This is a genomic window from Paraclostridium bifermentans, from assembly GCF_964259345.1.
Lineage (GTDB): Bacteria > Bacillota > Clostridia > Peptostreptococcales > Peptostreptococcaceae > Paraclostridium > Paraclostridium bifermentans_B.
In genome coordinates, this window is record NZ_CAXVJR010000001.1 from 288,357 (window position 1) to 346,027 (window position 57,671).

51 protein-coding genes (1 of these 51 only partly in view) are annotated in these 57,671 nt (G+C 26.4%); 12 read left to right on the plus strand and 39 right to left on the minus strand.

Features of this window, described 5'->3' with window-relative positions; genetic code table 11:
- The first annotated feature begins 99 nt into the window (after nt 1–99).
- Nucleotides 100–1,365, plus strand: coding sequence for an ArsB/NhaD family transporter (locus tag ACEXNK_RS01615; protein ID WP_373600874.1), 1,266 nt, complete (start codon nt 100–102; stop codon nt 1,363–1,365).
- A gap of 18 nt (nt 1,366–1,383) precedes the next feature.
- The gene (locus tag ACEXNK_RS01620) at nt 1,384–1,848 is read left to right on the plus strand and encodes a hypothetical protein (RefSeq protein WP_373600873.1); all 465 of its coding nucleotides are present in this window, start codon (nt 1,384–1,386) and stop codon (nt 1,846–1,848) included.
- 55 nt (nt 1,849–1,903) lie between these two features.
- Here the strand turns inward: ACEXNK_RS01620 and ACEXNK_RS01625 are convergent, their stop codons facing one another.
- The 4 genes from ACEXNK_RS01625 to ACEXNK_RS01640 form a co-directional block, all read right to left on the minus strand.
- A complete protein-coding gene (locus ACEXNK_RS01625) occupies nt 1,904–2,323 on the minus strand; it encodes a hypothetical protein (RefSeq protein ID WP_373601531.1) in 420 nt (139 codons plus the stop codon).
- A 38-nt stretch (nt 2,324–2,361) separates the two neighbouring features.
- Nucleotides 2,362–2,934, minus strand: a complete 573-nt coding sequence (locus tag ACEXNK_RS01630; protein WP_373600871.1) for an NAD(P)H-dependent oxidoreductase — start codon at nt 2,932–2,934, stop codon at nt 2,362–2,364.
- Nucleotides 2,935–3,005: 71 nt separating this feature from the next.
- Complete coding sequence (locus ACEXNK_RS01635; protein ID WP_373600870.1) at nt 3,006–4,415, minus strand: MATE family efflux transporter; 1,410 nt, start codon at nt 4,413–4,415, stop codon at nt 3,006–3,008.
- Nucleotides 4,416–4,599: 184 nt separating this feature from the next.
- Nucleotides 4,600–4,932, minus strand: coding sequence for a hypothetical protein (locus tag ACEXNK_RS01640; protein WP_373600869.1), 333 nt, complete (start codon nt 4,930–4,932; stop codon nt 4,600–4,602).
- A gap of 145 nt (nt 4,933–5,077) precedes the next feature.
- Here ACEXNK_RS01640 and ACEXNK_RS01645 point away from each other — a divergent pair, with 145 nt between their 5' ends.
- A complete protein-coding gene (locus tag ACEXNK_RS01645) occupies nt 5,078–6,034 on the plus strand; it encodes a calcium/sodium antiporter (protein WP_373600868.1) in 957 nt (318 codons plus the stop codon).
- A gap of 67 nt (nt 6,035–6,101) precedes the next feature.
- On the opposite strand, the gene ACEXNK_RS01650 is transcribed toward ACEXNK_RS01645, so the two are convergent.
- Nucleotides 6,102–6,458 carry a DUF4870 domain-containing protein gene (locus ACEXNK_RS01650; RefSeq protein ID WP_373601532.1) on the minus strand — a complete coding sequence of 119 codons (357 nt, stop codon included), beginning with the start codon at nt 6,456–6,458 and terminating at the stop codon, nt 6,102–6,104.
- A 151-nt stretch (nt 6,459–6,609) separates the two neighbouring features.
- On the opposite strand from ACEXNK_RS01650, the gene ACEXNK_RS01655 reads away from it, so the two are divergent.
- Nucleotides 6,610–7,119: a thioredoxin family protein gene (locus ACEXNK_RS01655; protein ID WP_373600866.1), complete on the plus strand. Its 510-nt coding sequence runs from the start codon at nt 6,610–6,612 to the stop codon at nt 7,117–7,119.
- Between the two features lie 59 nt (nt 7,120–7,178).
- On the opposite strand, the gene ACEXNK_RS01660 is transcribed toward ACEXNK_RS01655, so the two are convergent.
- Nucleotides 7,179–8,552 (minus strand): MATE family efflux transporter, encoded by a 1,374-nt coding sequence (locus ACEXNK_RS01660; RefSeq protein WP_373600865.1) that lies wholly within the window; start codon nt 8,550–8,552, stop codon nt 7,179–7,181.
- A 92-nt stretch (nt 8,553–8,644) separates the two neighbouring features.
- Between ACEXNK_RS01660 and ACEXNK_RS01665 the strand changes: the two genes are divergently transcribed.
- Entirely contained in the window at nt 8,645–9,478 is an 834-nt protein-coding gene (locus ACEXNK_RS01665) for a MerR family transcriptional regulator (RefSeq protein ID WP_373600864.1), read from the plus strand.
- Nucleotides 9,479–9,509: 31 nt separating this feature from the next.
- Here ACEXNK_RS01665 and ACEXNK_RS01670 read toward each other — a convergent pair whose 3' ends face one another.
- Complete coding sequence (locus ACEXNK_RS01670; protein WP_373600863.1) at nt 9,510–9,728, minus strand: hypothetical protein; 219 nt, start codon at nt 9,726–9,728, stop codon at nt 9,510–9,512.
- Between the two features lie 23 nt (nt 9,729–9,751).
- On the minus strand, nt 9,752–12,352 hold the full coding sequence (gene clpB, locus ACEXNK_RS01675; protein WP_373600862.1) for an ATP-dependent chaperone ClpB: 2,601 nt from the start codon (nt 12,350–12,352) through the stop codon (nt 9,752–9,754).
- Between the two features lie 232 nt (nt 12,353–12,584).
- Here clpB and ACEXNK_RS01680 point away from each other — a divergent pair, with 232 nt between their 5' ends.
- Nucleotides 12,585–13,031, plus strand: a complete 447-nt coding sequence (locus ACEXNK_RS01680) for a DUF3284 domain-containing protein (protein WP_373600861.1) — start codon at nt 12,585–12,587, stop codon at nt 13,029–13,031.
- Between the two features lie 11 nt (nt 13,032–13,042).
- Here the strand turns inward: ACEXNK_RS01680 and ACEXNK_RS01685 are convergent, their stop codons facing one another.
- Entirely contained in the window at nt 13,043–14,542 is a 1,500-nt protein-coding gene (locus ACEXNK_RS01685) for a PAS domain-containing sensor histidine kinase (protein WP_373600860.1), read from the minus strand.
- A gap of 327 nt (nt 14,543–14,869) precedes the next feature.
- On the opposite strand from ACEXNK_RS01685, the gene ACEXNK_RS01690 reads away from it, so the two are divergent.
- Nucleotides 14,870–16,534, plus strand: a complete 1,665-nt coding sequence (locus ACEXNK_RS01690; protein ID WP_373600859.1) for a glutamine--tRNA ligase/YqeY domain fusion protein — start codon at nt 14,870–14,872, stop codon at nt 16,532–16,534.
- A gap of 142 nt (nt 16,535–16,676) precedes the next feature.
- Here the strand turns inward: ACEXNK_RS01690 and uvsE are convergent, their stop codons facing one another.
- The 6 genes from uvsE to ACEXNK_RS01720 all read right to left on the minus strand — a co-directional run bounded on the left by uvsE (nt 16,677) and on the right by ACEXNK_RS01720 (nt 24,140).
- The gene (gene uvsE / locus ACEXNK_RS01695) at nt 16,677–17,636 is read right to left on the minus strand and encodes a UV DNA damage repair endonuclease UvsE (protein WP_373600858.1); all 960 of its coding nucleotides are present in this window, start codon (nt 17,634–17,636) and stop codon (nt 16,677–16,679) included.
- A 153-nt stretch (nt 17,637–17,789) separates the two neighbouring features.
- Nucleotides 17,790–19,340: a nitrite/sulfite reductase gene (locus tag ACEXNK_RS01700; protein ID WP_373600857.1), complete on the minus strand. Its 1,551-nt coding sequence runs from the start codon at nt 19,338–19,340 to the stop codon at nt 17,790–17,792.
- Nucleotides 19,341–19,524: 184 nt separating this feature from the next.
- Nucleotides 19,525–21,027, minus strand: coding sequence for a sodium/pantothenate symporter (gene panF, locus ACEXNK_RS01705; RefSeq protein ID WP_373600856.1), 1,503 nt, complete (start codon nt 21,025–21,027; stop codon nt 19,525–19,527).
- Nucleotides 21,027–21,341, minus strand: coding sequence for a YhdT family protein (locus ACEXNK_RS01710; RefSeq protein WP_373600855.1), 315 nt, complete (start codon nt 21,339–21,341; stop codon nt 21,027–21,029). The genes panF and ACEXNK_RS01710 overlap by 1 nt, the downstream gene beginning before the upstream one ends.
- Nucleotides 21,342–21,556: 215 nt before the next feature.
- Nucleotides 21,557–22,498 (minus strand): 4Fe-4S binding protein, encoded by a 942-nt coding sequence (locus ACEXNK_RS01715; protein WP_373600854.1) that lies wholly within the window; start codon nt 22,496–22,498, stop codon nt 21,557–21,559.
- A 1-nt stretch (nt 22,499) separates the two neighbouring features.
- On the minus strand, nt 22,500–24,140 hold the full coding sequence (locus ACEXNK_RS01720; protein ID WP_373600853.1) for an FAD-dependent oxidoreductase: 1,641 nt from the start codon (nt 24,138–24,140) through the stop codon (nt 22,500–22,502).
- Between the two features lie 157 nt (nt 24,141–24,297).
- Between ACEXNK_RS01720 and ACEXNK_RS01725 the strand changes: the two genes are divergently transcribed.
- On the plus strand, nt 24,298–25,182 hold the full coding sequence (locus ACEXNK_RS01725) for a LysR family transcriptional regulator (RefSeq protein ID WP_373600852.1): 885 nt from the start codon (nt 24,298–24,300) through the stop codon (nt 25,180–25,182).
- A 235-nt stretch (nt 25,183–25,417) separates the two neighbouring features.
- Entirely contained in the window at nt 25,418–26,467 is a 1,050-nt protein-coding gene (locus tag ACEXNK_RS01730) for a YeiH family protein (RefSeq protein ID WP_373600851.1), read from the plus strand.
- 66 nt (nt 26,468–26,533) lie between these two features.
- Here ACEXNK_RS01730 and ACEXNK_RS01735 read toward each other — a convergent pair whose 3' ends face one another.
- The 10 genes from ACEXNK_RS01735 to ACEXNK_RS01780 all read right to left on the minus strand — a co-directional run bounded on the left by ACEXNK_RS01735 (nt 26,534) and on the right by ACEXNK_RS01780 (nt 37,833).
- Nucleotides 26,534–27,661, minus strand: a complete 1,128-nt coding sequence (locus ACEXNK_RS01735; protein WP_373600850.1) for an XRE family transcriptional regulator — start codon at nt 27,659–27,661, stop codon at nt 26,534–26,536.
- Nucleotides 27,662–27,680: 19 nt separating this feature from the next.
- Nucleotides 27,681–30,845: a DEAD/DEAH box helicase gene (locus ACEXNK_RS01740; RefSeq protein ID WP_373600849.1), complete on the minus strand. Its 3,165-nt coding sequence runs from the start codon at nt 30,843–30,845 to the stop codon at nt 27,681–27,683.
- Nucleotides 30,846–30,990: 145 nt separating this feature from the next.
- A complete protein-coding gene (locus ACEXNK_RS01745) occupies nt 30,991–32,334 on the minus strand; it encodes a hypothetical protein (protein ID WP_373601533.1) in 1,344 nt (447 codons plus the stop codon).
- 15 nt (nt 32,335–32,349) lie between these two features.
- Nucleotides 32,350–34,332, minus strand: a complete 1,983-nt coding sequence (locus tag ACEXNK_RS01750) for an alpha-amylase family protein (RefSeq protein WP_373600847.1) — start codon at nt 34,330–34,332, stop codon at nt 32,350–32,352.
- 142 nt (nt 34,333–34,474) lie between these two features.
- Nucleotides 34,475–34,651 (minus strand): hypothetical protein, encoded by a 177-nt coding sequence (locus ACEXNK_RS01755; RefSeq protein ID WP_373600846.1) that lies wholly within the window; start codon nt 34,649–34,651, stop codon nt 34,475–34,477.
- A 76-nt stretch (nt 34,652–34,727) separates the two neighbouring features.
- Complete coding sequence (locus ACEXNK_RS01760; protein ID WP_373600845.1) at nt 34,728–35,525, minus strand: hypothetical protein; 798 nt, start codon at nt 35,523–35,525, stop codon at nt 34,728–34,730.
- Nucleotides 35,519–36,220 (minus strand): ABC transporter ATP-binding protein, encoded by a 702-nt coding sequence (locus ACEXNK_RS01765; RefSeq protein WP_373600844.1) that lies wholly within the window; start codon nt 36,218–36,220, stop codon nt 35,519–35,521. The genes ACEXNK_RS01760 and ACEXNK_RS01765 overlap by 7 nt, the downstream gene beginning before the upstream one ends.
- Nucleotides 36,217–36,588 carry a GntR family transcriptional regulator gene (locus tag ACEXNK_RS01770; protein WP_373600843.1) on the minus strand — a complete coding sequence of 124 codons (372 nt, stop codon included), beginning with the start codon at nt 36,586–36,588 and terminating at the stop codon, nt 36,217–36,219. The genes ACEXNK_RS01765 and ACEXNK_RS01770 overlap by 4 nt, the downstream gene beginning before the upstream one ends.
- A gap of 170 nt (nt 36,589–36,758) precedes the next feature.
- Nucleotides 36,759–37,574 (minus strand): HAD family hydrolase, encoded by an 816-nt coding sequence (locus ACEXNK_RS01775; RefSeq protein WP_373600842.1) that lies wholly within the window; start codon nt 37,572–37,574, stop codon nt 36,759–36,761.
- Nucleotides 37,575–37,587: 13 nt separating this feature from the next.
- Entirely contained in the window at nt 37,588–37,833 is a 246-nt protein-coding gene (locus ACEXNK_RS01780) for a hypothetical protein (protein WP_373600841.1), read from the minus strand.
- A gap of 166 nt (nt 37,834–37,999) precedes the next feature.
- Between ACEXNK_RS01780 and ACEXNK_RS01785 the strand changes: the two genes are divergently transcribed.
- A complete protein-coding gene (locus ACEXNK_RS01785; RefSeq protein WP_373600840.1) occupies nt 38,000–38,608 on the plus strand; it encodes an SAM-dependent methyltransferase in 609 nt (202 codons plus the stop codon).
- 59 nt (nt 38,609–38,667) lie between these two features.
- On the opposite strand, the gene ACEXNK_RS01790 is transcribed toward ACEXNK_RS01785, so the two are convergent.
- Both ACEXNK_RS01790 and ACEXNK_RS01795 read right to left on the minus strand, forming a co-directional pair.
- Nucleotides 38,668–40,329, minus strand: coding sequence for a BCCT family transporter (locus ACEXNK_RS01790; RefSeq protein ID WP_373600839.1), 1,662 nt, complete (start codon nt 40,327–40,329; stop codon nt 38,668–38,670).
- A gap of 244 nt (nt 40,330–40,573) precedes the next feature.
- Nucleotides 40,574–41,245: an LPXTG cell wall anchor domain-containing protein gene (locus ACEXNK_RS01795; protein WP_373600838.1), complete on the minus strand. Its 672-nt coding sequence runs from the start codon at nt 41,243–41,245 to the stop codon at nt 40,574–40,576.
- Nucleotides 41,246–41,411: 166 nt separating this feature from the next.
- Between ACEXNK_RS01795 and ACEXNK_RS01800 the strand changes: the two genes are divergently transcribed.
- A complete protein-coding gene (locus ACEXNK_RS01800) occupies nt 41,412–41,861 on the plus strand; it encodes a GNAT family N-acetyltransferase (RefSeq protein WP_373600837.1) in 450 nt (149 codons plus the stop codon).
- 191 nt (nt 41,862–42,052) lie between these two features.
- Here ACEXNK_RS01800 and ACEXNK_RS01805 read toward each other — a convergent pair whose 3' ends face one another.
- The 5 genes from ACEXNK_RS01805 to ACEXNK_RS01825 form a co-directional block, all read right to left on the minus strand.
- Nucleotides 42,053–43,357 carry an NCS2 family permease gene (locus ACEXNK_RS01805; RefSeq protein WP_373600836.1) on the minus strand — a complete coding sequence of 435 codons (1,305 nt, stop codon included), beginning with the start codon at nt 43,355–43,357 and terminating at the stop codon, nt 42,053–42,055.
- A 98-nt stretch (nt 43,358–43,455) separates the two neighbouring features.
- Complete coding sequence (gene ade, locus ACEXNK_RS01810) at nt 43,456–45,159, minus strand: adenine deaminase (protein ID WP_373600835.1); 1,704 nt, start codon at nt 45,157–45,159, stop codon at nt 43,456–43,458.
- A 222-nt stretch (nt 45,160–45,381) separates the two neighbouring features.
- Nucleotides 45,382–45,885: a thioredoxin family protein gene (locus tag ACEXNK_RS01815; protein WP_373600834.1), complete on the minus strand. Its 504-nt coding sequence runs from the start codon at nt 45,883–45,885 to the stop codon at nt 45,382–45,384.
- A 65-nt stretch (nt 45,886–45,950) separates the two neighbouring features.
- Nucleotides 45,951–47,717, minus strand: a complete 1,767-nt coding sequence (locus tag ACEXNK_RS01820) for a hypothetical protein (protein ID WP_373600833.1) — start codon at nt 47,715–47,717, stop codon at nt 45,951–45,953.
- 146 nt (nt 47,718–47,863) lie between these two features.
- Nucleotides 47,864–49,333 carry a protein adenylyltransferase SelO gene (locus tag ACEXNK_RS01825; protein ID WP_373600832.1) on the minus strand — a complete coding sequence of 490 codons (1,470 nt, stop codon included), beginning with the start codon at nt 49,331–49,333 and terminating at the stop codon, nt 47,864–47,866.
- Nucleotides 49,334–49,477: 144 nt separating this feature from the next.
- On the opposite strand from ACEXNK_RS01825, the gene ACEXNK_RS01830 reads away from it, so the two are divergent.
- Nucleotides 49,478–51,076, plus strand: coding sequence for an amidohydrolase (locus ACEXNK_RS01830; protein ID WP_373600831.1), 1,599 nt, complete (start codon nt 49,478–49,480; stop codon nt 51,074–51,076).
- A gap of 179 nt (nt 51,077–51,255) precedes the next feature.
- Here the strand turns inward: ACEXNK_RS01830 and ACEXNK_RS01835 are convergent, their stop codons facing one another.
- From ACEXNK_RS01835 to ACEXNK_RS01865, 7 genes are all read right to left on the minus strand, one after another.
- A complete protein-coding gene (locus ACEXNK_RS01835) occupies nt 51,256–52,107 on the minus strand; it encodes a glycosyltransferase family 2 protein (RefSeq protein WP_373600830.1) in 852 nt (283 codons plus the stop codon).
- A gap of 22 nt (nt 52,108–52,129) precedes the next feature.
- On the minus strand, nt 52,130–52,831 hold the full coding sequence (locus tag ACEXNK_RS01840) for a galactosyltransferase-related protein (protein ID WP_373601534.1): 702 nt from the start codon (nt 52,829–52,831) through the stop codon (nt 52,130–52,132).
- A 38-nt stretch (nt 52,832–52,869) separates the two neighbouring features.
- The gene (locus ACEXNK_RS01845) at nt 52,870–53,967 is read right to left on the minus strand and encodes a Coenzyme F420 hydrogenase/dehydrogenase, beta subunit C-terminal domain (protein ID WP_373601473.1); all 1,098 of its coding nucleotides are present in this window, start codon (nt 53,965–53,967) and stop codon (nt 52,870–52,872) included.
- A 20-nt stretch (nt 53,968–53,987) separates the two neighbouring features.
- The gene (locus ACEXNK_RS01850; protein ID WP_373601474.1) at nt 53,988–55,124 is read right to left on the minus strand and encodes a polysaccharide pyruvyl transferase family protein; all 1,137 of its coding nucleotides are present in this window, start codon (nt 55,122–55,124) and stop codon (nt 53,988–53,990) included.
- Between the two features lie 22 nt (nt 55,125–55,146).
- A complete protein-coding gene (locus ACEXNK_RS01855; RefSeq protein ID WP_373601475.1) occupies nt 55,147–55,857 on the minus strand; it encodes a glycosyltransferase in 711 nt (236 codons plus the stop codon).
- Nucleotides 55,858–56,004: 147 nt separating this feature from the next.
- Nucleotides 56,005–56,703 carry a hypothetical protein gene (locus ACEXNK_RS01860; RefSeq protein ID WP_373601476.1) on the minus strand — a complete coding sequence of 233 codons (699 nt, stop codon included), beginning with the start codon at nt 56,701–56,703 and terminating at the stop codon, nt 56,005–56,007.
- Nucleotides 56,704–56,727: 24 nt separating this feature from the next.
- Nucleotides 56,728–57,671, minus strand: the end of a protein-coding gene (locus ACEXNK_RS01865) for a DUF6270 domain-containing protein (RefSeq protein WP_373601535.1). 1,267 nt of this gene lie beyond the right edge of the window; the window shows 944 of its 2,211 coding nt (coding positions 1,268–2,211); its start codon lies beyond the right edge, outside the window; the stop codon is at nt 56,728–56,730.

Below are 57,671 nucleotides of genomic sequence, written 5' to 3' on the forward strand. Positions count from 1 at the left end.
CACTTATATATATCTACTAATGGTATTTTTATATATTATACACATTTAAAGACATAAAACTATACTCTATTTATATATATTATTATAAGGAGGTAGTTTATGGATATTAATCAATTAATAGCTATTTTAATATTTTTACTAGTAATGTTAGCTATAATTTCAGAAAAAGCTAACAGAGCTGTTGTAAGTATGGCTGGTGGATTGCTTATGATTTTATTTGGCATATTACCTGCCAAAACAGCACTTAGTCATATTGATTTTAACACTATTGGTGTTCTAATAGGTATGATGCTATTTGTTTCTATTGTCAAAAACTCAGGTCTATTTGAATATATAGCTATTCTTTGCGCAAAAAAATCAGGTGGTAATCCTATAAAAATTATGATTTTATTTATGGTACTAACTGCATTTTTATCAGGGGTTTTAGATAATGTAACTACGGTTTTATTAATAGGACCTATGACAATAGTTATAACACAAATTCTAAAGATTAATCCTACACCATTTTTAATAACTCAAATTTTAGCTTCTAACATTGGAGGAACTGCTACACTAATCGGAGATCCTCCTAATATAATGATAGGTAGTGCTTTTGACCTTAGTTTTTCTGATTTTTTAGTAAATTTAGGTCCAATTGTTATAGTAATACTTATTGTAACTATACTAGCTTTTAAATTTATATATAAAGATGTTCTAGTTTCTTCTAATGATTTGAGTTCTAATATTTCCAATTTAGATGAATCTAGAGCAATAAAGGATAAACCTTTACTTATAAAAAGCTTAATCATGATGTTTTTTATATTATTAGGTTTTATATTCCATAAGGCTATAAATCTTGAATCTAGTGTAGTTGCTCTTACAGGAGCTACTATAATGCTTTTTATCGGCAAGCAAGATGTAGATGAAATTTTATCTAGTATTGAATGGTCTACTATAGCATTTTTCGGAGGACTATTCGTTGTTGTTGGAGGTCTTAGTGAAATTGGGGTAATAGATTTTATTGCAAAATTCTTAATTGATAAAACAGAAGGGAATTTAGCTATAACAATGCTTGCAATCTTATGGTTATCAGCTATAATTTCTGCATTTTTAGATAATATACCATTTGTAGCTACATTAATACCTTTAATATTAACAATGCAGTCTCAAGGAATAGAGGTAACTCCTATAATATGGGCAACTTCCTTAGGTGCTTGCTTAGGTGGCAATGGATCTTTAATAGGTGCTTCTGCAAATATAGTTTTAGCTAATGTAGGAAGTAAAAATGGATATCCTATATCGTTTAAAGATTACTTCAAAATAGGTTTTCCTCTTATGATTTTATCTGTGTTAATTTCTACTTTTTATTTAATAATTATATTTTAATATATTGGAGGTTATTTAATGAGTGCATTAAATAAAGCATATGGAGATACTTTAGAAGCCAGACTTAGATACATTGGGGCTACAAATATAAAAAAAATAAACGGAATACTATATTTTATAGAGTTTGAAATAGCTGATAATCTTCAAGTATCTTATAGCTACAATATAAACTCTAAAAATAAATACTTCTTACAACGAATAAAGCCTTACCCTATACCTGAAGGTATTTTTGAAAAAGAGTTAGAGGTTGTTAGTTTTATTGAAAAAGATATAGAAAAATTCACAAATGCAAAAAACAGTCATAATTTCGACTTATTCTTGTCTCTAACTAAAGAACTTAATACAATATGTTATGATGTTGAAAAGTTATTTTTAAATTACAATATAGATAAAATAGAACTGGATTTATTAAAATTTAAATTAGATGATATTTTATCCTTATTTGAAAAAACAAAAAATAAGTCTCCAAGGATAAAACTATAATATAAAAGGATGTTTTAGGGTTAAATACACGCTCCAAAACATCCTTTTATATTTATTAATTAGATATTTTACTTAAAAATATCCTTTTAAAGCTTTTCATACATAAATCTAAAGTTATAGATATTATAAACCTTGTAGTTGTAAACATAGTTATAGATAATATAACTGATTTTATCAAATAAGCAAAACTAAATGCATTAATTATGCTTAATAATAATATATCAAAACAAGTTGTTATTAGTAGTATATTTATACTCAAATTTAAACTTTTAAGCTTATTTTGATTGCTCATTATAGCCATGTAAACAACAGGAATTATTATCATTGATGTTGACGATATTAAAATAAAAATAAAATCACTTAATCCCATAGCACTTTCTTTTATAGTTTGTAAATATACGTAATAAAAAATTACATTTGCAATCCCTAAATACTTAAAATATATTTGAATAGATTTTTTTAATGTATTTATCATACTATCACCTCTATACAATATATTTTTATATTTTTAATTTATGAAATATAATTTTTTATATTTTCTAAGTATGCTTTTTTAGCATTTGGGTTCTCATTAGCTAAATTATTATTTAGCCACTTGATATTTGACATGCCAACTACGTTTAATGTACCCTTTATTATGGCATTTTCAATAGGGTTTCCTAGTTCATTTTTAATAAAATCTGTGTCAGTCTCCGATGTAGTTATAACCATTCCCGATTTTATATTTATAAGCAATCCTTTTGGTCTTTTGTTTTCTTCTATGAATGCAAATTCTTTCACAAATACTTTATCAAAAAATCCTTTTAATATAGCGGGTACATTATTATGCCATATAGGGAATATAAAAATAATCTCATCACTTTCTTTTAATATAGCTTGATATTTTTTAACTAATGTATCTTTGGTTTCACCTTTAGAATACAAATTCACTTCTTCTTTTGTCATAACAGGATTAAATTTATCTTCATATAAATCTATTACATCATAAATTTTATTCTTACTACTTAGTCCATCAATTACAGAGTTTAATACTTCTTCACTAAAAGAATTTTTTGATGGATTCGATACTATTATTGTAGTACTCATATTAATCATATCCTTTCATTTATAATAATCACTTTTTATTATAAATATTTATATGGTTTTATATTCATATCCTACAATACTTCTACTAAATTATTTCTTGTATTATATAAATCTTTCTTTTTATAAATTATATATCCTATAACCCATCTAATACAAACATCAAATCCCATAGCTACCCAAACCCATTGTATATCTAACCTTGTAAAATATACTATTAATACAGTAAAAGGTACCCTTATTCCCCATATACCTATAGCTGATATTATCATTGGTAATTTGGTATATCCAGAACCTCTAAGAGCTCCATTTATTACACCACCTAAATTTCCTGCTAATTGTATAAGTCCCATAACTATTAAATATTTTGAAGCAATATTTATAAGTTCAATATCATTAGTTAATACAAGCATAAGTTGTTTTGGAAAAAATATTAAAGGTATAGAAGTTATAATCGTAATTATAATCGTTGATTTAAATAATTCTTTCATATATTTTTTACCTAACTCTTCATTCTTAGCCCCTACACATTGACCAACAAATGCAGTCGCTGCTATTGCAAAAGCATTAGACGGCATAAAAGATATAGATTCAGCTTGAAGCCCTAATTGATATGCTGCAAGTGTTGATTCTCCATAATTTAATATTGCTCGAGTTAATATTATAGTTGATAATTGCCAGAAAGAATTTTCTAATGATATAGGTATGCCTATTTTATATATGTTTTTGATTTGATTTATATCTGGCTTTAAGCTTTCCATAAATGATATTAGACTGAATTTAGTTTTTTCTATTTTTTCTCCAAAATAAATATACCCTTTCTTTTTGTTAAACATTAGATATAATCCATAAAAACACGCAATGAAATATCCACTAAAGGTTCCTATTGCAGCCCCTTGAACTCCTAAATTAGGCATATCAAAGTTTCCAAATATAAATAAATACCCTATAACTATGCTAGTTATATTCATAGCCATAACTATTTGCATAGATATTTTAGCTCTATTCATAGATTGCAAAGATGATGTACATATAAGCATTATGCTCATAAAATATAGTGACCAAGATGATGTTTTAAGACATTTAGACGCAATAGTCATTAACTCATTGCTTGGATTAAATATAGATAAAACGAGTTCTGTGTTTAAAAATATAAATTGTTGAATAAAAAAAATTAATATACTAAGACCGAGTATTGTCTGTTTTATTATTTGCTTTATTTCTTTTGTATTTTTAGAGCCATATGCTTGTGCTACAAATACTGCACTACCCATAGTTATACCCCTTAATATTGCCCAGGTTATGTTTATTATTCTGTTACTTAAACTAAATGCACTTATCGATGTTGCATCTAATCTTCCCATCATACCTGTTAAACAAAATCCAGAGGTCATCTGGAGTATACTTTCTATAACTATAGGTAATACCATGATCTGTATAGCTTTTTTTATTTCTTGTTGACTTAAATTAGTCTTAGCTTCCATACTACGACCTCCAATATTCAATTTTACTTTCATTTTATATTATAGCAACATTTAATATTTATGTACTTATACCAATTAATTTATATTTATAATTTTATTATTATACAAAAAAATATAGATATACTAAAAGTAATCTTTAAAATATTATTAATACTTAAATTACTTTTAGTATATCTTAAATTTTTCAACTTATTTTATCTTTATTTTTAGATTTTCTTATGTGTCTTCTATAATTCATCATATCTATAGCTACAAAACTCAACCCTATACCTATTAGTATAGCTCCTAGCATTTCTCCTGTGATAATTCCAACTACTATTCCTATTAGTATACCTGCTGCTATATATATTAGTGATTTGACTTTTTTATTAAACTTTAACTGTAAGTATACTCCCATTCTTGTGTATAAAAAAGCTCCGACAATAAGTCCAACTAAGGATAGTATTATGGTCTCTTGTATATTCCCTAAAGTTAATCCAACTCCAAAACCTATTAATATACATCCAAGTGTTACCATTTACAAGTCTCCTTTATTTGCTTTTATATATTATATGCCTGTACTTTAAGAAAGTTGTTAATTATTATATGTTTAAGAAGTATTTTACATTGGTATTTATTATGTTATACTATTTTTTATGATAGCTTAATTTAAGGAGGTTATTATGTCATTTTTAATTTTAATAATTGGGTTTATTCTGCTTATAAAGGGCGCAGATATATTTGTTGAGGGATCATCTTCTATTGCAAAAAAATTTAATGTTCCACCTATGATAATAGGTCTTACAATTGTTGCAATGGGAACTAGCGCTCCAGAGGCCGCTGTTAGTATATCATCTTCATTAGCTGGACAAAATGATATGAGTATAGCAAATGTTGTTGGTTCTAACTTTTTTAATATACTTGTAGTTTTAGGTGTATCAGCTATTATAGCTAAACTTCCAGTTGAAGAAAATACTATAAAAAAAGACACTCCATTTTTAATATTTATTAGTGCTTTACTTCTTGTTTTAGGATTTAATTTAAATTTAAGTAGACTTGATGGAGTAATTTTTTTAATTTTATTCGCAGTATTTTTAATAAATATGATAAAGTCTAATTTAAATTCAAGATCTAATGAAACATCATCTGGAGAAACAGCAATAGCTATAGAAGTTTCTGAAGAAAAAGAAGCTGTGTCACTTCCTAAAACTTTAGTTTTATGTTTAGTTGGAATAGTGGGAATAGTGTTTGGAGGAGACTTAGTTGTAGACTCTGCAACTAGTATTGCTACTGCTTTTGGTATGAGCGCTAACTTAGTTGGACTTACTATAGTTGCTATGGGGACTTCTCTTCCTGAATTTGTTACATCTGTAATAGCCGTAAAAAAAGGCGAAACAGAAATTGCAATTGGTAATGTTATAGGTTCTAATATATTTAATATATTGCTAGTTTTAGGATTAGCTGCTTTAATACACCCTATGACAATAAGCTTTATAGCTTTAATAGATACTATGTTTATGACAGCTATAACAGTTCTACTATACATATTTATGAAAAAAAATAATTCTCTTAATAGAGTTCACGGTATAATATTCTTAGTTATTTATATTGCTTATATGGTGTATACTATAGTTAGATAATATACGCGAATGTTTAAATTTGAGATGAAATAAAAATAGGACTATTTAAATTAAATAGTCCTATTTTTTATTTCATTCTTTGTATAAATTTAAAGCTTAGTGGATATGCAAAGCTTTTATGCTTATAATAACTTATAATTGCCATTATAAGAATTGCAGCATATATAAGTGTCATTACAGGTAATATGTACACACCTACCTTAACTATACATAAAAGTAAAACTATAAGTTCATATATAACAAATGTTATATAAAAATCCATAAGTTTAGCTCCATTTTCTTTTATAAATTTAGATTCTTTTCCATAAATCTTCCATGTAACAAAAGCTATTATAATCCCAATTATATTTAAAAGCATAACAGCTAAAGTCATAACCATCATGGTAGTGCTTTCGTTTTTAGTACATCTTTGTTCTTCTGTCATATTATTTAGCCCTTTCATAGTAATCTTTACTTCTATATTTTGAACTATATGATTTAAATCGTCAATATTTTGTTTAGTATATTTTTATTTACTATTTTATATTATTTATATATAATTTTTGTAATGACAATTTTATTGGGGAGGATTTATTATGGCGATAGAAATGAATATTAGGGATTTATATAGTGTTGGTGAAAGTTTTGAAAGTTGTGTAGGTAGTGGAACTAAGTCAGAAAGATCTAGAATTCCTAAAAATACTTCTAGAATTAATTTATCTGATAGTTTAATTAATAAAATAGCTAATTATCAAAATAAAGTTAACTGTCTTGTTTCTGGAGAAATATGGTGTCCTGATTTTCAGTTAAATATCTCTGTTTTGAAAAAATTTATGGATCTTAATGATAACTTTGACATATCGGTAATAACTATGGCTAGGGGGAAAAAGTTTTTAAGTGAAATCTTAGGTATTGATAAAGATAGTTTTAAAGGTCCTACTATAGTATTCTTAGATGAAAATTTTAACACTATCGGTATATTTGAGGAAAGACCTAAATCAGTACGTGCTTTTGAAAATTTTGAAGATGTAAAATTGGATTATTATAAAGGCAAGTACTTATTAGATACAGTAAATGATTACTTAGATATTTTGAATATAAAATAGTAATACAAAACTCAATTCATTATAATGAAATTATATTATATAAAAAAGTACTAATGTAATTAAATTACATTAGTACTTTTTGCTTCAAAATTAATATCTAAATTTGTCTGAGTGCTATTTTTTATTCTTTCTTTAGCCTTTTTAAGTATTATAGTAGATATAATAAGGACTATTAGTTCTGACACTAATGTAGCAAACCATATTCCAGTTCCTCCAAATATAGAAGTCATAATAATTAAGCTTAAAGTTATTATAACCAACCCTCTTCCAAGAGATATTATACTTGCATGTATTGCTTTACCTGTTGCTACACAAAACCCTGATATTATCACGTTATAACCCATTATCAAGTATGCTAAAGAAGATATTCTTAAAGTCTTTACGGTATAGTTAAATAAGCCAATATCTGTTTTATCTATAAACATAGATACTATTTGATTTGCAAATATTATAACTATAAAAAATGCTATTATTGAAGACTTTTTTATATATCTTAAACTCATTTTTAAAAGTTCAAGCACCGATTTATTGTCTTCTTTACCATAATAGTAACTACATATTGGTTGTAGTCCTTGAGATATTCCAAGCATAGTAGTTAGTACTAATGTAGTTATATAACATATAACACTATAACTTACTAATGCATTTTCTCCTATTAATCTTAATATACTTTGATTAAATAAAAGTATAACTACAGCTAAACTAGCTTCGGTCATAGAATCTGGTATTCCTATTACTGCTATTTTTCTTATAAAACTAAGTTCAAACTTAAATTTACAAAATCTTAATTTCCCTTTTTTTCTTAAAAAATGAGTCATAAAAAATGATACTGAAAATACTCTGGCGATTCCAGTAGCTAATGCTGCACCTTCAACTCCCCATCCCCATTTTATTACAAATATATAGTCAAGCACTATATTAGTTATAGCCGAAATAATAACGCCTATTGTAGATAAATGAGGATATCCATCACATTTAATTAGTAGTTCTAGTCCATAGGATACTAGATAAAAAGTTACAAATATTATAATGTTCCCTAAATATCCTTTCACTAATGGTAATGTTGTATCTGTTGCACCTAGAAATAAAGCTATTTTTTCTAAATTTGATAGACTAAATATAATAATAAAAATAGATATAATAGCTAATAAGACAGTGTTAAAAGTAAAATACTCACTTGCCTTTTTATTATCACCTTTTCCTAGAGTCATCGATACTATAGTTGATGCTCCAGTTGATAATAGTACTGATATTGCAAATAGTGTATTTATAAACGGTGTAGATATATTTACAGCTGCCAGCGCTTCACTTCCTACCCCTCTACTTACAAAAGCACCATCTACCATTGAATATAAAGAAAATACCCACATAGATGCTACTGATGGTATTACATATTGTTTAAATTGAGTTCTTAAGCTTTTAGTATTATCCATAATATTCCTCTCCTTCCACTTATATAAGATAAACTATGGTATAATACTCAAGTCAACACTTTTTATATTTTATTTTTAATAGGGGTGATTTTATGAAGAGAAAATACTATAAAACAGGCGAATTATCAAATATTTATAACTTAGGGAGAGATTCTCTTAAGTATTATGAAAAACTCGGTCTTTTAAAACCTGGAAGAGATACAAATTCTTATAGAATGTATACAGTTAATGATGTATGTAATTTAAATTTAATAAAGGAACTTCGAAGTCTTGATTTTTCTATGCAGAAAATAAAAGAGTATCTAGAAAATAGAAATGTTGATACTACAAAAAAAATGCTAAATGATGAAATAAAATTTATAGATAAAAAGTTAGAAGAATTAACAGCTCATAAGGAAAGTTTAATAAAAAGATTAAGCTCTATAAACAATACTATAGATCATACTAACTTCAATAGAATAGAGCTCTTATATATGAATAAAAGAAAAGTTCTTACTGTTAACTCTAATGTTACTTTTGATGAAAATGTAGATTACCTTATCCAAAGGTTGAATGAAAAATTTGATGATAAGTTTTATGTTTTAGGTAATAGTAATTTTGGAGCTGTATTTGACACCAAAAGTGTTTCTAAGGGTATTTATAATAATTATAAATACATATTTTGTTTATTAGATGATGATGCTGATAATTATACTTATACAATAGATGAGGGATATTATGTAACATATACTTATAGGGGAGATTATAAACAATCCGGAAAAATTTTTCCTATGCTTTTTAAATTCATAGAATCTAATAATTATACAATTTTAGGAGATCCATTAGAAATATATAAGATAGATGTATATGAAACGTCAATAGAAGCTGAGTATGTTACTCAGGTTCAAATTCCGGTTAAACTATTAAGTGATTTAAGCGAATTTTAAAAGGAGCTATCTATTTGATAGCTCCTCTTGTTTATGGAATTATAGTATCAATTCCATTAATATATTGTTCTTCTTCTATTGAAGATATCGAACTTAAATTTATATATACTCCATCATTTAGTTCAATTAACTTACAAGGTAATTCTTTATTTGAAGTTAAGTGATTCTTTAAAACATTTTCTATAAAATCATTTACATGTTTATAGTTAGCTTCATACTCACTTCCATCTTTCATCATAACTTTTATCATTGTTGTCTTCTCCTTCTTGATGTTTAATTATTATCTACTCTTATATCTATAGTTTCTTCATTTGAATCTATAATTATATGGTCTCCATTATTTATTCTACCTGCAATTATCATTTTAGCTATTTTAGTTTCTAATACATTTCCTATATATCTCTTAAGTGGTCTTGCTCCATATATAGGGTCGTATCCTTCATTTATTAATATATCTTTAGCTCCATCTGTTATGCTTAAAGTTATACGTCTATCTTGTAGTCTTCTTCTTAAGTCATTTAAGAATATATCTATTATTCTTCTTATACCTTCTTTATCAAGAGGTTTAAACATTATTATGTCATCAACTCTATTTAAAAACTCAGGTTTAAATCTTCTCTTCATTTCATTCATTACAAGTTCTTTAGTATCTTCTGGTATAACACCTTCACATTCTAATAAATATGAACTACCTATATTTGAAGTCATAATTATTATAGTATTTTTAAAGTCTACTGTTTTACCTTTATTATCAGTAAGTCTACCATCATCTAATATCTGAAGGAATAAATTAAATACATCTTCATGTGCTTTTTCTATTTCATCAAATAATAATACAGAATATGGATTTCTTCTAACAGCTTCTGTTAACTGTCCACCTTCTTCATATCCAACATATCCAGGAGGAGGTCCTATAAGTCTAGAAACTGCGTGTTTTTCCATATATTCAGACATATCTATTCTTATTATATTCTCCTCACTATCAAATAAGTTTCTAGCTAATGTTTTTGCAAGTTCTGTTTTACCAACTCCTGTAGGTCCTAAGAATATAAATGAACCTATTGGTTTATTTTCATCTGTAAGTCCTGCTCTATGACGAATGACAGCATTACTTACAGCTGTAACAGCTTCATCTTGTCCTATAACACGAGTTTTAAGTTCATCTTCTAATCTTAATAATTTCTCTTTTTCACTTTCAACTAATTTAGTTACAGGTATATTTGTCCATTTAGCTACAATTTGAGCTATTTCATCTTCAGTTACTTCTTCTTTTAATAATGATGTTTCATTGTCAGATTCCATTTGATCTTCAGCTTCTTTAATATCTCTTTCTAGAGTTGGAATTACTCCATACTTAAGTTCTGCAGCTCTATTTAAATCATATTCTCTTTCATATCTCTCTACATCGCCTCTAGCTTCATCTAATCTAGCCTTTAAATTTCTAATATTCATTATATGAGATTTTTCTTTTTCATATATAGCTGTTAAGTCGTCATTTTTAACTTTTAACTCGGCAAGTTCATCTTGAAGTCTTTCAAGTCTTCTTTTACTTGCTTCATCATCTTCTTTTAATAGAGCTTCTCTTTCTGTTTCTAATGTAAATATTTTTCTTCTTACAATATCAAGTTCTGTTGGTAATGAATCTATCTCACTACGTATCATTGCACTAGCTTCGTCTATTAAGTCTATAGCTTTATCTGGTAAGTATCTATCTTGTATATATCTATCAGATAATTTAGCCGCTGCAACTATAGCTGAGTCATGTATTCTTATACCATGATGTATCTCAAATTTTTCTTTAAGTCCACGAAGTATAGATACTGTATCACTTACACTAGGTTCATCAGCTATAACTGGCTGGAATCTTCTTTCTAGCGCTTTATCTTTTTCTATATATTGTCTATATTCATCAAAAGTTGTTGCACCTATACAGTTTAATTCTCCACGTGCAAGCATAGGTTTTATTAAGTTACCTGCATCCATTGCCCCATCGGTTTTTCCAGCTCCAACTATTGTATGTATTTCATCTATAAATAGAATTATTTTACCTTCTGCACCTTGAACTTCTTTTAATACAGCTTTTAATCTTTCTTCAAATTCTCCTCTATATTTAGCACCTGCTATTAATGAACCCATATCAAGTGCAAATATTACTTTATCTTTTAACCCTTCTGGTACATCTCCTCTTACTATTCTTTCTGCCAATCCTTCTACTATAGCAGTTTTACCAACCCCAGGTTCTCCTATTAAAACCGGATTATTCTTAGTTCTTCTTGAAAGAATTCTTATAACTCTTCTTATTTCTTCATCACGCCCTATAACTGGGTCTAATTTATTTTTTTGAGCTAACTTTATTAAATTTGTACCATATCTAGCTAGCGCATCATAAGTTCCTTCTGGATCTTGTGTTTCAACTCTTTGATTTCCTCTAACTTTTGATAATACTTCTAAAAAATTATTTTTAGTTATATTAAATTCTTTAAATATTTTACCTATATTAGAATGTTTTTCTAACTCAATTAAAGCTAAAAATACATGCTCTACGCTTATATACAAATCATTAAATTCTTTAGAAATCTCTTCTGATTTAATTAATACTTCATTTAATTTTCTTGTAGCTACCACACCTTGTGAACTAGCTGCCTCACCTTGTACTTGAGGTAGTTTTAAAAGTTCAGTTTTTACACTTGCTTTTAGGCCTTCAACAGAAATTCCCATCTTTTCTATTATTCTAGGTATTAATCCATCTTCTTGGTCTATTAATGCATAAAGTAAATGTATTGTATCTACTTGTTGATTATGATTTCTAACAGCTTCGCTAAAAGCATCATTTAAGCTTTTTTGGACTCTTTGTGTCATTTTATCTGCTTCCATAAAAAACTCCTCCAAACTTTTAATTTTTAATTATGCTATGATTATACCTCTTCATATTTTATCTAAACATTATTTATCAATGTAAATATATTCTTATTTTTCTTTAATTTATGAAAATTTTTATCTTTAAATAATTTATCTTATATTTATCTATTTTCTAATATATTATTTACATTGTTTTATGTTATAATTCAAATAGAAAACGTTATTTATACGACTTTGGAGGATATGTATGATAGTATATGAAAATAAAAAAATTATAAATTCAACACCAAATAAAATATTTGATGTATTTTTAGATAATGCAAAAGGTACATTTAATAAAATAAATTTTAAAAATCCAGTTGGCTCTAAAACTACAAAAGAAGTTAAAAGAGATTCTAAAGGTAAAAAAATATCTAAATCTATTCTTGAAATTACAGATTTTAAAAAAGATAAGATTTACGAAATAACTTTTAAAACAGAAGGACAAGTATTTATATCTAGATATGTTCTAAATAAAATATCTGATAATGAAACTGAACTTATTTCTATAGAAAAATTTATAAATAATAATAATCCTAATAAAATTTTAGATTCTTTAACTAAATTTTTCTATTCTGCAAAAGTAAAAAAAAGATTTAAATACATAGTAATTGATATTGAATCTAAAGTAAAAAAAGTGGATGCTTCTCAGTAAGCATCCACTTTTTAAGCATATATATCAGAAAATTCAACTTCTATTTTTTGAACAAATTTTTCTTTTAAGCTATTTTCATCTAATAAATTAACTTTATCACTATATGTATTGTTAGGTATATTTACAATAAACTCACTACCTATTCCTAATTTACTTTTTACGTCAACACTACCACCATGTAGTTCAGCCAATGTTTTTACTAATGAAAGTCCTATTCCACTTCCAACTTTATTATCAATATTTTTTTGATCAACCTGCTTAAACTTATCAAATACTTTATATAAATCCTTTTCAGGTATTCCAATACCTCCATCTTTAACTCTTATTTGTATATTATCGCTTAAATCTTTAACAAATACTTCTATACTTTTTCCACTACTATTGAATTTTAATGCATTTGATAAAAGATTTAAAACAATTCTCTCCATTTTATCTAAATCAAATCCTATAATTTTTTCTTCTACATCTGTATCAAATACAATGTTCATTTCTTTTTGATTTGCAAAATCACTAACGGATTCACAAATACTTTCAACGAAGTTTACTATGTCATAATTTTGTGGGTTAAATTCTATATTCTGGTATGTAAATTTAGTGGAGTCTATAAGGTTATCTACTAGTTTTAGTAATCTATATCCGTTTTGTTTTATTATATTTAGATATTTATCATCTTTAATTTTAGTTTTATTATTTATAATTTCATATCTATGATTTAGCATTTGAACTGAGCTGAATATGAGATTTAATGGAGTTCTTAATTCGTGAGCTACATTAGCTAATGATTCTGATCTAGCTTTTTCTATTTCTTCTTCACATTTTTTTCTTTCATTAATATTTCTGGATATTCCAACTATACCTAATACTTCTCCTTCTTCTGATATTATAGGTGTTTTTACAGTTTCTAAATTTATTAGTTTTCCATTTTTTAGTATAACTTTATCATAATAAGTTTTTTCAGTTTTAGATTTCATAACTTCTAAATCTTGTACTCTATAAATATTGGAATATTCATCAATTACAGGTATATCTTTTGTCGTTTTTCCAATTATTTCACTTTTATCTAATTCTACCAATTCTTCTGCATAACTTTTATTACAGCTTATTATTCTACTATCTACATCCTTATAAAATATATAATCCGATATTGTGTCTCCTAATAATTGAATAGCATTTATTTTCTTAGTTTCATTATTCTCTACAAACCACATTATATAATTATTTTCATCAACTAAGGATATTGATATTGTATACCACCCTCCTAGATATGGTATATATAAATTTTTATCTTCTTTTCCATACTTCAAGTTCTTATTTAAAATGCATGGAATTAATTCTTTTATACTTTTGTCTTTTATATCTCCAGATCTGATGTTTAATAAGTTACAACCTTTATCATTTAAGTCTTTTATTATAAAGTCTTTTATTATTTTATTTTCATCTTTTATAGCCCTACCATATACATATGGTAGAGGACATTCATTTAATATTTCACTATAAAGTTCGAATTCCAAAATACTCCCACCCCTAATAAAAATACTCTATTTAAATTATAACAAAGTTGTTTCTAGATTTCATTATTAAATTGTTAATATTGTTAATATTGTTTATAATTTGTTAATAACTTTGTGGATTACTTATATGTAATTATTTTTTATAATTTAAATTTAATATAAATTTTGTTTTTTATATTAAGTAATCGTTTTCTGATTATATTTTTCACTATAAATGTAAGAAATTAACTCCTAGTCCTTTATTTTTTTTGTAATTTGAATTAAAATTATAGATAATAGTAATTATATAATAATAATATAAATTTAATAGATAAAGAGGTAACGAATATGTCAAATGAAAATAAGTCATCAAACTTTATAAGAAACATAATAGTTAATGATTTAGAATCTAAAAAACATGATACTATCATAACTCGTTTCCCCCCAGAACCAAATGGTTATTTACATATAGGCCATGCTAAAGCTATATGCCTAAACTTTGGTTTAGCTAAAGAGTTCAACGGAAACGTAAATTTAAGATTCGATGATACAAATCCAATTAAAGAAGATACAGAATATGTAAATTCTATAAAAGAAGATGTTAAGTGGCTAGGATTTGATTGGAATAATTTATGTTTTGCATCAAATTATTTCGACGAAATGTACGAAAGAGCTGTTCTTCTTATAAAAAAAGGAAAAGCATTTGTGTGCGACTTAAATGCTGATGAAATGAGATCATACAGAGGTTCTTTAACTGAGCCTGGTAAAGAAAGTCCTTATAGAAATAGATCTATAGAAGAAAACTTAGATTTATTCGAAAGAATGAAAAGCGGAGAATTTAAAGATGGAGAAAAAACATTAAGAGCTAAAATAGATATGTCTTCTCCTAATATAAACTTAAGAGATCCTGCAATATACAGAATTTCTCATTCACACCACCACAACACTGGTGATAAATGGTGTATATATCCAATGTATGCATTTGCTCATCCACTAGAAGATGCTATAGAAGGAATAACTCATTCTTTATGTTCTTTAGAGTTCGAAGATCAAAGACCATTATACGATTGGGTTGTTAGAGAATGTGAAATGCCAGAAGTTCCTCGTCAAATAGAATTTGCTAGACTTAACCTTACAAATACTGTTATGAGTAAAAGAAAACTTAAGCAACTTGTTGATGAAGGTGTAACTGATGGATGGGATGATCCTCGTATGCCAACAATAGCAGGGCTTAGAAGAAGAGGTTATACGCCTGAAGCTATAAGAAACTTCTGTACTGAAATAGGAGTTGCTAAAGCTGACTCTACAGTTGATAGTCAAATGTTAGACTATTTCGTAAGAGAGGATTTACAACCTAAAGCTCCTCTTGCTATGGGTGTTTTAAAACCACTTAAATTAGTTATAACTAATTATCCTGAAGGTCAAGTTGAAATGCTTGAAATAGAAAATAACGCTAAAGATGAAACTAAGGGTAAAAGATTAGTTCCATTCTCTAGAGAATTATATATAGAACAAGACGACTTTATGATAGAGCCAGTTAAAAAGTACTTTAGACTATTCCCTGGAAATGAAGTTAGATTAAAGGGTGCTTATTTTGTTAAGTGTAATGAGTTCATAACTGACGAAGAAGGAAATGTAACTGAAATTCACTGTACATACGATCCTGAAACTAAGAGTGGATCAGGATTCACTGGACGTAAAGTTAAAGCAACTATACATTGGGTAGATGCTAATAGTTGTGTCCCTTGTGAGTTTAGATTATTTGAACCATTAATCTTAGATGATGCTCCAGAAAATGAAGGCAAGCACTTCTTAGAGCAAATAAACCCTAACTCTATTGAAATAGTTCAAGGGTTCGCTGAAAAAACAGCTATAGAAAATGCTCAAGCTCAAGATAAGTTCCAGTTTGTAAGACACGGATTCTTTAATGTAGATTCTAAATATACTACTGAAGATAAATTAGTATTTAATAGAATAGTACCATTAAAAAGTTCTTTTAAACCAAAGAAATAATATATAAAAGACATCTTAATATTAAGATGTCTTTTTATGTGTTTAAATATATTATCAATCTAGATTTTGTAATCATAAACATCATTGCTGTTGTAAATGTTATAAGTGTTAATTTAAATGATAAGCTCTATTAGGAGCTTATCTATATTTTTATTGTAGTTTTATCTAAGAACTCAATTTTAGAATCTATATCTTTTAAATCTTTAACTAATTTTTCTAATGCCAAATCTTTTTTCTTAGCTTCTATCATAATATCAAAATCTCTATCTACTATTTCTTTTGCTAAATGTAAAAACTCTAAAAAATCTTTAGCATTTATATAATCAGCATGTTTTCTATCATTTTCAAATTCTCTAGGTGTTGAAAAATGAACTTTAGGTGGTAATATGTCATTATCCCATGTATTAAAAATATTTTTTAATATTTTTTTTAAATCCGTTCCTTCATTTTTACATATGTGATGGTGCACATCTAATACCATAGGAAGCTTTGTGTCTTTACAAATATCAAGAACATCCGTTGCTGTAAAAATTTTATCATCATTTTCTAATATTAACTTTTTTACAATATCATTTGGAAAATATTTCAGGTTATCTATAAATCTTTTCATTGATTCTTCTTTTCCACCTTGTGCTCCACCTATATGAATTACCATTTTACCATTTTTATAATTAATATCTTCAAATAACTGACTTTGAAATTTTAAATTAGTTATAGTATTATTTACTACGTTTTCCTTTATACTGTTAATAACATTGAATTGATCTGGATGAGTATCAACTCTCATGTCACTATTTTTTATTATATTTCCTATATGCTCAAAATCTCTTTTAAAGTACTGTCTATAGTTAAACTCTACATCTGGATGAGTTACTAAAGGTATTAAATTAGAAGTTATTCTATAAAAATGAATATTATTAGCTATATTATAATTAAGTATTTTTTCTAAATCTACTATATTTGATCTAGTGACTTCTTTTAATTTATTCAGTCGTTCTGTCTCACTTTTGATTTTAGAATATCTTGAATAAGTTACAGTACTAGAGGAAGTAACTTTTGGTAAATTTAATGCAATTGCTACATATCCTAATCTTATCTTCATAAATATCTCCTTTAATTTATATTATAAATTTAGTTTGTTCTTTCTAATTTATAATATTCTTTAATAATTAAAGAGAAATCATTTAAATTAAGATATAAAATATAAAAAAATAGCTTCAAAATTTATAAATTTTAAAGCTATTTTTTATTAAACTTATACTAAATATTTATTTACTATTTCATCTAATTCTTCTTCATTATTATCTATATAGTCGTAGAATTCTAAGTCAGATTTTTCTATAGCATTTGATATATCATATAATAAATTTGGAACATCTTTTCTTAGTATATCTCCATATTTTTTACCTAATTTAGTATTATCTTCTCCAACTCTTCCACCTATATGAAGTTCGAAAGCATCTTCTGTTTTATCATTTACTCTCTTTTTCTTTCCTGCAAAACCTATAGGTGCAACTTGGTGAGTTCCACAAGAGTTATTACATCCTGATATATGAACTCTTGGTAATACATCACTTTCATAGCCTTTTTCTTCTAAGTAATTTATTATTTCCTCTAAAGCTTGTTGACTCTCTGCTATACCCATTTGACATATAGGTACACCTATACATGCTGTACTTTGTTGTATTTTATATTTTCCAGTTATATCTTTAGTTATATCTAAAACTTTTTTAGCTTCTTCTCCATTTAAGTTTCTTATATAGAAACCTTCACTCATTGCAAGTCTTATTTCTACATCTTCTATATCTTTTATAACATCTATTATTTTATCTAAATCAGATACTTTTAATTGTCCACTCACAGGATGTACATATACAGCATATAATCCTTCTTGTTTTTGTTCAAATAATCTATTATCTTTTAATTCTATTTTTATACCTTCTTTATTGTAATCCTTTGATTTTATTTCTAAATCTAAATTAGAATTTTCTTTAACCTCTTTTAAATGTTTTTTATAACACTCTATTAAAGCTTCTTCTCCCATTTCCATAAGTATATATCTTGTACGAGCTTTATTTTTATTTTCATAATTTCCTTTTTCTATAAATAAATTAGTCATAGCTTCAACATGATATAATACATCTTTAGGTTCTACTAATTCATCATATTCAGCACCCTTTATAGGATTTTTACCCATACCTCCTGCTATGTATACTTTAAAGTATTCTTTTCCATCTTTTTTAACAGCTAAAAATCCTAAATCATTTATAGTTGCATTTGCTGCATCTTTTGGTGAACTTGAGAAAGATACTTTTAGTTTTCTCGGTAGTTTATATGTTGTTATCTTACTCATAAAATGTTCATTTACTTTAGTTGCATAATAAGTTACATCAAATGCTTCTTCTGGGTCTACTCCAGATAATGGTGATATAGCAACATTTCTTGGAAAGTTACCACCACCTCCTCTAGTATACATATCTTTGTGTATACCTTCTTCCATTATGTCACATACTTCATCTATTGTTAGTCCATGAAGTTGTATAGCTTGTCTAGTTGTTAAATGTATTTGATTTAAATTGTATTTATGAGAAAAATATTGAACTAATTTTAATTGTTCAAAATTTAATATCCCTGAAGCTACTCTAAGTCTTATCATAAAGCTTTGTCCATCACGTTGAGCGTATACTCCCATACCTCCAGATGCATGTTTAAAATCCATTTTAGACATTTCTTTATTTAAAAATTTATGTCCTTTTTCTCTAAATGCTGGTATTTCATCTAATAATGTTTGTTTAAAAGCGTCCATTTTTATCTTCCTTCCCTTTGGCATATAATACCTTTTCTCTACGACTATATTTTATGACATTTTTCTACAAAATGAAAATTGATTCTTTCTATTATAATCATTAATATTTCAAATGATTGATTTTTTATACACGAGTTTTTGCATAATAAAAAAAGATATCTTTTTTTCAAGATATCTTTTTTTATTATTTTTTATATATACCCCAAAAAGTTTCTACAGTTTCTTTTGTAGGTGGTTTTGTAAGTTTTGAGATAATAACAAATGAAATAAGAGATATAATTAAAGGAAGTACAATTGTATGCATTCCTAAAGGCCTTGGCCATACATAACTAAATAATATATATGTTCCTATTCCAGTTACTATGGATGCTATAGCTCCACTTGCATTTGCTCTTTTCCAGTATAACCCTAAAATTATTGGCCATAAAAATGTAGATATTATTCCTGCATTAGCATATAAGTTTAACCATACTATTAAATCTGGCGGGTTTATAGCTACTATATATATTATGATTCCTAAAATAGTTGTTACTATTAAACTTATAGTACCTGTTTTTTTAGAATCTGTTTTTACCTTAGGGTTTATATAATTAGTATATATATCGTTAACTATAGCTCCTGAAGCAACTAATAACTGTGAGTCTACAGTTGACATTATAGAAGCTAATGGTCCTGCTAATAAAATCCCCGCAATAACCGATGGAAATAATTGTGTTGTTATCGTTGGAATAACTAAATCTCCTGAATCTATTCCAAATACTAATGTACTTGAAAAAGCACCTACTAAATGCATTCCAAGAAGTAATACCATAGATACTATAGTTCCATATTTTATTCCATCATGTAAACTTTTAGTGTCTTTATAGCTCATTGCTCTTTGAGATACTGAAGGTATTCCTACTACTGCAAACCCTACTAATATCCAAAATGATGTTACCCATGCTATAGACATCATCCCAGGGTCTACGCCAAAAGGAGTTATCATTCCTTCATTTATATTTTTCATATTATCTATTATATTTGGTATACCTCCACCTGCAATAACAGTTCCTACAAATATAGAAATTGTAGCTATAGTCATTATAACTCCTTGTATAGCATCAGATAGAGTTACAGCTCTAAATCCACCAATTACTGTGTGAACTATTACAGTTACCCCAAAAGCTGTTAAAGCTATTTTATAATCTAATCCTACAGATCCTTGTAAAAGTCTAGCTGCTCCTACCCATTGAGCTGCCATAGCTGCTATAAAAAATATTACTATTGATGACGATGTTAATATTACAACTACATCTGATTTATACCTTTCTCTTAAGAAATCAGTTATAGTTACTGCATTTATTTTTCTTGCTATTATTGCAAACTTTTTTCCAAGTACAGCCAGAGTAAAATACCCAGTTGGCATTTGTGCCATAGCTAAAAATACCCATCCTAGTCCCTGTGTATAAGCCGTTCCAGGTCCTCCTATAAAGCTTCCGGCACTAAGATAAGTAGTAACTAATGTCATAGCTAAAACAAATCCGCCTAAATCTCTTCCTCCTGTCATGTATTCATCCATGAAGCCTTTTTCACCATTAGCTTTATTTTTAGCTCTACTTACAAACTTCATAGAGTAAACTCCTACTAAAAATACTGCTATAAAGTATAATATAATAGGTAATAATACTTGATAATTTATGTATTTCATTACTTATATTCCTTTCTATATTCTTTTGCTTCTTCTTCAGTTAATGCATCTAATGACATATTCTTAAAAAATTTATTTATCATAACAACAGTTAATATTGAAAATAATATACCTCCAACTATACAACTCATAAAAAACCAAGATGGAAATCCTAATATATATGAATATTCATTGACCGGCTTTCTTCCTAGTCCGTAACCAAATCCAAACCACCAAACTAAATTTACTATACCTAGAATTAATCCCATTATAGCTTCTTTATTGCATTGTTTGTACCTAGGATCTTCTTCAAATTCTTTTTTATTTTCCTTCATATTGAAATTCTCCTTTTTAAAACTTTACTTACTATAATATGTCCAAAATAAACTTTTCCTATTTTAGAAAAAATTATAAGTATACAATATACATTAAAAATATACATTATATGGATAGATATGTCTACACAATATAAAAATTTCACTAAATTCATTTTTTAATACACAAAAAAAACTTGCAAAGTATATACTTTGCAAGTTTTCCTATTATAAATTTAGCAAGTAGCTCCACCTACTGTATGAAGATCTGCTTCTAATATTTCTTCTTTTCTATCAAATATCTCATTGCCTAAAACCTGAGCTTCCATATTCTCTAAACCTATTCTATCTATCATATCTCCAAAACGCTCTCCAGTTTTACCTTGTTCTCTATATACAAGTATAGCTTTTTCTAGTATACTCATCATTTCTTCTTCATTATATATTCCTGTTATAGGAGTTCCAGGTCTTGATGCTTTACCCCATTTACCACCTAAGTATATTTTAAGTCCTTTTTTACCTTCTTCTATAGCATCAAAATGGCACTTTCCTATACATAATCCACAGTTATTACATTTTTCTCTATCTATTACCGCTTTTCCATCTATCATTGATATTGCTCCAACTTTACAAGTTTCTTTTGGAGCACATTTTTTACATCCTGAACACATATCTTCATCAAATTCAGGAACAAATTGTCCTATTACTCCAAAATCGTTTAAACTAGGTTTTACACAGTTATTTGGACATCCACCTACTCCTATTTTAAACTTATGTGGAAGTTTTACATCATACCATTTTTCATAGAATTCCTTATGTAATGTAGTTCCTATTTCTTGTGTATCACATAATCCAAATGTACATACAGTCCCTTTACATGGAACTATAGGTCTAACTCTTGAACCAGTTCCTCCTGATACTAAATTATCTTTCTTTAAATATTCCTTAGTGTTTTCTATATCTTCATACTCTATACCAGGTATCTCTAATGTTAATCTTGATGTTAATGATATATTTCCATTTCCATATTTCTTAGCTATTTCAGCTACATTTATTAATTGATCTGCTGTTATAGCTCCATTTTCAGTTATAACCCTACATGAAAAGTGCTTTCCATCATTATTTGATAAAAATCCTTGCCCCTTAACTTCTTTTCTCATTGCTTCTGTTATTTTCATATTAATTTACCCCCATCTCAGTATTTATTTCTTTATTTAAAGCTAATCCACCCTCTAAAATTTGTATATCTTTATATCCAAAGTGTTTCATTCTATTATATGCCAAATATGCCCTTTTCCCTCTAGCACATACTAAAAGTATTTTATCTTCTAATTCAAATCCATCTATCTTACCATTAAGTGTTGCTAAATCTATATATGGTATCCCTTCTAATTGAGGTTTTTTATTTACATCAGCTAATTTATATTCATCTTGATTTTCTATAAACTCATTGTATCTAATTACCTTAACATCTCCATCTATTTTATTTAAAAGCACGTTTGCAGCATGACCTAAAGGATGTATTGCTGTTGAAAATGGTGGTGCATATGCTAAATCTAGATTTTGTAAGTCAGCTATTGTAGCATTAAATGTTATAGCTGTTGCTACTATATCTATTTGCTTATCTACATTTCCTTCTCCAAATATTTGAGCTCCTAATAGTTTTTTAGTATTTTTATCAGCTATAAGCTTTATAATTATCATTTTAGAATCTGGATAATAATGTGCTTTATCATCAATTGGAACAATTACACTTTCCACTTCATATCCTGCATTTACAGCATCTTTTTCAGTTAATCCTGTTCTTGCTGCATTTAAATCTAATAGTTTAACTATTCCTGTTCCTAATACTCCATTAAATGGTGTCTTTTCTCCACTTAAAGTTTTTGCTAAGCATCTACCTTCTTTATTTGCTGAAGATCCCATCGGAGACCAAGCAGGCTTTCCACTTAATATATTTTTAACTGTTACGCAGTCTCCTACTGCATATATATTTTCATCATTTGTTTGCATATACTCATTAACTTTGATAGTTCTATTAGGTTCAAGTTCTAATCCACAGTCACTTGCAATTTTTGTATTAGCTCTTATACCTACTGCCATTACTATCATATCTGCTTTCATAGCTCTTTTATCTGTTCTTACCTTAGTTACTTTTTCTTCTCCTTCTATAGAAGTCAGTCTTTCTTTAGTTAAAACCATTATTCCATTATCTACAAGTTCATCTTCAACATAAGAACAAACTTCATCATCAAATCCTGGCATTATGTGATCCATTGCTTCAACTAAAGTAGTCTTAACACCCATCTCATGAAGATTTTCAGCAACTTCAAGGCCTATAAATCCTCCACCTACTACTACTGCTCTTTTTACATTTTTACTTTCTACAACTTCACGAACAGCTATTGCATCATTAGGTGTTCTCATATAATAAACACCATCCAAATCAATACCTTCAATCGGTGGCTTAACTGGATCTGCTCCTGTAGCTATAACTAATTTGTCATATTTAAAACTTAATTCTTCACCATTTATTAAATTTTTAGCTTTAACACTTTTATTTTCTCTATCTATCTCTATAGCTTCTATATTAGTTTTAACTTCAACTTGAGTTAAATCTGAAAAGCTTTTAGGTGTATTTACTATTAAATCTTCTTTATTTTCTATAACTCCTCCAACATAGTAAGGAAGCCCACATCCTGCATAAGATATGTTTTCTCCCTTTGTTATAAGAGTTACGTTAAAATCTCTATTTTCACGTTTTAATTTTGCAGCTGTCTTAGTCCCTGCTGCCACTCCCCCAATTACTAATATATCCATGTTACCCCTCCAGATTTATATTAATATATTTTTAACAATTTCTTCTTACTTAAAGTGTAACAACGCTTTCCTATAATGTAAAATTATAAAAATTTATTGATTTATAAATTTTACTTATAGTACACTTTAATTATCAAAAGGGGGATTATAGAATACTATGATAGATTTTAGATTAAAAACATTTATTGATTTATGTGAAACTAAAAGTTATACAAAAACTGCAAAAAGATTATGTATTACTCAACCTGCTGTTAGCCAGCATATTAAATATATCGAGTCTCAATACGATATAAAACTATTTGATTACGTAGGTAAAACTTTAACATTAACAAAAACAGGGGAAGAGTTTTTAAATCATGTATTAAAATTAAAAACAATGTCATTGTCTATTGAGAATAATTTAAAAAATTCAACTTATACAAGTAAACCATTATCATTTGGAGCAACAAGAAGTATTGGTGAGTTTGTAATGCCTAGTATTATAAAAAATTACTTAACTGAATTTCCTAATTCTAATTTATCCATGGTAGTAGATAATACCAAAACACTTTTGGATATGTTAAAAAAAGGGAATTTAGAGTTTTGCTTTATAGAAGGTCATTTTAATAAGTCTGATTATGAAACTCATTTATTAAGCTATGAAGATTTTGTGTTTATCGCTTCACCTAAAAACCCACTTTCTAAGAAATCCAATTTAAGTGTGGAAGACTTGCTTGGTGAAAATTTAATTTTAAGAGAGAATGGTTCTGGTAGCAGAGAAATATTTGAAGTATGGCTTTATGAAAAAAATTATACAACTAAAAACTTCTCTACCCTTTTACAAATTGGAAATATCAATTTAATAAAAGATTTAGTTAAAAATAATTTTGGTATATCTATAATTTACAAAGTCGCTGTAATGGATGATATAAAAAACGGCGATATTGTTGTTTTAGATGTTAATTCAATGAAATTATCTCATGAATTTAATTTTATATTTTTAAAAGACTCTATATTTGCTGATGATTATATAAATTTTTATAATAAAATAAAATTACTTTAGGAATTTTTAGAAAATTTTTTATAAATTTTATTTTATTATAAATTCTTTTAAAATGGCTTTTTTACTAAATTTCGTCCTATTTTTATATAGACAATTTTTAAATTTGATATTTAAGTTTTAAAAAAAGTTGTTGTGAAATCTTTTTCCTAGGTGCTATAATTCAAATCAAGAACTAGATAAATATTTAACTAACAATTCAAAAGTTAATATTTACTTTTCAAGGGGGGAATTATTTATGTCGACAGGAATGTTGATGGGACTAGGAGTTTGTGTTATTTTAGCTGGTATTTCTACATTTTTAGGAGGACTTCAGCATATAATTGGAGCTCCTATGATAGGTTTATTCTTAGGTGCTTTGCTAGGTAATATAAATCCAGCTAAAGGAGATTATAAAAAAGGGACTACGTATGCAGCAAAAAAGCTTTTAAAATTTGGTATAATTTTAGCAGGTGCTACACTTAATTTTAACGCTATAATTCAAACTGGTGGAACTGCTCTTCCACTAATTATTACAAATATTTGTATGTCATTTTTAACAGCATTATTAGTAGGTAAAATGCTTGGGGTTTCAATAAATACTAGAAGATTGGTAGGCTCTGGTACTGCTATATGTGGTGGTACTGCTATAGCTACAGTAAGTCCAATTATAAATGCAAATGATGATGAAATGGCTTATGCATTAACTGCAATATTTTTATTTGATGTGTTTGCGGCTCTAGCGTTCCCATTTATAGGTCAAAGTTTAAATTTAACACCAGATCAATTTGGTTTACTTGCAGGTACTGCAATTAGTGATACTTCTAGTGTTGTAGCTGCTGGAGATACTTTTGCTAAACTTATAGGAGTTTCTGCTGCTGCTGAATTACCAGTTATAGTAAAACTTACACGTACAACATTTTTAGTTGTTGTTGCTATTGTATTTACTATAGTTATGGTTAATGAAAAAAGAAAAGAAGCTCAACTTGCAAGTGCAACTGATGGCACTGGTGCAAGTAGTGAACCTGAAAAATCTTTTGGAAAAATAGTTATGGATGTTTTCCCTTGGTTTATACTAGGATTTTTAGGTATGGCTATACTTAACACTTTTGGTGTTTTTCCAGAAGCTATGGAACCATTTTTCAAAAAAGGCTATAAGTTTTTAGTTACTACAGCTTTAGTTGGAGTTGGGTATAAAATAAATATAAAAGATTTATTTACAAAGGGTGTAAAACCTATGATACTAGGTGGGGTAACTTGGGCTACTGTAGCAGTTGTAGCTATGGCTTATGTCACAATTATAATGTAGAGTTAATAAAAATAGCTATATCATCTTAAAATATTTAAGGTTTGATATAGCTATTTGCTATTTTTATTATTTTTTAAAATTAACTTTTCTTATATTATCTTTATTCGGTTTAGCCGTATTTTTTGATAAAGTTCCATCCTTTAATCCAAGTAATTCTTCTACATCTTGAGGATATATACTAAGACCATAATTTGATAAGTTATTCATGAATAACCCTTCATTCATTATTTTTCCTTCAATCATCATATCAAATGATTTTTTAAGAAGTATTGGATGAGTAGATTTTATATTATCATCTAATGGCTCCTTTTTAGACCATCCTTTTTTATCCATTTCATTCATTAAATACATATATTTTTTATAACTCACTTTTCCAAGTTGGTAGCCACGTAAAATCATAGCCCATACTGGTACTATCCATTTTTTCTTAAGTTCTAAATAATCTTCTAATTCATAAGCTTTTTCTAAGTCCACTATAAAACTTTCTTTAGGCATTAAAAATGCACATGCAAATTCATCTTTTGAAAACTTTTTAGACTGTATATTAGCTTCTGTAGCTATTATATATGCAAGTTCATATGCTAGATCATAGTTTCTTATAGGTGCTGATTTTCTATCATTTCCTAAAGATATAAAGTATCTAGAATCTTTACCAATAGTTTGCTTTTGACTAAATGCTAAAGCTCCTTTTTTATCTATATTTGTAGCAGATATAAATATTCCATTTACCTCAAGTAAACTTACCATATTCCCTATTGGACCATCTCCTAATCCAAAATAATTTCTCACATTATCTGCTAACACTTCTATATCATAATTTCTATTTAGATTATTAGGTAAATTCATTTCTGGGAATTTTATATATCCTTGTATAAAATTTAATAATCTATGAGTCATAACTAGCTTTTCTTTAAAAGCTATATCATCAACTCTAGGTAATGTAGATTCAGTTCTTATATGTGTATTTTCAACAACCACATTCGCTGCATCTTTTTCGCTAAAGTAATCTCTTGGAAAACTTAGTGCATTAGCTAACTTCATTTCATTTTCTAATGTTGGCTTATATTTATCGCCTTCAAAAGCCATTATATCCTTTTTATTTAGTTTAGTTTCTTTTGCTAAAATATCTACAGTTTTAGCTCTATACACTCTAGCATTTTTAAGTTTTTTTCCATTAAATATCTTTTTACTCATATTTTTTCTACCTTTCATTTTATGTCAATAAATCTAATATTTCATCATTAGATAGATTTTTTAATACACTAGAATCAGCTAATTCATTATTTATAATATCATCAATTAACTTACTCTTGCTTTCTTGAAGCTTTACAATTTTCTCTTCTATAGTTCCTTTAGCAATTAACTTTATTACTTCTACAACTTCTCTTTGCCCTAATCTATGAGCTCTATCACTTGCTTGTTTTTCTACAGATGGGTTCCACCATGGATCAAAGTGAATAACTGTATTTGCAGAAGTTAGATTTAATCCTGTTCCTCCTGCTTTTAATGATATTAAAAATACTTTTTTAGCATTATTTTCATTAAATTCTTCAACTAATTTAATTCTTTGAGTTGCTTTAGTTTGTCCATCTAAATAGTTAAACTCTATATTTTCTTTTTCAAGTACTTCTCCTATATTTTGTAAAACACTTGTAAATTGAGAAAATACTAGCACTTTATTATCATTCTCTATATTCTCTTTTAATAATTCTATACAAGCATTTATTTTTGCACTCTTACCTTTATAATCAGTTACTATAAGACTTGGATCTAAACATAATTGTCTTAGTTTTGTTAAGTAAGAAAGAACAGTTATTTTGTCATTACTTTGGTATTTATCCTGTAGTTTTATTTGTATTTCATCTACATAAGTTTTGTATATCTTTCTTTGTTCCTTGCTTAATTCCACTAAAAACTTCTTCTCTATTTTATCTGGTAGTTCTTTTATAACTTGTTTTTTAGTTCTTCTTAAAATAAATGGTTTTATAAGTTGCTTTAGTCTTTTCATATTGCTTTCATCTTTTATAAAAATTGCATTAAACTTACTTACATTATATAAATATCCTGGCATTATGAAATCAAATATAGACCAAAGTTCTAATAAATTATTTTCTATAGGTGTTCCTGTAAGTGCAAATCTAGTTCTTGCTTGTATTCCCTTAACTGCATCTGATGCTATAGATGTTGGATTTTTAATATTTTGAGCTTCATCTATTATGCAATAATCAAAGTTTATTTCTTCATATTTTTCTCTATCATTTCTAAGAGATCCATATGTTGTTATTAGAACATCTATATTTTCAAGATTATTTATAACAGTTTCTCTTTCTTTTTTTGTACCATGAACTATTCCAACTTTTAAGGTTGGTGCAAATTTTTCAAACTCACTCTTCCAGTTATGTATAAGAGATGTAGGTGTTATAACTATACTTTTACTTCCTTTTTGTTCTAGTAAAAAGGTTATAGTCTGAATAGTTTTTCCAAGTCCCATCTCATCTGCAAGTATACCTCCAAATCCATAACTATCTAGAGTTTTAAACCACTTAAATCCATCTAATTGATAATCTCTAAGGTTTGCTTTTAACTCTTTTGGAACAGTGTAGTTTTTATTATAATATTTATTGAAATTATTTACTATATTTTTAGCATTTTCTATTCCTTCTATATAAGGTAACTTTTTCTCTGTAATTATTTCCTCTATATACAAAGTTTTACTTGCATGTATATTCATATCTTTTATACTATTTGTAAAACCTAAGCTTTCCATAAGTTTAAATATTTCTTTTGTTTCATCTTCTTCTAAATTTATAAAGTTTCCATTTTTTAATTTATAAAATCTCTTATTTGCTTTAAAAGATTTTAATATTTCTTTATATTCTTTTTCATCTACATCTTCTATTTTAAATTTAAGTTCTAAATAGTGATTTATTTCTTGTCCTAAACCTACTTTTATATTTGATGAATTGTATACTTTTTTTTCTTTAAACTTGTCTGAATAATAAACCTCTCCTATATTCTTAAGTCTATTTATCTCTTTTGTTAAAAAGTCATATAATTGAGTGTCTACACCTTTAAATACATATTTATTTTTCTCTCGTTCAAAATAATTTGTATATAATCTATAAATTGCTTCTTCTTCTTTTTGAACGTCTCTAATTATAAATTTACCGTGTTCTTCACCTTCATAATACATTTTAACATCACAAGTTATCTTTGCATCTTCTAAATCAAAATAATATTTAACAGTTAAATCTTTTGCTATATTCTTAGTTATACTCTCATCTATATCCAATTCATTAGATATATTTTTAAGCTTTGGGATTAAGTTAGTTAAACATTCACTTATTTCTTCATCTTCAAATTCTATCTCTTTATATTCTTTTAAAACTGAATATATTCTTTTATAATATATACCATCCATATCTGAAAGTATATATATGTTTCCATTATAAAATACTACATCTCCTTTATTAGATAACGGAGTTGGCAATTTATCTTTATTAGATATAACTATTTTGTTTCCTACTTTTTTTATATCTAAGTCCATAGGAATACTACCTTCTATAATTTCAGGTGTATATGTTTTTCTCTCATGGTTAAAAGTGAATTCCTTGTATCTTAATAATTTCATCAATCTTTTTAATAATCTAGAATTTAGTATCATATATCTGCTTTTTCTAGAATTAATACTATCGTTTATACTTAGTCCATAATCTTCTATAAATTCTGCTAGTTTTTCATCATCTTCAAAGTCACTACTTTTAGGGTCATAAATAAAATCTTTTCCATATATTATACTATTTCCCTCAACTCTAGCACTTGCAAATTCTTTAAAATTTTTTAAAGTATACATTTTATAATTTCCAATTTTAAATTCTACTTCTATAGATTCATTTAAATAGCTAGTTACATCTACTTCTAAATTAACTTTTTCTTTTGGAATAACTTTAAAGTAGTTTAATAAATCTCTATTTATAAATCTTGTATTTAATTTTGGTTTATTTTTTTGTTGGACATTTATAGCTTTTGACTTTAAATTATGAACTACACTTAACTTTAAATCATCTATTCCTTTTAACATTATACAGGCTATATGTTTACATATAAAATTATTGTCTATCGTAGTATTTTGATTAAAATCTTCACAAGTACATCCACTTGATACTATTTCTTTATTTAAGTTATCTATAATTATAAAACTATCATATATTTCTCTTTGATATTTTGAGACTACACTACCAAAAAAACTTATTTTATCATCTTCTTTTGAATAATTACCTTCTTCTATATACCCTTGTTGATAATATTCTTTTGCTCTTTGCAATCTATATTTATCTATGTTAGCTATTAATATATCATTAACTATTTTAAAATCCATTTATTCACCTAATTTCTTTTAAGTCGTAACCTTTATTATATATTTTTTAGGTTTTATGTTCAAGTTTGTATATATTAAGAATTTAAAAGTGTAGATAGGTTTATTTTACTTACACCATCTACACTTATATTTTAATATATATTTATTATTGTTTTTTTATATATTCATAACAATCATCTATACCTTTTTTGTAACTTTCAAATGAATCTTTTATATCAACATCTGGTATAGCTCCACCTTCTCCTTTTAGTAATCCATTTACACCTAGGTCATATTCTTTTGTTGAACACAATATAGTTCCAAGTTCATTAGGTCCGTCTATATATCCAAGTTCTGCAAAACAAGCTACATTTCCTCCAGTTTCACTTCCCACAAATGTTGCATTGAAAAATTCCTTCGTGTTAGCTAAGGCATCTGTTCCTGATGAAAAAGTTTCTCTTCCTGCTATAGTATATACTTTAAGCTTACTCATATCTACTTCTTTACTTATCCTTACACATAACTCTGCCATTAATGAGTTATTTCCTCCCATGTTATTTCTTAAATCGACTACAAATTTATCTATATTATCTATATTCTTATTTATAGATTCTATTAGTTCACTTGAAAATTGATAAAAGTTAGGATAATTAGGATCCTGGCTAGAACTAGTACATTCATTATATTGGAAATAGAATATATTATCTTCTTCTATAAATTTATACCAGTAAGCATCATCCATTCCTTCAGGTTTTGATTCATAAACTATATTTTTTCTATTAGGTATAGTGTCTTTATAACTTATAGTTTCCAAAGAATCGTACTCCTTAACACTTACAGTAGATATTTTTTTATTAATTTTCTTATCATCATCTTCTAGATTTAAGGTTACAGACTCACCTTCAGATATTTCTAAGTATTTTAAGTATTTATCTAAAGTTACACTATTTAAAAATAATACTTTTTTCCATTCATCATTTTCATATGACAATATTTTTTCAAACTTAGTTAAGACTTCATCTATAGGAATATCATTTATACCTACAAGCTTCATACCTAATATGTCTTTGTATTTTTTGTCTGAAACTCCTATAATCCTTATCTCATCTTCAAAATAATCAAGTTCTACAGGATATATATTCTCATTTTCAAATTTTTCTCCCCAATTAAAAGGATAATATTTAGTATGAGCATCTTTCACAGATGCTACTAGTTCTTTTAACTTAAAATGTATTTCATTGTCTGTTAATTTTTCTATGTTATTTTTTAAATCTTTTATTTTTTCATCATACTCTTCTTCTGTTATATTAGTAAATACTGCTGGGTGCATATCTTCAAGTTTCGTTGTTAAGTAATCAATTTCTTCTATCCACTTAGTTTTTCTAGCTTCTGAATCTTCATTATTTGTATTAACTTCTTGATTATTGATATTACCAACCTCTGTCGTACTGCATCCTGTTAGTGTAATAAATAATATAGCTATCATAAAGATTAACCTACAGTGTTTCAATCTATCACCTCTTTATTAATTATTAATTATTATCATCTCATGCCCATTTATTTTATCTAGATTAAATCTAATTTTATTTTCTTCTTTTGAAAACTCTATATATTTATCTTCATTGTATTTTTTTATGCTTTTAATTTCTATTTCATCTATTTCTATAGTGAATTCAATATCTTGTAACGATATTTTATCTTCTATAGTATATATATCTTGTGATTTTTTTTCTGTCATATAGTGAAGTACATGAAGTATATATTCATTAGTATTTAAATTTTTTTGAAGTGTTGTAAGTATTGTTGATGGTCCATTATGATCTACTAATTTATTTTTCATTAGTAATTCAATAGCATCTTTCATAAGTTCTTTACACCATCTTGAAGCATTTTTTCTGTATATACTAAATATAGGATGTGCAAAATATAATTTATTGTTATACAAAGTAGCTCCTGGCATTCCTATTTCTTCGCTTGATGGAGTGTGCTGATGTGAGCAAAACTTATCGTCTTCTCCTCTATTGAAATATGGTTTTACAGTATTTAGTAAAATTTTTGATTCACATGATTTTATATCTATCTTACCTAAGTACATAACAAACTCTTCTTTAGGTAAAGTTTTACCTATTGTATCATTAGGCATTATAAAGTCTCGGTCATATTTAGACTTTCCTAATCTTTCATTTTGGAAGAAATCTATTTCTTCATTTAAATCTAAGCTATCGTATGTACCTATTACTTTTCCTCCATTTTTAGTGTACTCTTCTAACTTTTCTTTTAACTTTAAGTTACCTTTTATTTCGTCAGGAATTATAACTAACTTATAATCGTTAAAATCTATATTCATGTCAACTATATCAAATTGATATGATAATTCTTGAAGCATTCTAACTGCGCCTATAAGTGCTTGTGATGTGCCTTTTGTATTATTAAAACCTTCTGGAGTTAATAATCCTATTTCTGATAAAACTTTTACATTTTCTAAATATTTTTCTTTTTCTTTTACAGATTTATATACTTTACCTATTAAGTCATATGATGCTTTAGATAGCTTTCCAGTTGGATGTAACTGATCTCCTATTGAGCACTTGCAGCCTTGAGCCAGCATATTGAAACATTCAAATTCTAAAGCTGCTTGATTTTTTAATGAATGAAAATCTCCCCAGTATGTATGAAACTTACCTGTCATTCCTAATATTTCTTTTCCTAAAAGTCTTGCAAATCTTACTGTTGTAGGAAAGTGATCATATCCCCATCCTCCACTTGGCAGAGATTCTAGTTCTAAATGAGTATAGGTATCTATAGAGTTCCAAAATCTTGGACCTATACTAGAACTATTATAAAATATTGTTTTATCCTTTGTTTTTGAATTTATTAATTCCGTAATTTCACTTCTAAATTCATCCAACATTATAGTTGAATATCTAAGCCTTTCCTCTTTTAAACTACTATCTATATTTAATTCTTTCATTTTTTCCTTACAGTAATTACAACTGCAGTCTACTTCAAGAAGTATATCCATGAAAAAACCATCAATTTTCTCTTCTCCAATAGATTCTATTATATCTATTAGATGATTTTTAAAATATTCTCTATATGGAGAATTTAAGCATATTGTATTGTAAAAGTGTGGTTTTTCAACATTTTGTGTACATAAAGGCTCTCCGTTTGCATCTCTACTTAGCCATTCTGGATAATTTCTACTTATGTACCCATCCCATTGGACAGTTGTATAAATTGGTACTTTTATACCCAACTTATGACATTCATCTATTTGCTGTATTAATAGATTTTTATTTGCTAACTTTGGATGAATCATTCTTGGATTGTTTTTAGATAGATAATATAACCATCCATGATGACACCTTGCAAAACATGTTATTGAATTTACACAAGCTTCATTTAAAGTTTTTGCAAATTTTTTGCTATCAAAATCAATTCCTATATCTTCTATGTATTCACTAGTATGAAAATCTAAATGTATTTGTCTAAAATTTAATTTTTCCATTTTACACCTCTTCATTTTTATTAACTTATCTATTTTTATTATATTTTCTATATTGTTTAATTAATTCCTTTATAAGGATATTTTTATAAATAATTAAAGGTAGCTAATTTTAGCTACCTTTTTAAAGTTCAATATATATAATTTAATTTGTTATTTGTTTTGTTAGTGCTCCTTGTCTTTTTGAAGATACTTTTTTATCTACTGTTTGACTTTCTTCATATTCTGATAAAAATTGTTGATTTATCTGAGTATGATTTACCATAGATTTAAAAGTTTGTGCCTCATTTTTATATTCATCATATTTTTTAGACTTTTTCATATAATCACCCTTTCTTAATTACTTAAGATTAGTTTGTGATTTTTATAAAATTTTAATCTCTATAAAATTTACCTTATTAGTCTAAATTAAGCTTTTTAGTTAATGTATAATTTAACCCTATAAATAAAATAATAATTATTATAAAATTTTGTAATATACCTAATGTCATTACTTTTGTAAAAGCTCCCATGAATGTTAAATCTGATATATCTGGTTTTGGAAATATATTATTGGCAAGTATGTTTAATCCATTTAATACAACACATATACCTAAAAATGATACTGTGGATGCTATTGTTTTATATTTATTAAATATAGATAGTTGTGCAATAGCTAATGAGTTATATACTGCAAATATAACAATAGAAATAAAACTTAAAATTAACAATATAACAAATGCTATAACTATAAAGTCTTTGTTAGTCTTTACTAATTCAGGAAAACTAATTATCTTATCATCAATATATAATGTAACTCCTTCACCATAAATTGTGCCAATTGATGTTGATTGTTGTACCATAATTATAGAGTAAGAAATTATGGTTATTATAAAAGTTAGTAAAGTCCAAATTAAGCTACATATATATTTAGATAATATAATTTTATATGTCTTCGTGGGTATGGTAAACATTAAATACCCTTCTTCCCCTAATAAGTTTTTTCTAAATCTATTTATGCAAATTATAACTGTTAAAGTAATAAGTGCTACTAAAAGGGATACTATAACCATAATAGATATATGTTGACTTTTAGACATTATTGGATTTAACATAAATACACCATTTAAAATAATCGTTACTACTATTAATAAATACATTGGTATAAAAAACTTAGAAGTCGCCTTAAATTCGTATTTTAATAATTTCCCTAACATTTAAACTCCTCCCTAAATAAAGAATCTATAGACATACCTTTATTACCTCTTATATCATCAACTTCTCCTTGAATAATAACTTCTCCATTTGAAATTATTATTACTTCATCACATATACTTTCAATTTCATTTATCAAGTGTGTAGCTATTAAAAGAGTCGATTCTTCATTATAGTTTCTTAAAATAGTTTTTATAATGTAAGCCCTTGATGCCGGGTCAACTCCTCCGATTGGTTCATCTAGTATATAAAGTTGTGCATTTCTTGACATCACTAATATTAGTCCTACTTTTTCTTTAGTCCCTTTAGACATAGTTTTTATCTTATCATTTATATCTATATTTAAACTTTTAACCATGTCTTTAGCTTTATCTATATTAAAATCTTTATAAAAATCATTAAAAAATTTTATAATCTCTTTAACGTTCATATCTTCGTTTAAATAGTTTTTATCTGGTAAATAAGATATTATAGACTTTGTGTACACCCCTGGTTTTAAACTATTTATAGTTACTTCTCCTTTATCACATTGAGTTAATCCATTTATAAGTTTTATCATAGTTGTTTTGCCACTTCCATTAGGACCTAATAGTCCAACTATTTTTCCTTTTGGTATTTTTAAATTTAAATCTTTAAATACTTCTTTTTTACAATATTTTTTGTATACACCGCTAATTTCAACTATGCTTTCACTCATTTTTGCCCCTCCACAATATTAGTATTTATAAGTTTTAACATATCGTCCTTGTTATACCCTAAATTTATTAATTTTTCTTTTAATGAATCTATCTCCCTATATGCTATTTCTTTTCTCATATGTTTTATTTTTTCCTCATCTTTTGTAACAAATCTTCCAGTTGTTCTTTGACTATATAATAGTCCTTCCCTTTCTAGTTCTGCTAAAGCCCTTTGCATAGTATTTGGATTAACTTCTGCCTCTGCTGCCATATCTCTCACAGAACTTAACTTAGCTCCTATTTCAAACTCTCCTGATATTATTTTAAATTTTAAAATATCTACCAATTGCAAATATATAGGTTTATTATTATCAAACTCCCATGTCAAAATCTACCACTTCCTTATTGTATTAAGTACTTAATACAATAGTATTCTATATAACTTCCATTCGCAACAAATTTCCAAAAATAAAATTTTGAGTTGCAAAAAAAGAGATATTTAAATTAGCTCATTTAAATATCTCCTTTTTATATTAACTTATATAAATTTTATATACACTATTGAATAGCTAGTTCTTTTTTATTTATAACTTCTTCTTTTATAGTCTTAGTTACTCCACATTCTTCATTTGTGTATTTTGTCTCGAAGTTAGCAACTTCTTTTACATCTTCATGCCCATTTTTCATTGCATAACTATGATATGCACTTTTCATCATTTCTAAGTCATTTAAATGATCTCCAAAAACCATAGTTTCATCATAACTTATATTAAACATATCTTGTACTTTTTTTATAGCTACACCTTTATTAGTTCCTTTACTTGACATATCTAACCAATATTTCCCTGATGGTGTTAGTGTTACATTTTCTATATTCTCATTTTTAAATATAGAATAACTATTAGTTTCTGCATTATCTAAATCAAACATATTTACTTTGAATATTCCATCTTCCACATCTAATAATGAATCTACTTTTATAACTGGTACATTCATCGGAAAGTGAATATTTAATAATTCCAAAGCTTTATCATCTTCTAAATATAAGCCTTTTGTTCCACATAACATAGGATATGCATCATCCACTCTTCTTCCTATATTAACAAGTTCTTCTATGGTACCCTTTTCCAAGAACTTAGAATATATACATTCATTTTTATGGTATATAGCTGTTCCATTTTCACATATGAATAATAATTCCTCTTTATAATCATCAAATTTATATACTATATCTAAGTAATTTCTTCCTGTAGATATAGCAAACATTATATCTCTTTCTTTTAAAGCTTCTATTGTTTCTTTAAAGTCTTTTGGAATCTCGTGATTACTATTTAGTAATGTCCCGTCCATATCTGTTGCTATTAATCTAACCATGACTTCCTCCTAATTATCTAATTTTCATAAAAATATATCCTACAAATCCAGCTACAATTAATGATATTGTTGACCTGTTAATTTTTAGCAGTTTATATTCATTATAAGCTATAGTTAATTGCTGAAATATTAGCCCAACTAATATCATCTTAGTTATGAATACTCCCTCAACTACTTTTAATATATATAAAATCGCCAATATAATCGTCACTATACATAACCTTATATTAAGCAGTCTTATAGTTTTATTATAGTACACTTAACTTTGCCCCCTAAGCTTTTACTCTCTCTTAATATTATACATAATAAATTAATAAACTAAAAGATTTGATTATAATATTGTAAATATATACTATATGGTTGTTTATTTTTCTATTAAATTATAAAATGTAATAATCAATACTTATTAGAAAGGCAATAAAAATATGGATGAAATTTTTTATGAGAAATTATTAAATATAGAGACTACAGGTGAAAAGCTTTGGGATAAAACTATAACCCATTACCACCCTTATCAAGCGACTTCCTATGTAGCTTTAGATATACTATTTAAAAATTATACTATGAGTAAAAGTGACTATGTAGTTGATTTTGGATGTGGTAAAGGACGACTTATATTTTATCTAAATAGTTTTTTTAAATGTAATGTAACTGGAATTGAAATGGATGAAACTTATTATAAAGATTGTTTAATTAATAAGGAAAATTACTTAGATAAACATAAAAGAATATCTACACAAATAGATTTTAAATGTATGTTAGGTCAGGATTATAAGATAAATGTCTTAGAAAATAAATTTTATTTCTTTAATCCATTTTCAGTAAATATATTTAGAAAAATTATTAACAATATACTAGATTCTTACGATGAAAATCCTCGAGTAATAGACTTGATTCTTTATTATCCTTCTGAAGATTATATATATTTCCTTGAAAATAGTACAGGATTTATATTATATGAAGAGGTTAAGTTACATGGACTTTATGAGAAAGACTGCTGCGAAAGATTTTTAATTTATAGATTGTATGCATAAAAATATATCTTGATGTAGTAAAATCTACATCAAGATATATTTTTATTTGTATATATTCTTTACTTTTTTTCTGATCCTCTAATGCCTGTTATAGGTTTATTCTTCATAAGTTTTCCTTTTTTTATATCTATATCATTTTTTTCTATCTCAATAATAGCTGTTTCTGGAAAGTCAACTACATCATACTCTTCTCTTTTAACTAATACTTTTATCAAACAAAAAGCTATAGCCAACATAAGAAATAGTATTGGAAACCCAGCTACTGTTGCTAGCTGTTTAGTTGCATCTATCCCACTTATTTTTCCACTTGCACAAATTAAATTAATTATAGCCATAGAAGCCATTATAACTCCCCAAAATATGTTAATCTTATACGGTACCTTTTCCTCTTCGTATTTGTGTGCTGTAGTTGATAAAGTTGATACTGTAGTTGTCATAGAATCACACAACGTTACTACTGATATAAAAATAGCTAAGATAAAAAATATAGAAATAATATTTGAAAAAGGATATGCTTCTAAAAAAGCAAATAACGAAACCTCTAATCCCGATGTTTGAATTGTATTCCATAATCCAAAACCATTTATTTCCTGATGTATAGATGCTCCTCCAAAAACTATAAACCATATTATTCCAAACGATGCCGGTATAAATAAATTCATAATCATAAATTCTCTTATAGTCCTTCCTTTGCTAATCATAGCAAAAAACATTCCACTTAAAGGAGCATACGCTAATAATATTGCCCAATAATATATAGGCCACCATCTCGGCCAATCCGATCCATCTATAGGCGATAGGTATGTTGATACTTGTAAAAAATTACTTGCGAAATTACCTAAAGATTGCGTTCCAAGTGATAATATAAAAGTTGTAGGACCTAATATAAATATAAACATTAAAAGTATTATAAATAATTTAGTGTTTTTATCCGATATCCATCTTATACCTTTATCTATTCCCGTTATACTAGATATTATATAAGTTAAAACTATCATCCCAACAACAATAATCCAGGTTATTTTATTATTTGGTATTCCTAAAATTAAGTTTAAGCCTTTGCTTATTTGCATGGTTCCTACACCTAGTATTGCAGCAACGCCACCAGCCATAGCAAATAAACATATATTATCAACTAATGATTCTATTATTGAATTTGGCTTTTTATTAAATAATGGATATAATACAGAACTTACTCTACAAGGAAGTTTCATATTATAAATTGAGTAAGCTATTGCTAATCCGGCTATAGCATACATTGCATAAGTATAAAAGCTCCAGTGTGTAAAAGATGCACTCATCGCAAACATAGCTGCATTTTCCGTTCCTGGAGTTATACCTAAATTTGTAGGTGGATTCATAAAATGAGTTATAGGCTCAGCTATCCCCCAAAACAATATCCCCGTTCCTATTCCAGCAGTTAACGATATACAAAACCAGTTCCAATAACTCATAGTAGGTTTTGCATTCTTTCCTCCGAGCCTTATATTTCCATATTTTGAACACATAATCCATATACATATCCCTAAAAACAACACACTAGATATTTGAAATAACCACCCAAAATTAGTAGTAGCATACGTTACTATGTTATTTTCTATATTGTATAATTTTTCAGGGGCAATAACACCTATTACTATGGCACTTACAAATATTATAGTCATAGGTATAGTTATCGATTTTCTTACTTTAGCATACTTTTCTATTTTTACATCATTCATAAATCCCTCCTACTAGATCGTTCTCTTTTAAATATAAAAGAATATAGCGAAACTATTAATACTATTTATATTTACCGACCAGTAAAGATTTATATAATATTATTATTTTGTATTATGTAGATATTTTCTAATTTATGATTTAAGCTATACTCCTTAATACTAATATATAACTTAATATTTTATATGTTACATAAATTTTCCTTATAATAATAAAATAGTTGGGAAAATCCCAACTATTTTATTATTATATATCTTTATTTTTTCTTTTCTTTATTATAAATACTGCAAGCCCTAATATTAATATTAAAGATATTCCAGCTACTATTAATATATTTGTTATATTAGGTACTTTTACTGATGCTTGTATATTGTCTAGGCTTCCTAAGTTTAAATCCCAATTATAAGTATATACTCCGTCATTTTGTGAGCTTGAAGTTGCATTTGATGATATTAATTCTAATGGAGTATTTAGATGAAATCCTACATCAAAGTTTGATCCAAATAAACTAAGCATTCCCATCTCTTCATTACTCATGTTATTTTGCATGTAGTCTTTTAATTTTATATCAACACTGTATGTATTATAAAAGAATTTTTGATCTTTTTTTATATCTATTATATCTGAATACTGACTTAAATCCTTATTATTTTTTATATTTAAATTTGCTAGATTTCCTAGGTTTTCAGTTATTTTGTAACCTGTTTTTCCTGGTTCTGTAATTTTTTCAACATTATCATATTTTTCTTTTAATTGTTGTTCATTTATATCTCCCATTAAGTAATCACTACCCATTATTTGTGTAGATAATTTTGCATTTCCTTTTTTATCTATATTTAATGTTATATCAGAGTCTACACATCCAGTTAATATAATAACACTAATAAAAATTATAATTGGTATAAAAATTTTTTTCATATTATCCCCTTCCTTATTGCATAAATTTTTAGTTTTATAATATGTATGTTTACCTATTCTATCATAGTAAATTATCCACATTTTGTAAATTACAATTTAACCTTCTAATTACTTTATACTTAAGTTATTATATATAATATGTACTAACTTTTATTGTTTGGGAAGGATGATTAATATGTATAAAATAAAACATTTTAAAGACTTAACTTTAAACGAGTTTTATGAAATAGCAAAATCTAGATATGAAGTGTTTGCTTGCGAGCAACATATTTTCGAGGAAAATGATTTCGATAATGTAGATAAAAACTCTTATCATATTTTTCTTGAAGAAAATAACCGTATAATTGCTTATGCTAGAATAATTCCTAAAGAATTTAGTTCTTATGAAGATGTTTCAATTGGTCGTGTTTTAGTTTTAAAAACCGCTCGTGGTAAAAGACTAGCTCAAGATATGATGATTCAAGCTATTAAATTCGTAAAAAATGAACTTAAAGATGATCATATAACCTTATCTGCTCAAAATTACATAAAAGAACTATATACCTCTTTGGGATTTAAAGAAATATCTGATGTTTATGATGAATGTAATATACCTCATGTGAAAATGCGATTATAATAAAAAAGTCGCTTCGCTCCTGTCGCCAACGACTTCGTCCGTTGCTCAAAAATGTCTTTTTTTACTTTCAGCAAATTGTTGATATAACTATACTCCATAAATTATCAACAGATATTCGTTAAGCATAAATTCCTTAAGCGTAAAAAGAGCTGTCTTAAACTAGACAGCTCTTTTTATATAAAGTTTTAAATTTATAAAAAAATAAACTTTAATATAAACATTATACTAAGAATTATAAGAGATAAATTAACTTTTTCTTTTTGACCGCATATAAGTTTTAATATAGTGTAAGATATTATACCAAATATAATACCATCAGCTATACTATAAGCTAGTGGCATCATAGCAAATGTTAAAAACGCCGGTATTGCATCAGTTGGATCTTTAAAGTTTATTTCAAGTACAGAACTTGCCATAAGAACTCCAACTAATATCAAAACTGGCCCTGTAGCCTGAGGTGGTATTGCTGTAAATATTGGTGCAAAGAATAAAGATATCAAAAATAAAAATCCAGTAGTTATTGCTGTAAGTCCCGTTCTTCCACCTTCAGCTATTCCCGCAGAACTTTCAACATAAGAAGTAACAGTTGATGTTCCCAGCAATGCCCCACAAGTTGTTCCTATAGCATCTGCCATTAGTGCTTGCTTAGCTCTAGGAAGCTTACCTTCTTCATCTAATAAATTTCCTTTAGATGCTATTCCCACTAGACATCCTACTGTATCAAATAAGTCTACAAATAAGAATGTAAATACTACTATTAACATATCAAAGCTAAATATATCTGAAGTTGATACTTCAAAAGCCTTTAAAAATACTGGCTCTAATGATGGTACACTTGAAACTATTGCATTTGGTAGTTCTACTATACCACATGCCATACCTAGTGCAGCAGTTATTATCATAGCCAATAAAAAAGCACCTTTAACATTCTTACACATTAATACAGCTGCTATAATAAGCCCCACTACTGATAATATTACTAAAGGTGATTTCATACTTCCAAGTGCAAGTATAGCGCCTCCTTGTTCTACTATGCCTGCATTAACTAATCCTATAAAAGCTATAAATAGTCCTATACCAGCTGTAACTGCGTGTTTTAACAGAGGAGGTATACAATTTATTATTTCTTCTCTTATGTTGGTTGCTGTTAACACTATAAAGATTAACCCTTCAATAAATACTGCACATAATGCAAATTGCCAGCTATGTCCCATACCTATAACTACACTATATGCAAAGAATGCATTTAATCCCATACCAGGTGCTAATGATATTGGATAATTTGCTAAAAATCCCATACACATAGTAGCTATAAACGCTGATATAGCAGTTGCTGCAAACACTGCATTTTTATCCATTCCAGCATCACCTAAAATATTAGCATTTACAACAAGTATATATGCCATTGTCATAAAAGTTGTAATTCCTGCTAGTATTTCAGTTTTTACATTTGTGTTGTGTTCTTTTAACTTAAATCTTCTTTCTAAAAAATCCATAAAAAACACACACTCCTTAAACTTTATAGCTATAATCTAGCTTATTTCATTATATGTTTAAAAAGTGTGTGTTTTAACTAATTAACTTGTACTTTTATTTATATTTCTATAAATTTAAATTCATCTACATCAAATAATCCTCTATCTGTTAGCTTTATATGTGGTATTACTGGAAGTGCCAAAAATGCAAGTGTCATGAAAGGCTCAATATCTTTATTTACCTTTAATTTTTCATAAGCTATTTTTAGCATTTCATCTAACTTATCACTTACATAATGTATATCTTTATCACTCATAAGCCCTGCTATAGGTAAACTTAAACTATCCATTATTACATTATTAGATGATATAGCAATTCCTCCACCTATGCGTTTTATCTCATTAACTGCATTTATTATATCTTTATCATTGTCTCCAACTACAATTATATTATGTGAATCATGGGCTACAGTAGAAGCTATTGCTCCATTTTTTAATTTGAAGTTTTCTACTAATCCAAGACCTATACTTTTTTTATCACTATGTCTTTCTATTACTACAAGTTTTAATATGTCTTTATCCTTATTAAATTTAAATATATTATTTTCAGTATCCACATTTCTTGTAAGCTTTTCAGTAACTAGGTTATGTGATAATAATCCTATTACATTAGCAGTGTTATTTTCTATTGTTATTTTTAAATCTTCTTCAGTTAGTTTTGATATGTTGACAGTATTACTTACATTAGAGTTATCCATTTCTTCTAAACTAAACAAAGACCTTCTATCTTTTCCAACTAACTTACCTTTTTTATAAACTTCTAATATATTAAATTCTTCTAAATTATCAACAACTACTATATCTGCTATATAACCAGGTGCTATAGCTCCTATATTTTTTAGATTATAACAATTGGCAACATTTATAGTAGCCATTTGTATTGCATTTATAGGGTTTATGTTGCTTTTTATAGCCAATCTTATATTATTATCTATATGCCCATTTTCTAATATATCTTGTGGGTGTTTATCATCTGTACAGAATAAACATCTTTGATAATTATGTTCATTAACACCTTTTATTAAAGTTTCTAAATTTTTAGCAGCTGAACCTTCTCTTATCATTATATACATTCCAAGTCTTAATTTTTCTAACATTTCTTCAACATTTGAGCATTCATGATCTGTAACTATTCCACTTGCTATATATGCATTTAACCCTTCATTACTTATGTTTGGTATATGTCCATCTATATATTTATCATATTTTTTTGCTAGGTTTAATTTATCTACAACTACCTTATCTTGATTTATTACCCCTGGATAGTTCATCATTTCGCCAATACCTAGTACTCTTTCATTGTTTATATACTTTTCTAAGTCTTTAGCTTCTAGTCTTGCTCCTGAATTTTCAAAATCTGTAGCAGGAACACAAGATGGTAACATCATGTATATACCTAAAGGAATATCTTCACTTGAATTTAATATATAGTCTATTCCTTTTAATCCACATACGTTTGCAATCTCATGTGGGTCAGTAATTATTGTTGTTGTACCCATAGGAACTATTGCTTTTGCAAATTCTAAAGGCGATACCATAGAAGATTCTATATGAACATGTGGGTCTATAAACCCTGGTGTTATATACTTTCCTGTTAAATCTATATTTTTTACCCCTTCATATTCACCAATTCCTACTATCATCCCATTATCTATAGCTACATCTCCAGTTATTATTTCATGAGAAAAAACATTAACTATATTTGCATTTTTTAAAACTAATTCTGATTTTTTATTTTTTAAACTACAATCGATAAACCCCATATTCATCCTCCCTATATCTAATAATATATTTAACTTATTATATTAATAAATTCGTAAAATTTTACCTCTGAATAAATTATTCTAATAATACACCTTTTGTATTTTATTGTCTATACTAAATTTTCATTATTTATAAAATTTTCAGATAAAATTTAAAATTAAATTAAAAAACTACTTTTAAATTACTAATTTATACGTAACTTAAAAGTAGTTTTTATAGTTTTATATTAAGCTATTTAGAAAGTCTAATATAGTTTGTTCCATATACTTTCCTTTTCTATATTCTTTCTTAGTTTTTATCTTCTCAACTTGATCATTTAAGGATTCTACAGCTTTTACATTGCTTGGAAGTTCTATAAATTCTCCTATTTTATTAAAATCAGAGTCTAAATATATGAATGTCGGTATTTTAACTCTTCCATCATCACTATGTGCTTTTATTATTTCTTCATTTCCTTCTCTGGTTTGTAATCTTAACTTTATATTTGGATTTAATGTTGTTATATAATCCATTACGGTTAAGTTTATTTGGCAGTCAGGACACCATAGTTCTGAAAATCCCAATATATTTATTTCTTTATCAATAGATCTTACCTTATCTATAGTATCCTGTGAGATTTTCATATTATTTCTATATTCTTCTGCTTTTTCTCTATGTGATATGTCAGATTGATTAAATTCTTGTTCAAAATTATATCCTTCTTTAAATAAATTTTTTAATTTCATATATATATCCCCTTTCCCCTGTATATCTATATTATATATGAAATTTAGTATATTTTTATTAACTGTTATTTAGATAATGTATCAAAGTAATCAAATAGCGTAAATGAATTTTCTTCAATAAAGCTATCTAACCTTTCATTTGCTAAAGATATATACCAGCCTTTATCAAGTTTTTCAGGTATTTCTTTTCCTACTATATTTGTATTGTCTATAAATGCTTTATCTGGAGTATAGCTTATCTTTTCTAATCTATTATCAGGTTTAATCTTCATGATAGCTGAATCTAAATTTGATTTACTCGCAAATACTCTTAACACTTTCAAATCTATTCTTTTATTTCCATGCACTGCATGACTATACTTTCCTGTTATTTTTACACACTTTTGAAAATCTATAAGACTATTACAATTATTGATTGTAGTTTCTATATCTATATCATTTATTAACTTTTCCTTTAAAGCTTTATTAACTATTGGCAAGTCATTATCTATTAAATTTAATTTTTTAACATATGCACCTTTACTTTTTATACTTCCATCTTCTTTTATATATACATAATTATTAACATCTTTTTGTATAATCTTTTTTATAAAATCATGTTCTAGATTCATTCTAGTTCTTATACACCACTCATCACAGATTTCAATATATTTTTGAACATCTTCTTTACTTTTAAATTTAAACATTACACCATCAGTATTTCCTTGTATAAATTCTGCCTTATCTTTAAATTCTAATTCAACTTTTTCTATGAGATCTAATAGCAAAAGTTGTCCATTTACACATATTGATATTCCTTGTTTTGGGTCATATAATTCATTATTAGCATCCATACAAGCTCCATATGCACTATTTAAAACTAACTTTAGTGATTTTTCTGTAGGATTTTTTTCTTTTTTTAATTGAATTCTATTATCTCTTATTTCTTTATATTTTAATGGTTCTTTTACATTTCTACTTAATAAGTTGTATTCTATCATTATGGATGGATAAAATGAACTTACATCTGAGTTTACTATATAATTTTCTGCCTTGTATTTTTTCCTAGCAGAATGAAGTCCTCCCCATCCAAAGTCTGTGTCAATATTATATACATTAGCTCTTAAATATTTTTTAAAATCTCTATTATTATAGTCTTCATACCAATTTTTTATATAATTGTATTTACTTAACTCAATAGTGTTTACTATATCAAATTCTTTAGTATCATTTCTATCATAATTTGGTTTTTTTGCACCCAATATATATGCACTTAATTGAGCTTCGGTTTTATTAAACATGCTTTCATCAAGATTAAAATACTCTATAAGTCCTAATTGAGCTTCATATCTATAATAAACTTCTTCAAATACCTTATATGTCATTCTTACATCATGAATACAATAGTTTGTTAATTCATCTATTTCTTCTTTTGTTGGATATCTATCTAGATCAAAAGATACACTACTTTCTCTTATATCTTCTCCCATAAATAATTCTAGTTCTTTTAAACTTCTATAACTTTCACTTATTTCAAATATGTATAAAGGTATTGAGTTTAGACTTCTATTTATTTTCCATCCAGACATTTTTTGCTCTACAAGTTTCTCAGATACACTACATGGGTCTATTCCTGCTATTATTGATTTTAATATCCACTGGTCATACCCTTTTATATTATATCCTACCCAAATAGAATCTTTATTTTTATTGTATACTCTTAAAAGTTCTTCTCTATTATTTACTATAATGTGTTCTTTTTGTGTTTTATAATCTTTCATACAACACATCCAAAACCCTGCTTTAGATAGTACTTCAAAATCTATTATTATACGTCTTCTTTCTTTAACCATGATTTTCTCCTAATTATCATTACTATATTATACTTATATTATATTAGTTTAAAATAAGTATTAAAATATTAATAAATAAAAAGTCTTCTTTTAAATAAACATTCATAGAAGACTTTTTATAATGATCCTATTTATATATTTTTATATTATGTCCCACAATAAGTTCTATATGGTAGTTTAGACTTAGATAATTTTTTATACTCTTCTTGTTCTATTGAGTGTTCATATGGATTTTTTAATATATCAATAAGTTTTTTTATTACAGTATAATCATTTTTATCTGCAGCTTCTAATGCTTCTTCTACTCTATAATTTCTTGGAATAACTGCAGGGTTTGTCTTTTTCATAAGTTCATGAACTAGTTCTTTAGATTGTGGCTGCCTTTTAAGTCTATCTTGCCATGTATCATACCAATTAATAAATTCATTACTTTTAAACATATTACTATCCTTACAATTATCAAAAGTTAATTCTAAGAAAGTATTAGTATAGTCTTCTTTATATTTTTCCATTATACTAAGTAAATCTTCTATTATCGCTTTATCTTGTGCTTCTTCATTGAATATACCAAGCTTTGATCTCATTATGGTCATCCAATTATCATGATATATTTCAGAAAAATTATATAATTTATCTTGAGCTATATTTATTGCTTTTTCTTGATTTTCATCAAGTAATGGTAATAATGTTTCTGCAAATCTACACAAGTTCCACTCTGTCATAATAGGCTGATTTTTATAAGCATATCTTCCATAAGTATCAATAGAGCTAAATACTGTATTTGGATTATAAATATCCATAAAAGCACAAGGTCCATAGTCTATTGTTTCTCCACTTATAGTCATGTTATCAGTATTCATTACTCCATGAATAAAACCTATGCTTTGCCATTTTGCAACTAAAGTCGCATGAGATTTTATAACTTCTTTTAATAACCCAACATACTTATTTTCATCTTTTTCTATGTGTGGATAATGCCTTTTAATTGAGTAGTCTGCTAGTTCCTTTAATTCGCTTAATGTTCCAAAATTTGCTGCATATTGAAAAGTTCCAAATCTAATATGACTAGATGCTACTCTAGCTAGTATTGCCCCTTGCTTTATATCTTCACGAATTACTGTTTCTCCTGTTTTAACTACTGCTAAACTTCTAGTTGTTGGAATCCCTAAACTATTCATCGCTTCACTTATTATATATTCACGAAGCATTGGTCCAAGGACTGCTTTTCCATCACCTCTTCTAGAATATGGAGTTTTGCCTGATCCCTTTAACTGAATATCATATCTGTTTCCATTAGGAGTTATTTGCTCTCCTATTAACAAAGCTCTTCCATCACCTAACATTGTAAAATGACCAAATTGATGACCTGCATAAGCTTGTGCTATAAAAGCTTCACCTTCTATAGCTTTATTTCCTGAAAGCATTTCTATACCTTCTTTGCTTTTTAAAAATTCATTATTTAGCCCTAAAGATTTTGCCAATTCTTCATTTAATATAACTAGGCTAGGTTTAAGTATTTTATTTAAATTTATTTTACTATAGAATATATCCGATAGTTTCATATAGCTATTATCTAAGTTCCATCCAAAGTCTTTAGTTTCTTTTTTATAAGTCATTTTAGCTCCTTTAAAAACTATATTTTTATATTTAATATACCCTAATTAAGCTTTTCAAATAACTTTGTTTAAATATATATAATTTGTAGTATATATTTAGTATAATAATGGAAAATATTATATTATAAAATAAATTTTAGGGAGATGTTTTTAGTGAAAGAAACTTTATATTTTAATGGAGATATACTAACACTAGAGGATGAACTTTATTGTGAGTCTGTTTTAGTAAAAGATGGTAAGATTTTTAAAGTTGGAAAAAAAGAAGATTTGTTAAAGCTTACAAATGAATCTACAAATTTAGTAGACTTACATGGTAAAACTTTAATGCCTTCATTTATAGATGCACATTCTCATTTTTTTGCATATTCTCAATCTTTACTTCAACCTTCGTTAGAAAATGCTACTAATTTTAATGAAATAGTTGATATAATTAAAAAATTTATAAAAGATAATAATATTCCAAAGGGTAAATGGATCACTGCAGCTAATTACGATCATAATAACTTAGATGAAAAAACTAGTCCTACTAAGGGTATTCTTGATGAAGCTGCTCCAGATAATCCACTTATAATAAAACATCAATCTGGCCATAGTGGTGTTTTAAATTCACTTGGTTTAAAGGAGTTAAATATAACTGGTGAAACAGAAAATCCCGAAGGTGGTGTAATTTATAAAAAAGATAATCAACCAACTGGATATCTTGAAGAAAATGCATTTATAAATTATGTTCAAAAAATTCCGCTATCTTCATTTGAAGAAATAATAAAATCAGTAAAAACAGCACAAGACCACTATAAGTCTTTTGGTATAACTACTATGCAAGAAGGTATGGTTGTTTCTTTAATGTCTGATATTTTAAATTATATAAAAAGTTCAAATATGCTTGAGCTAGATTATGTTGGATACATAGATGTAAAAGAATCTGATGTTTTACTTAAAGCTTTTGATGGATGTATTAAAAACTACGTAAATCATTTTAAAATAGGTGGCTATAAAATATTTTTAGATGGTTCACCTCAAAGTCGTACAGCTTATATGTTAGCTCCCTATAAAGATTCTACAGATGGATATAGAGGTTATCCTATTTATAAAGATGAAGAACTAGAAAAGTACATAGAGTTAGCTATAAAAAATAACATGCAATTACTTGCTCACTGCAATGGAGATGCTGCTAGTTATCAATATATAAAAGAATATAAAATTGCAAAAGAAAACTGTAATTCAAATAATGATATAAGGCCTGTTATTGTACATGCTCAATTTTTACCTAAAGATCAGTTAGATGATGTTAAAAAACTTGGTATGATACCTTCTTTCTTTGTAGCTCATGTTTATCATTGGGGTGATATTCATATTAAAAACTTTGGATTTGAAAGAGCTAGTGAAATAAGTTTAGCTAAATCTGCGCTTGATAAAGGAATTACTTTTACATTCCATCAAGATTCTCCTGTAATAGAGCCAAATATGCTAGAAACTATATGGTGTGCAGTTAATAGATTAACTAAAAAAGGAGTTCTATTAGGAGAAAATGAGAGAATATCTCCTCTTGAAGCTATAAAGGCCGTTACTATAAATGCTTCGTATCAATACTTTGAGGAAAATATAAAAGGTAGTATAAAAGAAGGAAAGTTAGCTGATTTAGTTATTTTAGATAAAAACCCTTTAAAAGTTGATAAAATGGATATTAAGGATATTAAAGTACTAGAAACAATAAAAGAAGGTACTACTATATTTAAATTATAAAAAATACTAAATACTACATATTGCATTTTTAGATTTGTAAGATGAATATTTATTTTTTCTTGTTCAGATTTTATTTCATATTCATTATCACATTCTAAACATTTAAACTTACAAAATATTTATCTATACATAAATTTTCAAAGCCACCAGTAATAATTTAACTGATGGCTTATTTTTATTTATATTATATTGTAAGCTTTTTTCAACCTTATCCTTTTTTCTATATATTTTTCCTTTATAATTTTAGTATACCGTTCTTTCTCATCTTTGCTCATATCTATTCTATTTATTGTATTTATAAGTATATCTTCATGGCTATCACACTCTTCTAACAAACCATAAATATCTTTTGTTTTATGTGAATGACTAGATTTTCTTACTACATATGTGTATAAACTTTCATTAATATATCCACATTTATACTTATATGTTATTGGAAGTAACATTTGCCAGTTTTGACCACCTCTAGTATATTTATATATTTCTCTATTTGGATTTACATCTAAAAATGCCTCTGTTCTTATCATATAGCATCCACAAGCAATCCATATATTACGTTCTCTTATAAGATTTTCAAATATATATTCTTCAGTTTTTGATTTTTGATTCATTGCAAAATATCGCTTTATATCATTTATATTATTTTCATTTACAATAGCTCCATTTGATCTTACTATACCATATTCTTTATTTTTTTCTAAGAAATCAACTCTTTTACATATGCTATATTTATCTAAAATATCATCTGAGTCTGGCCATATTAAATAGTCTCCTGTAAACAATTTTAATCCATCATTTATTGCTGAAGCTTGGCCTTCATTTTCTTTATAAATATATATAAATTCTATATTTTTTTCTTTTAATTTAGGTAAATATGATTTTATAATTTTTTCTGTATTATCAGTAGATCCATCATTTATAAATATTAATTCTATATTTGTATATATCTGATTTAATATAGATTCAAAATATCTTCCAATAAATTTTTCTCCATTTAAACAAGGTGTTATTATGCTAACTTTTTTACTCATTATTACCAAATCCTTATAAATTTTAATTAGAAAAATTTTTGAATTTTAAGTTTTTTATCGTATTTTCAATATTATTTTTATTAAAATAATCATTTTTCAAAATTTCTAAATTTTTAATTCTACATTCAGCATTTTGATGCTGTCTAGTATGATATAAGTGATATAAAATATTATCCAATCTATGATATTTTCCATATATATATTTAACACAACTTAAAACTGCATCATCCTCTCCTCCCCAGCCTCTAAATCTTTCATCAAATCCGCCTATGTTTTTATATACTTCTTTAGTTGTTACATATATTCCTCCTACCATTCTCGACTCTTCTTTTATAATACTATTATTACTAATATCGATATCTTCTATATTAAGTAGTTCTTTATTCAAAATTTTTTCTGTACTTTTTTCATCTAATCTCACTAACTTGTTATATGGTAAAATAAACTTATATTTATCAACTATAGATATTGCTGTATTTAAAGACTCTATATCAATTAAAATATCTGAATCCATAATTACCAATATCTCTCTAGTCGCTTTTTTAAATGCATTATTAACAGCTTCTGATTTTGAATACGGTATTGAAGAAGTATCTCCTAAACAAATTTCTGCATCTGGAATTAAACAGTTATATATATTTTTTAAATATTTCCAGTTTCTATCTCTATAAAACTCCCCATTTCGATGGGGAACTAGTATGGAGACTTCTTTAAAATCCTTCATATCATCTCACCTCAATAAGGTTTTACTTTAATTTTCATTTAATTTGTATGCTTACTTATTAAACTTTCTATATCATCATTACTACTTAATAAATCTTTGAAAAACTCATTTCTTTTCTCATTATAGTTAACTGACTTATATATACAAGCATTATATAACTTAGCTTTATTTAAATCAGTTTCAATAAAGTCAATATTTTCAGATATTGATTTAAAAATCTCATTTCCTTTATCAGTGTTTACACAAACTAATGATACTCCATTATTATCATAAAATTCTGGATGTATTTTTTGTATTCCCCAATAATCTGCTAATGATATATCACTTTTAGTATTAAATCCCTTTGCTTTACAAGCATAACATGAAGGTCTTAAATATATATTTTGTAAAAATCCTTTCATATATATATCTTTTGCAAATATATTTGAATACTTTTTGCAATTCTCAAATTCTACAAGTGTATTATAATTTATCCAACTTTTTTCTTTATACCTAAAACTTATATTCTTTATATTTGAATTGTATTTTTTTGTTAAATACTCCTTGTACTTATCAAATACTAGTGGACTTGGAACTCCATGACAGATAATTTCAACACATATTAAATTATCATAAATCTTATTTAAAAATAAGTTTAGACCTTTTATCTGACACTGAACTCCACTAAAAAGTACTAATCGTCCTTCATCTAAATATCTTTTAGCATCTATATAACTATTTTTTATATCACTTTGAACATATTTAGAGCCTTTAAATTTATAACATTCGTTTATATCTTTTGCAGACTGATGAACTACATTTAAGTTTTCATCAAAGCAAGCTCCAAATACAAATCCTTTGTTTTTCATTATATAGTTGCATAAAGCTATAAATATTCCACCTGATGAACTACTTGTTTGTTCACTTTTATCTCTATTTTTACATGCATAAGCCTTTATTTCGTTCAAACTTATTTTTTTATCATTATACTTAAAAGGACATACAGCTTCACATAATCCACAGTTTATACAATTATTTTCATCAACTTTCGGATACTTAAAGCCTTCTTCATCAACCTCCATTGTTATACATTTTTTAGGACATACACTGTAACATCCATAACAACCACAGCACTCTTTTTTATCAATTTTATTCATATTTATCCCCTCTATAAAATTTATTCATGCTTACTTATTTGTTCCATAATATCTGCTATTTCCGATTCTAGAATATTAGTATTTTCAGATATATTTTTAGTTATTTTTTCAACTAAATTTCCATAGTTATTTAGTATATAACTAACCTTTTCGTCAACTAACTTACTTATTTTATTTTCTTTCCATAGTAAATCATTTTTAGCTTCTATTACTAAATTACTCATATCTAATCCTCGTCCTAAAACACCTTCATATTTAACTCCATACGAAATAGCTATTGCAGGTTTTCTCATATAAAATGTTGATACTGCTGCATGCATTCTGCAAGTTATAGTAAACTTTCCATTTCCTAAGATTTCTCTAGCTTCAGATGGCACTAATTCATCATATATAGGAATTACCCTATCTATACTGCTTAAATTTTTTAATTTTATAATTATACTTTTAACTATTTCTCTATCATCTGGATTTTTCAAAACATGAGGAATTAAAATAACTTTTTTATCATTCAATCTTTCATCTTTTAATATATTATTAATTATATTAACTTGTTCTTCTAAGAATTTATTTTTATCAGATGTGTATTTATTGATAAGTCCTGATGTGACTATACTTATATATGAGTCTTTTTCTAAGTTATATTTATCTAAAATCCCCTTTACTTCTTTTTGTCTTGGTAGATCTATAAATGCTAAGTCTCTTCCTTTAAATACATTTTTATAATTTATACTTTGTAAATATTCCATACAATTATCATCTCTAGTATATATTTTTACATTTTCTAAACATTCTCTTGATAAATCTATTCTATAATCAGTAAAAGGACCTATAGTTTGACCTATTAGCATTACTAATTTTTCTTTACTTAATTCTTTTATATGTTTTAGATCACTTTCTAGTCTTTTTATAGAATAATATTCTGAGAAATCATCTCCACCTAGATATATTACTATATCTTCTTTTACAGATTTATTTTCAGGGTATAAGTTATTGGCTTTAGTTTCTAACCTTAGTCTTTCTAAATCCTTTTCAGTTAATGTTTTTACAAATATCTTTATATCTTTTAAATATTTATTTAACTGATTAATTACAGTTATTCCCATCATCATACTTCCATAATTAAAAGTATTATAAATATATTCTATTTTTATATTCATAAAATTCCTCCTATATAAAAAATCACACCTCATCTTTGTCTACTATATCGAAACAATCCTCAAATTTTACATTATTTTTTATCTCAGTACATCTTTCTATATATTGTTTTGTGTTCATTTTCCATGTATGATTATTTGGGTCTCTACTTCTAAATACTAAAAAATTATACTGAGATGTATTAAATATTTTATATTTATTTTCAATACAATCTTTAAAAAACAACACATCTTCACCTGCTGATACACTTTTAAATTTTATATTTTCAAATACTTTTTTATCAAAACACATTGTGGCACCTGCCGCTTTACTTGAATAATTATTAATTATTCCTCCTGTACATATCAGCTTATTAAATTCTTCAAAGTAATAGTATAACTTACTTTTTCCTACAACATCACACTCGTGATTTTTAAAAGTATAGTCTACTTCCTTTAAATAAAATTTTCCATAGTAATCATCACTATCAAATCTAGCAATAAAATCATACTTTGATTTATTAATTCCATAATTTAATGCATCACCTAACTTAATTGGTTTATCTATTTTATAAATAGATATATTTTTGTATTTATCAATATAATTATTAAAATCATCTATATTTATATCACTGTTATTTATAACTACAATTAATTCTTTTTTATCTATTTCCTGATTTATATAATTTTTAATTGTATTTTCTATGCAATTAGGCTTATTTATAGGTGTTATAATTGAAAAACCTCTACTATCCATCTAATCACCTCCTAAATGTCCACTATTATATTCTATGTTTATAATTTCATTTAGTTACATAGTTACACAAAAAATTCTTTTAGTTTGTATAAAAAAACAATAAGCAATTAATTATTTTAAATTAATTGCTTATATTTTAATTTTTGATTATTCATAAATTTTGAATGTATTAATAACCTTCTTATATTCATCATTATAGAGTCCGTTTAATTTATATTTAGGATTTTCAAATACTGAGCTAGAGTTATTTCCATGTATTGTTATAATATAATTATAGCCATCTATAACTTCATAATTTAAATTTATAGCTCCTGCATGACCATTCCCGTGAGTATATCTTTTACCATTTTTAAAATCTTCTCCACTGTATATATATGTTAAAAATGGTGGTGATTCATGAAAATAAGTGGCAAGCCTTTTATTTAAGTGGTCATGTATATACCCATGTTGACTTATTATAACTTGTGTGTCTTCTTTATGTTTATAATTCATTAATCTTTCAAAGTAATCCGGTATATACATATCATCAGAATCGATTCTTACATAAAATACCTCATCTTCATCATTTATAAAGTCATTTGTTAATTTTTCTATCCCTATATATGAAAAAATTATATTATTTGGTAGTTTAGGGTATTCACTCAACACCTTAGTTATTATAGCATGACTTTTGGGATGATATCTAAAAATAGCTATAAACTCTTGATATGTCTGAGATTCTAATGACTTTCTTGTATATTCCATAAATATCTTCATTCTATATTTTATCCACTCTTCACTAAAACTTGCTTCATAAAATGAATAATAATTAAACGATGAAAATACTACTATTTTTCTATTTTCCATAATAATCACATCCTACTTTTAGTTTTATTTAATTTTTATATTTTTGTAGATTTCTTTTAGAACTTTTTTATAATAATCATCCTCATAATGATATGGAGCTAAGCCCCATCTATGATTTTCATATGCTAGAAAATCTCTAGTTAAATCTATAACCTTAGCTTTAGGTAATTTTTCTATTAAATAGTTATAGTAGTCATCTAGTATAGAATTATATATATTATTTTTTTTAATAGTTTCATTATTAAATTCAACTTTATTATTATTTTTATCTAAATATCTATTTAAAAAATATACTTTGTGTATTATTATAGATTCTTGGTTGTAAATTTTTATTATGTTTTTCACGTATAAATCTATACATTCCTTCCAAATATCACTATTTAAATCCTTTTTATGAATTATATCTCCATTTATATAGTCTAGTAACTTACTTTGTTGAAGTTCTACAGAATTAGTTATATAGCTATTTTTAACTTTAACTAAGTTAAATCTTTCATCTAGTAGCTCTATTATTAAATAATCAGATTTGTTTTCTTTTAATATATCAAAAATATTTTTATTTATATCTGATTCTATTGATTTTTTAGCAAAATTATTAGCAAAATTCAAATTGTAATCATTAAGATTTATATCTATTCTACTACTTACTGAACTTATCATAGATTGCCTAGCTAAATACTTATCTATTGAAATTGGATATTCACTTGAAAAATTAAATAAATCTCTACTAATACAGCTTCCATGTATATTAAACCTTTTTATCCCTTCATATTTGTACTTTTTAGTAGTATCTGTAATAATTTCTCCATATTCATTTCTTATAAAATATTTAATTTCATAAGTTCCATCATTTATCACATAAAAAATATGTTCATTTTCCTTTTTATACCAAATTTTCTCTATTGGTTCTTTATCTTTTATTAAATAATATGCATATTCTAAGTTATTAGAGTTCCCATTGTAATCTA

Bases quoted from the DNA above. Each gene is read 5' to 3' on its own strand.
- ACEXNK_RS01720 (WP_373600853.1), bottom strand. From the start codon at position 24,140: ATGGATATATTAGTAATTGGGGGAGTGGCAGCAGGGACTAAGACAGCT.
- ACEXNK_RS01660 (WP_373600865.1), bottom strand. From the start codon at position 8,552: ATGGATAATACTAAAAGCTTAAGAACTCAATTTAAACAATATGTAATA.
- ACEXNK_RS01625 (WP_373601531.1), bottom strand. From the start codon at position 2,323: ATGATAAATACATTAAAAAAATCTATTCAAATATATTTTAAGTATTTA.
- ACEXNK_RS01740 (WP_373600849.1), bottom strand. From the start codon at position 30,845: ATGGATTTTAAAATAGTTAATGATATATTAATAGCTAACATAGATAAA.
- ACEXNK_RS01635 (WP_373600870.1), bottom strand. From the start codon at position 4,415: ATGGAAGCTAAGACTAATTTAAGTCAACAAGAAATAAAAAAAGCTATA.
- ACEXNK_RS01645 (WP_373600868.1), top strand. From the start codon at position 5,078: ATGTCATTTTTAATTTTAATAATTGGGTTTATTCTGCTTATAAAGGGC.
- ACEXNK_RS01775 (WP_373600842.1), bottom strand. From the start codon at position 37,574: ATGGTTAGATTAATAGCAACAGATATGGACGGGACATTACTAAATAGT.
- ACEXNK_RS01700 (WP_373600857.1), bottom strand. From the start codon at position 19,340: ATGGACGCTTTTAAACAAACATTATTAGATGAAATACCAGCATTTAGA.
- ACEXNK_RS01835 (WP_373600830.1), bottom strand. From the start codon at position 52,107: ATGAGTAAAAAAGTTAGCATAATAACACCTTGTTTAAATGGAGAAAAA.
- ACEXNK_RS01765 (WP_373600844.1), bottom strand. From the start codon at position 36,220: ATGAGTGAAAGCATAGTTGAAATTAGCGGTGTATACAAAAAATATTGT.
- ade (WP_373600835.1), bottom strand. From the start codon at position 45,159: ATGGGGTTTATCGATTGTAGTTTAAAAAATAAAAAATCAGAATTAGTT.
- ACEXNK_RS01725 (WP_373600852.1), top strand. From the start codon at position 24,298: ATGATAGATTTTAGATTAAAAACATTTATTGATTTATGTGAAACTAAA.
- ACEXNK_RS01805 (WP_373600836.1), bottom strand. From the start codon at position 43,357: ATGGATTTTTTAGAAAGAAGATTTAAGTTAAAAGAACACAACACAAAT.
- ACEXNK_RS01830 (WP_373600831.1), top strand. From the start codon at position 49,478: ATGTTTTTAGTGAAAGAAACTTTATATTTTAATGGAGATATACTAACA.
- ACEXNK_RS01800 (WP_373600837.1), top strand. From the start codon at position 41,412: ATGATTAATATGTATAAAATAAAACATTTTAAAGACTTAACTTTAAAC.
- ACEXNK_RS01760 (WP_373600845.1), bottom strand. From the start codon at position 35,525: ATGTTAGGGAAATTATTAAAATACGAATTTAAGGCGACTTCTAAGTTT.
- ACEXNK_RS01665 (WP_373600864.1), top strand. From the start codon at position 8,645: ATGAAGAGAAAATACTATAAAACAGGCGAATTATCAAATATTTATAAC.
- ACEXNK_RS01855 (WP_373601475.1), bottom strand. From the start codon at position 55,857: ATGGATAGTAGAGGTTTTTCAATTATAACACCTATAAATAAGCCTAAT.
- ACEXNK_RS01640 (WP_373600869.1), bottom strand. From the start codon at position 4,932: ATGGTAACACTTGGATGTATATTAATAGGTTTTGGAGTTGGATTAACT.
- ACEXNK_RS01715 (WP_373600854.1), bottom strand. From the start codon at position 22,498: ATGAAAATAACAGAAGCAATGAGAAAAGAAGTTAAGGGGCAAGGATTT.
- ACEXNK_RS01650 (WP_373601532.1), bottom strand. From the start codon at position 6,458: ATGACAGAAGAACAAAGATGTACTAAAAACGAAAGCACTACCATGATG.
- ACEXNK_RS01670 (WP_373600863.1), bottom strand. From the start codon at position 9,728: ATGATAAAAGTTATGATGAAAGATGGAAGTGAGTATGAAGCTAACTAT.
- panF (WP_373600856.1), bottom strand. From the start codon at position 21,027: ATGAAATACATAAATTATCAAGTATTATTACCTATTATATTATACTTT.
- ACEXNK_RS01620 (WP_373600873.1), top strand. From the start codon at position 1,384: ATGAGTGCATTAAATAAAGCATATGGAGATACTTTAGAAGCCAGACTT.
- uvsE (WP_373600858.1), bottom strand. From the start codon at position 17,636: ATGAAGATAAGATTAGGATATGTAGCAATTGCATTAAATTTACCAAAA.
- ACEXNK_RS01755 (WP_373600846.1), bottom strand. From the start codon at position 34,651: ATGAAAAAGTCTAAAAAATATGATGAATATAAAAATGAGGCACAAACT.
- ACEXNK_RS01815 (WP_373600834.1), bottom strand. From the start codon at position 45,885: ATGAAATTAAAAAATTTATTTAAAGAAGGATATAATTTTGAACAAGAA.
- ACEXNK_RS01730 (WP_373600851.1), top strand. From the start codon at position 25,418: ATGTCGACAGGAATGTTGATGGGACTAGGAGTTTGTGTTATTTTAGCT.
- clpB (WP_373600862.1), bottom strand. From the start codon at position 12,352: ATGGAAGCAGATAAAATGACACAAAGAGTCCAAAAAAGCTTAAATGAT.
- ACEXNK_RS01795 (WP_373600838.1), bottom strand. From the start codon at position 41,245: ATGAAAAAAATTTTTATACCAATTATAATTTTTATTAGTGTTATTATA.
- ACEXNK_RS01845 (WP_373601473.1), bottom strand. From the start codon at position 53,967: ATGAATAAAATTGATAAAAAAGAGTGCTGTGGTTGTTATGGATGTTAC.
- ACEXNK_RS01785 (WP_373600840.1), top strand. From the start codon at position 38,000: ATGGATGAAATTTTTTATGAGAAATTATTAAATATAGAGACTACAGGT.
- ACEXNK_RS01820 (WP_373600833.1), bottom strand. From the start codon at position 47,717: ATGGTTAAAGAAAGAAGACGTATAATAATAGATTTTGAAGTACTATCT.
- ACEXNK_RS01860 (WP_373601476.1), bottom strand. From the start codon at position 56,703: ATGGAAAATAGAAAAATAGTAGTATTTTCATCGTTTAATTATTATTCA.
- ACEXNK_RS01680 (WP_373600861.1), top strand. From the start codon at position 12,585: ATGATAGTATATGAAAATAAAAAAATTATAAATTCAACACCAAATAAA.
- ACEXNK_RS01710 (WP_373600855.1), bottom strand. From the start codon at position 21,341: ATGAAGGAAAATAAAAAAGAATTTGAAGAAGATCCTAGGTACAAACAA.
- ACEXNK_RS01630 (WP_373600871.1), bottom strand. From the start codon at position 2,934: ATGAGTACTACAATAATAGTATCGAATCCATCAAAAAATTCTTTTAGT.
- ACEXNK_RS01735 (WP_373600850.1), bottom strand. From the start codon at position 27,661: ATGAGTAAAAAGATATTTAATGGAAAAAAACTTAAAAATGCTAGAGTG.
- ACEXNK_RS01690 (WP_373600859.1), top strand. From the start codon at position 14,870: ATGTCAAATGAAAATAAGTCATCAAACTTTATAAGAAACATAATAGTT.
- ACEXNK_RS01655 (WP_373600866.1), top strand. From the start codon at position 6,610: ATGGCGATAGAAATGAATATTAGGGATTTATATAGTGTTGGTGAAAGT.
- ACEXNK_RS01615 (WP_373600874.1), top strand. From the start codon at position 100: ATGGATATTAATCAATTAATAGCTATTTTAATATTTTTACTAGTAATG.
- ACEXNK_RS01750 (WP_373600847.1), bottom strand. From the start codon at position 34,332: ATGGAAAAATTAAATTTTAGACAAATACATTTAGATTTTCATACTAGT.
- ACEXNK_RS01825 (WP_373600832.1), bottom strand. From the start codon at position 49,333: ATGACTTATAAAAAAGAAACTAAAGACTTTGGATGGAACTTAGATAAT.
- ACEXNK_RS01840 (WP_373601534.1), bottom strand. From the start codon at position 52,831: ATGAAGGATTTTAAAGAAGTCTCCATACTAGTTCCCCATCGAAATGGG.
- ACEXNK_RS01850 (WP_373601474.1), bottom strand. From the start codon at position 55,124: ATGAATATAAAAATAGAATATATTTATAATACTTTTAATTATGGAAGT.
- ACEXNK_RS01790 (WP_373600839.1), bottom strand. From the start codon at position 40,329: ATGAATGATGTAAAAATAGAAAAGTATGCTAAAGTAAGAAAATCGATA.